Genomic DNA, 57,671 nt, shown 5'->3' on the forward strand with positions numbered 1-57,671 from the left:
GCGGATCTGTGCGTCACTGTCCAGTTGCAGGGGCAGCAGGAACGTCGGGTGACGGTTGCGTGCCACTTCACTGATGACCGATGAATCTCGTCCCTTGGCGCTCGCCAGACGAATGCCCTGGCGAATGTAGCCGGCATATTCGACCGCTGCGTTGAAAGGCGCGTGGGTCTTGTAGTGCGGGAAGCAGATTTTGTTCAGGGCGCCACCGACGTGATACATCACATCGTGGAACGCCCGGGAAGTGAAGGACAACTTGAACGAGTTACCGTTGTTGTAGCGCGGAATGTACTTGCCGACTTCCCGATACCATTCCGGATCCCTCGGCAGCAACGAATGGTTGTTCACCCCGTCACGTTCCAGCGTGACCCAGTAAGGCCGGAAGTACCCTTCTTCGAAAACATGCACCCGCACGCCCAGGCGTTTCGCCAGCGTAACGGCTGGCAAATGCACAGGGCGACAGTCGCCGAACAGCACCACGTCGGTGATGCCGTTCGCCTTGAAGGTCTGGCTGTAGAAATCCTCGAGCTGCTCGGACCGCGCCGAATAAAACACCCGCGAACCCGCGCCGTACAGGGAATCGCCCATATTGAAACTGACAGATTTGACCCACTGCCCTTCGGCACGCAGGGCTTGAACCAAACGCGCAAAAAAGGGTGAGCTGACACCTTGCAGGAACAAAAAGGAGTTGCGCGGTCTGGTCGACACGGAGCGTCTTGCAATACCAGCGGGGGCCAACTGTTCTTTTACGATGTTCTCAAGGCGATAGGGAGCAACCGTTGAATCACTTCTTGCCATCTGGGCTTCTTTCCTTGAGCTGGTACTTCGTGCCAGTTCTGCAGTTCCAATAGAGTTCGTTCAGGGGTGGTGAATTTTTGCGTGATGCGGCTTACATAAGTCGGGTAGTTGATCAGGGTGCCGGCCACCAGTTCGTCGAGACTCAAGCGTCTGCGGCGCCGCGCCTGGACGTCCGGGTGCATGCCTTCATCCGTGGTCAAACCCCAGCCGGCATAAAACGGCTGACCATACGTGGTGACCGGTATCCCGCGCAGCAAGGCTTCGAAGCCGGACTGGGAAGTCAGTACATGGACCTCGTCCACTTCCAGCAGCAATTGATGAAAGGGCACATCGCCCACCACCTGGTTGCACCAGTGCGCGGTCTGCTCTTCGTCCTCGCCGCCCTTGCGGGTACCGGCCACGACTTCAGGATGCGGTTTGTAGAGCAGCCAGGCCTGGGGATGGCGCTCGCGCACCGCTCGCAATAAATCGAGGTTGCGGCGGATGCGATGAGCGCCGTACCGAATCGAGGCGTCGGACTCGACCTGGCCCGGCACCAGAATCACCTTGTTCACGCCGGCAGGCCGCTTCCACTGCGTACCGGGGAGGTTGTACTTGGTAACGCCGGCCGCGCAGATCGCTTCACGCAAGGCAGCTGCCCGATCCAGCAGGGCAGGGCTGCAGGGGTCGTTCTGCAAGTTGTATTCGAGGCGCGAAGGGCGCGTGGCGTCGTAATAGATGCCCAGGTCGTCGAAGACCCAGGACAGCGGGCGAACCTTGTTCGCGCCAAGGCCGACCGAGCGCAGGAAGCCGTCTTCGACCCGGCCGATATGACAGTGGCTGTTCTTGATGGCCAATGCCGAATCATGCGCACAGCCCCAGCTAATGACCGGGACGGTTGTCTCTGCGTGGCGACCGGCGAAACGGACGGATGAGCCATTGAAAAAATCCGCCACCAGCGGCCGCTTCCACTTGGAAAAACCAAACATCTGCAGGTTTTCCGGCAAGCGACTGCGCATCCGCCGTTGCAGGCCGAGCCAGGCCAGCACCACTTCGGGCTCGCAGGCCTGACCGGATTCCGGGTCCACGTACCGCGGGTATTCAACCAGCGCCGCATGCAGCAATTGTTCAAGGCTGACCGGCTGACGACGGGGCGGTGCAGGCCGTGCATCCCGGGTCAAACCCCAGCCGGCATAAAACGGCATGCCGAACGTGTGCACCGGCACTTGCCACAACAACGCGTCGAAGCCCAGTTGCGAAGTCATCACGTACACCGCCTGGACTTCGCTCAGTAACTCGGCGGGATGAACATTGCGGCTGATCACCTGGACTCGCGGCCGTTTGCCCAGCGCTGCCAGATCAAAGTGGCCCTGCTTGCGACCCGCCACCACATCCGGATGGACCTTCACCACCACCGTGCTGTGGGGATGTTCATCGAGTGCAGCCTGGAGCATGCGCTCGAAATCAGCATCACCGGCGCCCTGAAGTGAGGCATCGCCCTTGGTCTGGTCAGCGATCAAAACGCAAGGTTGCGGTAACTCGCAACGTTCGATACGGGCGTTGTTGTACTTGGAAACGCGCTCTTGCCGCCAGCTCGCCTGCAGGGCCCGGGCTCTAAGAATCTGAGACTCACTCAAGGTTGTCGGGATCAACACTTCCAGGCGCGACGGTGTGTCGGCATCGTGATAAATGCCCAGGTCATCGACGACCAGCGACAGCGGCGGCTCATCCGCTCCAAGGCCCACCGAACGCAAAAAACCATCCTCTACCGACAGCACAGGCAGACCGGCTTTTTGGGCTTCCCGTTGGGCGAGCAGTGCGCTTGGCTTGCGTCCCCACGCCAGCAACACATCGGCTTGCGCGATGTCACGAGTCGAACCCGACAACAATCGGTAGTCGGGCAACAGGGCGGGCAGGGTAGTGAGTTGCTGAACGCCTTTGGACAGAGCCAACAAGCACGGGCGATTCAGGAGGCTATTGTCCATAAAAAAACGGCGGGTATCCGTAGGTGACGCACTCGATGGCGAGACGCGTGAAAATCCAGAAGCGCCTCAGGCAACGCTCTTCCATAGGTGGCGCGATGATAATACAAAGCTGACAATTTATAACGAAAAGTAGGGGAAAATTTCCTACAAATATTCGCTATTTATCAGGAAGGTGACTGGCTGCGCTGAATAGGGCCTTGCGTCTCCAGGCAGTTTTTTGCGGGTGGATGCTTATGATTGGGCAGCCAACGCCAGCAGATAGTCATACTTTTCCCGCAAGCACGTCATTTTTTCTTTTTTCTGGTACTCGGCAATCGTCTCCGGCCGCAGGCAGTGCCACAGCGAGTTCAGCAGGAAGATGTAGTTGAGGTTGAGCATCGCGCCCTGCCGGTCGAATCGTTCATCCAGCGCTTGGGCATAGGCTTGCAAAAACTCATCGCGGACCTTGATAAAACCCGGCAAATCATTGCGCCGAAAGATCGCGCTCAGATACGCGCCACCATCGAAACCGATACGCCCCACCTTGACCTCGCTCCAGTCGATCAATTGCAGCCCTTGGGGTGAGAGGAAGAGATTCTTGCGCAAGTAGTCCATATGGCAAAAGCAGCGCTGGCTACTTCTGGCCTCAGCCGCCGCTCGCCTCAGCGCCGGACTCAAGGCCCGCAAACGATCGGCCAGACCGATGAAGTGATTATCCTGTTTGGCCAGCTTTTCCACAGAAGGTAAAAAGCGCTGGAAATTGAAGCGTGACCGCAGTAGATACCAGGGGCGAAAAAAATCCATCGTCCAGAACTTGCGAGCCTGCCACCACGAAGTCCGTTGCACATGCCGGCTGGACAAGGTTTCGATTTCGGCTATCCCCCGGGCCACGTTCACGGCTATCGCCGCCATTCGAGGTGCCCGCCCTTGAACGTAGTCAGTAAAAATCAGGCTCTCCCAAGGCGTTTCGATAACGCCCAGGCACGTGGGGTGCTTGAAGTGAACACTGTCGGCCAGGACATCCCGCTCACGATAGAAGCGCGACTCCAGACTGGTGATGAACCCGACTTTGCGAATCGATTTTTCGACCACGTCCAGTGTTGCACCGGTGCCGAGGTCGGTCAGCCGGTGATGGCGCACGTAATTGACGAAAGAAGCGTTGGACGCCAAATCTGTCGTGGTAATGCTGAATCCGTCCGCCCGATACGCCGGCAAAAGAAAACTCAAGCGTTTTTCCAGGGTGGCGTGGCTTAACCAGAACGCATGCCTGCCGCTGACTGATAGTTCGGTATTCGATTCGCTGCTCATGCGTTCCAACTGTAAACAACCATCCGGTTTCTGGCCTGACACACACGTGAAGGGCGCAGCGTCCTTGCCGACCATTTATAACAGTCGCTCAGAAGGGGCGCGATAGTACGGATTCCGACCGGTCATTGCCATGTTCGCAACCCCGACGCCAAGGAAAATGATGATTTTTCGCGGGTGGTCATCAGAATGATGGCAATGTTAGTTTTCGTCAGCCTATTGAGTCGTTAACATACACGCCACTCAAATCAAGGAACGATCGTTTCCCCATGAACCACCTTCCCATCGCCAAAGATGCACTCTGCGCCCAGGCGCAAGCGATCAGCCAACTCGCAGAACGTCTGGATGGCGAGTTCCAGCGCGCCGTAGAACTCATCCTCGGTTGCAAGGGCCGCGCGGCGGTCTGCGGCATGGGCAAATCCGGGCTGATCGGCCAGAAAATGGTCGCCACCTTCGCCTCCACCGGCACCCCGAGCCTGTTCCTGCATCCGGCCGAAGCCTTCCACGGCGACCTCGGCATGCTCAAACCGATCGACGTACTGATCCTGATTTCCTACAGCGGCGAAACCGAAGAAGTCATCAAGCTGATCCCGAGCCTCAAATCCTTCGGCAACAAAATCATCGCCATGACCGGCAACGGCCAATCGACTCTGGCCAAACACGCCGACATCTGGCTGGACATCTCCGTTGAGCGCGAAGTGTGCCCGAACAACCTGGCACCGACCACCTCGACCCTCGCCACCATGGCCATGGGCGACGCACTCGCTGTCGCACTGATTTGCGCCCTCGACTTCAAGCCGATGGACTTCGCCCGCTACCACCCCGGCGGCAGCCTCGGCCGCAAACTGCTGACCCGCGTCAGCGACGTCATGCACACCAACATCCCCAAAGTCACCCGCGACACCTCATTCCACGACTGCCTGCTGGTCATGACCTCCAGCCGCCTCGGCCTGGCCCTGGTGATGGAACAAGACAAACTGATCGGCATCGTCACCGACGGCGACCTGCGCCGCGCGCTGCTGGACAACCCGGGGGTTGTGAATGAAAACGTGGCGACGTTCCTGACGCCGAATCCGCATACGGTCAAGGCGTCGGCTCAGTTGTCAGAGGCTGAGGCTTATATGCTGGATCACAAGATTCGGGCATTGCCGGTGACGGCGGATGAGGGGGATGAGGTGGTGGGGGTTGTGGAGATATTTGATTAGATTTTTATGTAAAGAAAAACTGAAGCTTTAAGCTTGTAATGAGAGCCCAATTAAATTGATGAGATATACATCGATTTAATTGGGCCTTTTTCATTGCGTATTACTGGCCTGTTTTAGCCGTTGTTGTCTAGGTCAAGATGATCAGGCTAGCGCATTAGCTATGCAAGCCCCATGGGGAAGTACCCTACTTGCAAACTCAAGTTCTTAATTTGCACGGCCTTGGCTTTCCCATCTGCAGCGAGGTTGACTCGTAAAAAAATAAAATCTTTGTGGTCTGAGTTAATTGACAAAAATTGTTCTGTTATTGATATGTTTTTCCATGATCCCGGAGAATTTTTGCTCGAGTTCTTATGATGATATCCGGAGGCGCCGACACCACCCAGAGTTAGGTGTATATCCCCTTCGCTGGTGAAAACGTCGGCGGACAATGTCAGGTATTTGCCTAGCATTGACTCATGTTGCTTTTTGTCGATAGATACGCTTGAGCTCAAATAGATGTTTTTTGTATTATTTGGTGTTAGATGGACTTCAAGGTAGTTATGTCTGCCTTCAATTGTAATGTCCGAATCGCTTTCGTTTCTAATCCACCAAAAGTTGTTGATGTATTGGTTGTTCGTGGGGTTTATGATTGTGCCATTTGTCTGGGCGGTGTTCTTGGCGATCAGGTTGTCATTGATGGACGGCATTGGAGAGGATAGTCGCCATCTTTCGCCGTCAAAAAAGCAAATTCCACCAGTTAGTTGGTGGTTGAAATAGAATCCTATGTTGGAGAAAAATACTTGTTTTCCAACTTGCTCATGCAAGTACCTGTTTTGCCAGGATACGGTTTTGCCGGAGTGATCAATAGTGCGAAAGGGGTCGGAGATTTTGCTGTTATTCCGTTCTGCTCTAAGCTGGCGTTTGTTTGTTTTGTCTTCCGATATTAAGTTGGAGAGTATTTTCTTGAGATCCAAGTCTGTGCGGAATTTGTATAGCAAGTCCATGATTTTATAGATGTAGTCAACTTCCTTGCCAAAAAACAAGATGTGTAAGTCGATATCTAATGTTTGAATGATGAGTTTCTTGTTCGGCGGTGTAGATCGCGACAAAAGATCAACATTTATGATGTCCATGTCATCATGTCCGTGAATAACATAAATTGCCGAATCATTCCATTCTGAATGGGCTACTTCATCCAGGTTTGTGTGATTTCCACCAATGTCGTTTATATGCTCTTTAAGTTCTGGCCATGCATGGTCTTTGGTAATGTCCAAGTTGATTTGGGGGTTTGATGCTATTGCGTTTGCGTTTAGTCTAAATGCATGCAAAATGGCGCCATAACCAGACATGGATGAGCCGAAAAGAAACGTTGCATGTGGGGCATACGCTTCTGTAAATAAATTAATTGTTCTTGAAAAGGTTTCGCCATTGTCTTCATCCAGGTACCACGAGTTTTTCGGGTCCGAGATAAATAATAGGTCGCAAATCTGATTTTCAAGGAATGAACGCAAGGCCATGTACTTGCCGCCTTGATTGTGAGCGCTCATTACGATAAGAAGTTTTTCAGAGTTCGACCCTTTATTTAAAGGGATGAAGAGGACTTTTTTGCCGAGAACTATTTGCTCGTTATCTTTAATAATTCTGACTAGGTCAATGGTTTGATCCATAAGGCTCTGCTCTACATTTTTAATGTCGGGCGTTTTTCCCGAATGGCAACTAGCCTGAGAAATGATGACTCAAGTGTCAATCGCAAAAGTAGCGAAATTATTTGAGTCTTCAGGCGCCGAAGGCAAGGTTTTAATAGTAACGATATAGGCTTCTGTCATGCCGCCCCTTTCGGGAAAAATATATGAAGCCATCTGATTCTGGTGTTCTTGGAGTCCATGAAAAATTTCTTAGGAGTTTTCAAGAGCTTATTAAGTTTTTTTCTACGCTTTGATGGCGGAGGGGGCGTGCCTGTTGTTATAACGGTCACGTCTGTTTTTTCACTTGCCGATTGCCCCTTTGCCAGTTTTGTGGGTGTTGCTGGCTGCACAATTTTTGCTGTTTGATTGTCGGCTGTCTTTGTTATAAGTGGGATATGAGGCGTTATGTGGAAAATTGATCTCAGCATGGACTTCCCAGAGGGAAATGCTGAAGCTAAAGAGAATTGAAGCGCTTTGGTTATAAAGGTTTCATAGCTCTTGTATTGTTCAAGGCCCAGTTTGCTCGGGATTTTTCCTGCTTTTAAATCGCTGATAAAGAAGTCTAGGGACTCGCAGGTGTAGTCAGAGGTAAAACCTTTATTGCCATAGAAGGCATTGGCAAACTGAATGGGGCGAAAGCCTTCAAAAGCAGCCTCGAGAAGTGCCTGGGAGTTCAATCCTGCTACGTATTCTGTTTGTTTAAAAATCGACTTAATATTGTAGTCTTCTAGTAACAGTAATCGATTTTCGTGCTCGAACGGTTGGTCGCCGACTTTGAAATGCTTTTCCAGTTCAGTCAATGTCAGGGGGTGACCAATATTTTTCTTTTTTCTCTCCCACGGATGAGCTTTAAATATGACGTTGAGGTCAGTCTCTTCGAGGATCCTTTGGATTAATTTTTTGTAGAAATCTAAAGAGTTGAGGCCGATGTTGTTATGCTCAAGCAGAGAGAAGTCATTCAGCACTTGGCCCGCGATCAGAAGAGTTGGGCGATTGTTGGAAAAAAGTTTCTTTGTGTTTTCCGCTGGTTGATTGACGTTTTTATTTTTGGCGCCCAAAATTTTATTGATTGCTTTATTCCGGTTGCGATCCCATTCCAGCGATAATTCGTCTGCACCTAATGATCGATAGTACGCCGTAAACTTCAGGTTCGAGTTGTTGGCGATCGGCTCATACTTTTCTTCAATATAATTGTCGCTTCCCGTGAAAAAACTCTCTAGCACAAAAGCGCGAGGGGCTCTATTCTTCAGGAGTTCAAGTAGAGATCTTGCGTATATCAGGCTTCCCGAAAATACCAGAACGAATTTTGGATTGTGCTGTTTTATTACCGGGGACCAGTGATTTAACCACTGCATGGCGGATGCCATGTTCCACAGCAAGGTTTCACGTTCATTTTCGTAGATGTAATTAAACAACTCTTTGGTGCTGGTGGGTAATGGTTTGTCGCTAAAGTTATGCTGAGTGATAAGTAGTGAAAGCAACTCTGCTCGTGCAACCTTGAACAGATTAACTTCAAGGGTGGACGCCTCAAAGAGTTTTTCTTGAGGTAGAAGAGCTAGTTCAGTGTATTCTTCGAACAAGGATTCCTGCTGAGAGGAATAGTCTCCAAAGAGACTCAGCAAATCCTGCCGCTCTTCGTTGAAAATTACAGCGCTCTTGGATTCATCAAGATATTCGTAGAGGCTTCCAAAGTTTCTTTGGTTGATGTGCAAAGGGTCTGCAATGAAAAACTTACTCATGCGAATAACTCTAATACTTTATTGATCGAGGCTTGTTTGCCTTTGAGCAGTTTAAGGTGCTCTTTCATGTTGAGGCTAACTGAATCCTGCCAGGTAATAAGGTTTGCGCTAGGGTGTTGGCTCGACTCAAACAATTTTTTATATCGGGCATTATTCGGTGTGGCCAATTCATTAAGCATTATCGCATCCAGATGAGGATCCATTTTCAGATAGATGCCATGTTTTTCGTGCTCAATAAGGTCCGGAACCATACCAATTGGGTTTGCCAGAATCGGCACGCCCATTGCTGCTGCTTCTGGGATGTTGGCTGGGCCACCTTCAAAGTAACTTGTCATGAGTAAAGCATTGACACCTCTGTAGGCATCGATGAGTGCTGGGTAGGGCAGGCGTTCATATACTTCAACGTCGAAGCCTAGTTTGCGCAGCACTCTTCCTTCCTCTGATCTGCCATCACCAACCAAGAGAAACTCAATGTTGTCGGAGTCCAGTCGTTTAGCGAGCTCGAAAAGGTAGGCTTCGCCTTTAACCTTTCTAGCGTAACGCTTGGAAACAACGGCAGCAGTAAATTTGTTTCTTATGTTTCGGCCAAGGTTTCTTGCGTTGTCAATCAGGTGGTTGTTGTAGCCGTGCGGTATAACGCAAGTGTTAAATATTCCACATTCTGCAAGTTTTTTTTGCTGAAAGGTATTCAGGCAAATGACTACGTCAGCCTCTTTGTAGCGATCAATGAACGCATCAAGAGATAGCCAGCTGTCTGGGTCATTCAAGTCATGATGAACAGTAACCACGCACGGCCCGATCAGACGCTCTTCCAAATGTGGGCGATGGTAGTGTCTGATATGAGCGCCAATGATCGGTTTCTCACTTGGGATGTGAGTTGCGTATTGTTCCGTGTATCGAGAGAAATAAGAAAAAATATCCTCGAAAATTCCACTATGAACATTATTGGATGTTACGTGGTTAACTATGATAGTCATCTGTGTACCTGTATTTAAATGTTCTAGCGTTGAAGACTATCGATAGCGCCGCCAAGCACTAATGTTTGCACAATAGGGCCGATGATTTTTTGCCACTCATACACTGCTGCGTTAGTCACATAAATTGTATCGTCTGGCTTGAGCATGACTTGGCGGGCATAAAAGATCGCCGCCGGGTCACGCATATCGATACGCATGACTACTGGTTTTGCTGGTGCTGTTGGGCTGGATTCGCCCATGCGAAATACAAAAACGCCTTGTGGATTCGCGTTGGATTCTTTCAGGCCGCCAACGGAGCCCAGGGCATCCAGCAAGTTGGTGTTTTGAGCGGGCAGATCATGCAAGCCAGGCTCGCCTACAGCACCCATTGCTACGAAGCGCTGGCGAGCACGGTCCAAAACCACTTCTGAGTTTGGCTTAAGAACGAAGTTGCTTCCGGCCAGAACCTCTTCATAGTTGAAGGTGCTTACTTGGCTGCCATTACGGACAGTTACATTGACCAGATGCGGCTCCATCACTGGGCCGCCAGCCTGGTTGATGGCGTCGAGAAGGGTCAGTGGACCTTGAAGAGTGGAGAAACGGCCCGGAGTTTTCACCGCGCCTGCGACCAGTACTGAGCCCGATAGATCGCCGACCAGGTCAACATGAGTCTGAACGTCCGATGTCACCCCTTTCAGCTTCTGACGAATCATGTCTTCGACTTCAATCAGCGTCATGCCTGCGACGAACTGACGTCCGACATAGGGAAGGGAAATCATCCCTTGCGAATCGATACGGACTTTCAGCTGGGTGCCGCCAGTCGACAGCGGGGCAAACAGGGCGGTCCCCTCCGGCGCATTGTCAGTGATCAATACGTTGATCACGTCACCACCCATCAGGCGTACGGCTGACGTAGTCGGATTGGTGATTGCCACTACCGGAGGTTTGGCGGCTGGACGCATAAACGGCGCAATAGTATTGGCGTTGATGTCTACCAAGTCATAAGCGGTGTTCTTTTCTTCAATGGCACCTTTGTAGGGCCCGGCACCGGACAGGGTGCCACCGCAACCTGCCAACGTCAGTGTCACCAGCATCAAACCCGCAACTGCGCTGTTTCGCATGCTCAAGTTCAGGGGGCGAAGGGGCAGGCCAGAAATGGATTTAATCACGATGATCCTCGATCGATGCAATTAGGAAGCGAGTAATGCCGTAAAGCAAAAACAGAGCCAGGAAGATGGTCGCCAGGTTGTAAAGGCGCTCAGGATAGAGGGCCATCTGCGGTGTGTTCGGGGTGACCACGGTGACCAGCGTGCGAATCTTTTTGCTGGCTTCGATGCGTGCGTTGTCCAGTGCGGCAACGGCGGTCTTGTAGGTTTCTTCGGCAATGCCGGAGTCCAGGGTCAACTGCTGGAAGCGCGAAGCCACGACGTTGAGCTGGTCGCCATCGGGGGCGGAAACCAGCAGGCGTTTTTCTGCAGTCAGCTGTTCACGGATCGCGTTGACCCGTTGCTGCTGTTGTTTGACCTGAGGGGAGTCCTGGCGAAGCTTGTAGAGCATTTGCGTGAGCACTGCGCGTTCTTTGGAGTACTCGCCTTCCAGTGTGTCGATAATGCTTGCGCGGCCCTGAGCCGAACTTTTGCCGTCCAGTACCTTGTTCACGTTCTGGAAGCGCAGCAGCTCTTCTTTGCGTTTGGTGTAGTTCTTTTTCGCGCCTTCCAGTTCGCCTTGGGCGAAGCGCATCTGCTCGCGGGCGATGCTGTGGGAGACTTCGTTCACGAAGTGCTCGCTGGCCTCGAGGATGGTCTTGACCATTTGTTCGGCCAGTTCCGGGCTGAACGCCTGTACTTCAACCCTGAGCAAGCCGGTGGTTTCGTCGTAGTGCGCGGAGACCATGCGCTGGTAATACTTGAGCAGGTCTTCGCGCTCGGTGTCTTTGGCCAGCCAGAAGAAGGGGTCGCTGCGTTGTTGGGTGTATTGCTCGACCCAGTGCAGACGATCTTCAAGCAGTTGCATCATGTCCATCGACACGATGTATTCGCGCAAGTACAGGGTCTCTTCCCGGGAAGCGGGGTTCGTGCCACTGAGCAGCATGCTCAAGCCTGGTAGTTGGGCGCCAGAATTATTGCCGTCCTGACGAACCACGACTTGCGCGGAGCTGACATAGCGGTCCACGGAAAAAAAGCTGTAGTAAACGATGGCCAGTGCCAGCGGTACCACGATCAGCCCCAGCGTCAGGCGCCAGCCCTTGAATTTACCCGTACTGCTCATATGCACACGATCCTTGAAAATAAAACAATCACGCCACGGTCAGGGCGATCAGGTGTTGTAGGCGTTGATGCCTTCAGCGACATCGTCATAGATCTGCACTCCGCCATCTCGCACCAGCAGCACGACATCGCAGAGTTTTTGAATTTCATTCATGTTGTGCGAGACCAGCACGACTTTGGATTTCTGCAGTCGCTCCTCGAAGACTTCGGCGCACTTGCGTTTGAAGTGTGCGTCGCCCACGGACATGACTTCGTCGATCAGGTAGTAGTCGAAATCGAACGCCATGCTCAGGCCGAATGCCAGGCGCGAGCGCATGCCCGACGAGTAGGTTTTGACGGGCTCGTCGATCCAGCTGCCGATTTCGGCGAAGTCTTCGACATAGCGGACCTTCTCGCGCATGGCTTCGCCTACGGCACCGTAGACGCGAGCGACGAACTTGATGTTCTCGCGGCCGGTCATGCTGCCCTGAAAACCGCCGGACAAACCCACGGGCCAGGAGATGCTCTGGTCGGTAGCGATGGTGCCGGAGTCCGGAACGTCGGCACCGCCCAGCAGGCGTACCAGGGTTGATTTTCCTGCGCCATTTCGACCGATCAGGCCGATGTTTTTTCCGGCGGGGATCTTCAGTGACAGGTCTCGGAATACATGGCGACGGCCTTTGGGGGTCAGGTACGACTTGGTGATGTTTCTGAGCTCGAACACGGGAAGCCTGCGGTTAGCCGTTCTTGGTGGAGATCAAATGCAGTCGACGAACCCGGTAGGTACCGAGCGACACGAACAGCAAAACCAGGGTGAAGGCGATGACGTAATGGAGCGAAACGCCATCGACTGGAACGTAGAACGGAAAGATTTCGGCGCGGATCAGTTCCAGCAGATGCAGGAACGGGTTGAGCAGTAGCAGCGGCAGCATCGCGTGCGGCAGATAGGCTGCCGGGATCAGTACTCCTGAGATGAAGTACAGCGGGAAAAACATCATGCGAATGAACAGTTTGCTGCCGGGAATGGCATGGGCGATCAGCGAGAGCAGCATGCCCAGGCCAAAGGCAAACAGAAGTCCGAGAAGGATGGTCAGCACCCATTGGATTGGCGACTTGACCGACATATCGAAACCGTACCAGGCGAAGCCGAACACCAGAATGGCGTACACCGTGGCAGAGATGCTGAACTCAACCAGTGCGCGGGCGATGAATGTGTCGAGTGGCTTGATCTGTTTGTAGGCAAACAGCGAACGGTTTTCCCTGGGGCTGTCCATCAGGCGCAGCGCAGTGTTACGAAACAGCAGGAAGGGGGCGAGGCCCACCAGCACGAATACCGGAAAGTCCAGGCCTGCCACGCTTTTGCCGCGAATCAGCGAGAACAACACGCTGAGAATCAGCAGGTGACAAATCGGTTCGAGCAGCATCCACACCGCGCCCATGCGGCTCTCACCGATACGCGCACGCGCTTCGCGTAACACCAGAGCAAAGATGACGGATTTTTTGATTTGGAGGGGCGAGCGAGGCTTCACAATTATTTACCGCACAGCACAACGGCGCGATAAACGCGTTGCTTGAATTCATTTTCAGAGGACTGTCTGTCGACGTAGCACAGACGGCTTCCGTTCGTGGTGCGCGAGGTTAATCGGTGGGCGAGACAGTAGTCAAGCCGATTGGTTCCAAACAAGTGACTGACAAAAAATAACTGTTCGAGCTGGCAGTTCGGGCGTCAAAAAAGCGATTTTTCTTGTAGGAGCGAGCTTGCTCGCGAAGACGGAGGCCTGCCTGAGATACCGCTTTCGTCGGAACGCCGCCCGGAGCAAGCTCGCTCCTACAGGGCTGTGATTTTTAGCCCGAGGTGAATTACCCGGCCAACATCGGATACGTGAACAATCCGAAGTGCAGCAGATTCAAACCAAAGTGGGTGGCGATGGCCGCGCCCAAACCCCCGAAACGATAGGCCAGGCCATAGCCGACGCCGGCCAGGCTTGCCAGCAATACCCATTGCCAGCCAGCCCCCAGGTGAACGAGGCCGAACAGTAACGAGGCGAACAACAGCGCGAGGTTTTCGCCATGGGGCAAGTGTTTGAAGTGCCGACTCAGACCGCCCTGGATATAGCCACGAAACAACGCTTCTTCCACCAGCGTCACCAGCAATAGATTGTTCAACACCCACAACCAGGCTTGATCCGGCCATTTCGGTGCCCAACTGATCACGCCCAGCAACAGCGCGCCACCCAAGGCCAGTACGGTGCTCACGGTCAGGCCGAGGGCGGTGGCATAAACGGACAGTCGCAGGGAGCGCCGGCCGACAATCCACGGGCAGACCAGCAACAGCCAGAAGCCGATCAGAGGTTTGTCCTGATTCAGGTACATGGCAAACGAGACGGCATTGTCGGTGAAACGCTGGGGATCGATGGCGCGACCGTTGTAGAAACCGGGAAGCCAGTGCACTGCCAGCGCCACCGCCAGAACGATGAACAAGCCGTGGCCGAGGTAGCGGCCAATGGGAATCTGTTGTTGGCGAACGGCGAAACCGGCAACCAGCAGCAACGCGAAAGAGATCGTGGCCAGCCAACCGAGATGGCCGTAGATCAACGCCAGGCCATAGCCCATGGAGAGAAGTGCCAGATAAGTCCATGGCAGAGCGATCATTTGAAGTCCTTGTTTCAGAGATTCTGCAATGTGCCTCGCTCCCACAGGGGATCTCGGTCGGACACAGAAAAAGTGAACGACACCGATTCAATAAGCGGCGCGATTATAGAGACGTACACCGCGTAAACAAAAACACCGCCCAAAGGCGGTGTCGTTGTCAGCAGGCTGTTACGAGGCAATCAATTGCCGCAACACGTAATGCAAAATCCCTCCGGCCTTGAAGTACTCCACTTCATTGAGGGTATCGATCCGGCACAACACCTCTATCTTTTCCTTGCTGCCATCTTCGCGGGTGATGACCAGTGTCAGGTTCATCCGCGGGGTCAGTTCGACGCCAGTCAGGCCAAGGATATCTACGGTTTCCTTGCCGGTGAGGTTCAGGCTCTTGCGGTTCTGATCCAGTTTGAACTGCAACGGCAATACGCCCATGCCCACCAGGTTGGAACGGTGAATTCGCTCGAAGCTCTCGGCGATGACTGCTTTCACGCCCAGCAGATTGGTGCCCTTGGCCGCCCAGTCGCGGCTCGAGCCGGTGCCATATTCTTGCCCGGCAATCACCACCAACGGCGTGCCCGATGCCTGGTAACGCATGGCCGCGTCGTAGATCGGCAGCTTCTCCCCGGTCGGAATATAAATCGTGTTGCCACCTTCTTCGCCGCCGAGCATCTCGTTGCGAATCCGGATGTTGGCGAAGGTGCCACGCATCATCACTTGATGGTTGCCGCGGCGCGAGCCGTAGGAGTTGAAGTCCCGCGGTTCCACTCCTTGCTCGCGCAGGTAACGGCCGGCGGGGCTGTCGGTCTTGATGTTGCCGGCCGGGGAGATGTGGTCGGTGGTCACCGAATCGCCGAGCAGCGCGAGGACTTTCGCCCCTTCGACGTCCTTGACCACCGGCGCAGGGCCGCCGATGTCATCGAAGAATGGCGGATGCTGGATATACGTCGAATCGTTGTTCCAGACATAAGTCGCCGCCTGCGGCACTTCGATCGCCTGCCACTGCTCGTCGCCGGCAAACACTTCGGCGTACTCCTTGTGGAACATGCCGGTGTTCACCTGAGTCACCGCGTCGGCGATTTCTTTAGTGCTAGGCCAAATGTCGCGCAGATAAACCGGGTTGTTGTCCTTGTCGTGACCCAATGGCTCGCTGCTGATGTCGATGCGCACCGTACCGGCCAGCGCGTAAGCGACGACCAGAGGCGGGGAGGCCAGCCAGTTGGTTTTCACCAAGGGGTGTACGCGACCTTCGAAGTTGCGGTTGCCCGAGAGCACCGAGGCGACGGTCAGGTCGGCTTTCTGAATGGCTTTTTCGATCGGCTCCGGCAACGGCCCGGAGTTACCGATGCAGGTGGTGCAGCCATAACCGACTAGCGCAAAACCGAGTTCATCAAGGTATTGGGTCAGGCCCGCTGCCTTATAGTAGTCGGTGACCACTTTCGAGCCGGGGGCCAGCGAACTCTTGACCCACGGTTTGCGCTTCAGGCCTTTCTCCACGGCTTTCTTCGCCACCAGCCCGGCCGCCATCATCACGCTGGGGTTGGAAGTGTTGGTGCAGGAGGTGATCGCGGCAATCACCACCGCGCCGTTTTTCAGCCGATACGTACGGCCTTCGTGGTCGTAGTCCGCTTCGCCGATCAGATCGGCGTTGCCCACCGCGACGCCCCCGCCACCCTCACTTTCGAGACGAGCTTCTTCCTTGCTGGAGGGTTTGAATTGCAGGCCGAGAAAGTCAGTGAACGCTTGCGCGACATTCGGCAACGAGACACGGTCCTGTGGGCGTTTCGGCCCGGCGAGGCTGGCTTCGACGCTGCCCATGTCCAGGGCCAGGCTGTCGGTGAACTCCGGCTCCTTGCCGGGCAGGCGCCACAGGCCCTGGATCTTGCTGTAGGCCTCCACCAGTTTCACGGTTTGCGGGGTGCGGCCAGACAGGCGCAAGTACTCCAGTGTCACCTCGTCCACCGGGAAGAAACCGCAGGTGGCGCCGTATTCCGGGGCCATGTTGGCGATGGTCGCGCGGTCGGCCAGCGGCAAGTCGGCGAGGCCGTCGCCGTAGAACTCGACGAATTTGCCGACCACCCCTTTCTTGCGCAGCATCTGGGTCACCGTCAGCACCAGATCGGTGGCGGTGATGCCTTCCCTGAGCTTGCCGGTGAGTTTGAAGCCGATCACTTCCGGAATCAGCATCGACACCGGTTGGCCGAGCATCGCCGCTTCCGCTTCGATCCCGCCCACACCCCAGCCGAGCACGCCGAGGCCGTTGATCATGGTGGTGTGGGAGTCAGTGCCGACCAAAGTGTCCGGGAAAGCATAGGTGCGACCGTCCTCGTCTTTGGTCCAGACCGTGCGGCCCAGGTATTCAAGGTTGACCTGGTGGCAGATGCCGGTGCCCGGCGGCACCACGCAGAAATTGTCGAAGGCGCTCTGACCCCAGCGCAGGAAGGCGTAACGCTCGTGGTTGCGCTGCATTTCGATGTCGACGTTCTGTTCGAAGGCGCTTGAACTGGCGTACTTGTCGACCATCACCGAGTGGTCGATCACCAAGTCCACCGGCGACAGCGGATTGATTCGCTGCGGGTCGCCACCGGCCTTGGCCATGGCGGCGCGCATGGCGGCCAGGTCAACCACGGCGGGGACGCCGGTAAAGTCCTGCATTAATACCCGCGCGGGGCGGTACTGGATTTCGCGATCGGAGCGACGCTCCTTGAGCCAGGCGGCAATCGCCTTGAGGTCGGCGCCGGTAACGGTTTTCTCGTCCTCCCAGCGCAGCAGGTTTTCCAGCAACACTTTCAACGACATCGGCAGCTTGTCGAGATCGCCCAGGCTCTTGGCGGCTTCGGGAAGGCTGAAATAGTGATAGGTCTTGTCGTCGACTTGTAAGGTTTTAAGGGTTTTCAGGCTATCGAGGGACGGCATTGAAATGACTCCTTTAAATCCGCACGGCTACGGACTGAGGGAACGAACTGAGGCTTAAACCTAGTCCTGTTTGATGCTTAAGGCTAATTACTGGACCCTAAGGACAAGTCCAAGGTTCCGATCTCGGCTATCATGCGCCGGTTTTCGTGACAGGCTTTGCTTCAACGCAAGTCTGGGCATCGCGCAGTGGCTGAATTCTTCGCCAACTGCCCAGGAGTAAGAATGAACACCCTCTTTATGCATTGCCGGCCGGGCTTCGAAAGCGAAGTCTGTTCCGAGATTTCCGAACATGCCGCGCGGCTGAACGTGGCCGGTTATGCCAAGGCCAAAACCGCCAGCGCCTGCGCCGAATTTATCTGCACCGAAGAAGACGGCGCCGAGCGCCTGATGCGTGGTCAGCGTTTCGCCGATCTGATCTTTCCGCGCCAGTGGGCTCGCGGGATCTTCATCGATCTGCCGGAAACCGACCGCATCAGTGTGATCCTCGCGCACATGGCTGACTTCCCGCTGTGCGGCAGCCTGTGGCTGGAAATGGTCGACACCAACGATGGCAAGGAGCTGTCGAACTTCTGCAAGAAATTCGAAGGCCACCTGCGCAAGGCGCTGATGGCGGCCGGCAAACTGGTGGAAGACGCCCACAAGCCACGGCTGCTGCTGACCTTCAAGAGTGGCCGTGAAGTGTTCATGGGCCTGGCGGAATCGAACAATTCGGCGATGTGGCCGATGGGTATTCCACGCCTGAAATTCCCGCGTGAAGCGCCGAGTCGTTCGACCCTCAAGCTGGAAGAAGCCTGGCACCATTTCATCCCCCGCGACCAGTGGGACGAGCGCCTGCACAGCGACATGACCGGTGTCGACCTCGGCGCCGCACCCGGCGGCTGGACCTGGCAACTGGTCAACCGCGGCATGCTGGTGACCGCCATCGACAACGGCCCGATGGCCGAAAGCCTGATGGACACCGGTTTGGTGCAGCATTTGATGGCCGACGGATTCACCTTCAAGCCCAAACAACCGGTGGACTGGATGGTTTGCGACATCGTCGAGAAACCGGCGCGCAACGCGGCGATGCTGGAAGAATGGATTGGCGAGGGGCATTGCCGGGAAGCGGTGGTCAACCTCAAGCTGCCGATGAAACAGCGTTATGCCGAAGTGAAGCGCTTGCTGGAACGTATTGCCGACGGGTTCAAGGCGCGGGGCATTCGGGTCGAAATTGGCTGCAAGCAGCTGTATCACGATCGCGAGGAAGTGACCTGCCATTTGCGCCGATTGGACGTGAAGAAACCCAAGTCCCGCTGAGTCACCCGGCCCCCTGTGGGAGCGGGCTTGCTCGCGAATGCGGACTGACATTCAACATTGATGTCGACTGACCCACCGCTTTCGCGAGCAAGCCCGCTCCCACAGGGACGGCGTTATGCCATAGATGACCGAACACCCGGCAATGCGCGACAATGCCGGCAAGTTTCAGGAGTAAATCATGAGTGAAATGATCGATACGCCGGTAGACGGCACCCTCGACGCCACCGGCCTCAATTGCCCGGAACCGGTGATGATGCTGCACCAGCACATCCGTGACCTGGTGCCCGGCGGCCTGCTAAAGGTGATCGCCACCGACCCGTCGACCCGTCGCGACATCCCCAAGTTTTGCGTGTTTCTCGACCACGAACTGGTCGCGCAGCATGAAGAGGCAGGCACCTACCTCTACTGGATCCGCAAGAAACTCGCTTAACCCGCCGTACGACTGATGCGGATCCGCTTGCGTGCACTACGCGTCAGGCGGATCGACAGCATCAGCGCCGCGCAACTCAAGCCGACAATCAAACCCTGCCACAACCCGCTCGGGCCACTCGGCGCACCGAGCCAGTCGGTCAGGCCCAAGGCGTAACCCACCGGCAAACCAATCCCCCAGTACGCGAACAGCGTCAGGATCATCGTCACCCGAGTGTCTTGATAGCCGCGCAGTGCGCCGGCCGCTGTCACCTGGATCGCATCGGAAAACTGGAACAGCGCCGAATACACGATCAGCATCGCGGCCACCTGAATCACCGTCGGGTCGGCGGTGTAAATCGCGGCGATGGGTTCGCGCAGCCACAACATCATGCTCGCCGACAGGCAGGCGTAAGCCAGCGCAGTGCCCATGCCGACCCCGGCGGCGAAGCGTGCTTCGCGTGGTTCCTCACGGCCGAGTGCCTGGCCGACCCGCACGGTCACGGCCATGCCGAGGGAGTAGGGGATCATGAACACCAGCGAGCTGAAGTTCAGCGCAATCTGGTGCCCGGCGACCACGGTGGCGCCGAGGCTGCCGATCAGCAGGGCGATCACGGCGAAGATGCTCGACTCGGCGAACACCGCGATGCCGATCGGCAGGCCGATGCCCAGCAGACGCTTGATCACCGACCACTGCGGCCAGTCGAAACGGCTGAACAACTGGCTCGACTGATAGACCGGCGCCCAGCGCTCCCAGCCGGCCATCCCCAGCGCCATCACCCACATCACGATCGCCGTGGCCCAGCCGCAGCCGACACCGCCCATGGCCGGTACGCCAAAGTGGCCGTAGATGAAGATGTAGTTGAGTGGAATATTCAGCGCCAGCCCACACAGGCCAAGGACCATGGCCGGACGGGTGCGACCCAGGCCATCACTGAAGCAGCGCAGCACGTGATAGAACGCGACGGCAGGCAGACCGCTGGCGATGCCGTGCAGATACTGCATGCACGGGCCGATCAATTCGGGATCGACTTTCATGATGTGCAGGATCGGTTCGGCGCTGAACAGCATGCCGGTCGCCATCAAACCCACGACCAGCGCCAGCCACAACGCCTGACGTACGATCGGGCCAATCTCGCTGTGCTTGCCGGCGCCGAAGCGCTGGGCGACTTTCGGGGTGGTGGCCAGCAGTGTGCCGGTCATCAGCAGAAACACCGGTACCCAGATCGAGTTGCCCAGCGCCACGGCCGCCAGATCTCGAGGCCCGACACGTCCGGCCATCACCGCATCGACGAAGCCCATGGCGGTGGTCGCCAGTTGCGCGATCATGATCGGCAACGCCAGGCCGAGCAGGTTTTTCAGCTCCAGGCGAACCCGGGCCGGGCGGTTGAGGGAAATAGCGGCGGGGCGGTCAGTCACGGAATTCAAGGCGAAACGTCCAAAGGATTTTGATGCGCAAGGCGGCGCATTCTACGCCTTGACGCGGTGGTCAGGAAAAATCCTGTGTTAGGGATTTGTAAATGGTTTTCGGACGTTGCGACATTCCCTGTGGGAGCGGGCTTGCTCGCGAAGGGGGAGTGCCAGTTGACGTCAATGTTGCCTGACACACCGCTTTCGCGAGCAAGCCCGCTCCCACAGGATGAGTGGTCCCTTCACATTAAAGGTGAACAATGCCTGCTGGCCCACCACGGTCATCTCCGCCTACACTGCCGGTCCGCCAAAGGAGCCTGCCATGCTGATTGTTGCCGACGAAAATATCCCGCTGCTCGATGCCTTCTTCGAAGGCTTCGGTGAAATTCGCCGAGTGCCTGGACGTGCCATCGACCGCGCCACTGTCGAGCAGGCCGATGTGCTGTTGGTGCGTTCGGTGACCAACGTCAATCGAGCGTTGCTCGAAGGCAGCAAGGTGCGCTTTGTCGGCACGTGCACCATCGGCACCGATCACCTGGATCTGGATTACTTTCAACAGGCCGCCATCACCTGGTCCAGCGCCCCAGGCTGCAATGCCCGGGGTGTGGTCGATTACGTGCTGGGCAGCCTGCTGACCCTGGCCGAAATCGAAGGTGCCGACCTGACTCAACGCACCTACGGCGTGGTCGGCGCCGGTGAAGTGGGCGGGCGGCTGGTCAAGGTTCTGCAAGGTCTGGGCTGGAATGTGCTGGTCTGCGATCCCCCACGGCAAGCCGCTGAAGGGGGCGATTACGTCAGCCTCGAGCAGATCATCGAGCAATGCGACGTCATCAGCCTGCACACTCCGCTGAACAAGCAAGGCCCTCAGTCGACCTGGCATCTGTTCGATAAAAACCGTTTGAACCAACTTAAGCCGGGCACTTGGCTGATCAACGCCAGTCGTGGTCCGGTGATCGACAACGCCGCTCTGCGCCAGGTGCTGTTGCAACGTGAAGATCTGCAAGCGGTGCTGGATGTCTGGGAGGGCGAGCCTGAGGTCGATGTGGCATTGGCCGAGTTGTGTGTGCTGGCGACGCCGCACATTGCCGGTTACAGCCTCGACGGCAGGCAGCGCGGGACGGCGCAGATCTATCAGGCGCTTTGCGAGTTCCTTGGGCAACCGGAGCAGGTCAGCCTGAACGACTTGCTCCCAGCGCCGTGGCTGTCGGCGGTGACGTTGAACGCCAATTGCGATCCGGCCTGGGCGCTGGCGATGTTGTGCCGTGGCGTATACGACCCACGCCGTGACGACGCGGATTTCCGTCGCAGCCTTGTAGGCAATGTGAGCGAGCAGCGCGCGGCGTTCGATGCGCTGCGCAAACATTACCCGCTGCGGCGTGAGATCGATGGGTTGAAGGTGCGGATCGAGGGAGATTCGCCGGCGTTGCAGCGGATCGTGGCGGCGTTGGGTGCTTCGGTTCTATAAGAGACCGAGTTGGCCCTTTCGCGAGCAAGCCCGCTCCCACATTTGATCTTCAGCGAACACAGGTGTTGTGTACGACAGAGATCAAATGTAGGAGCGGGCTTGCTCCCGAATGGCGACACCGCAATTCTTCGATAAGCACCCATAAAAAACCCGGCTAAAAGAGCCGGGTCAAGAAGACGGTGGCTATATCACTTTTGTTCGGCAGGCTTGACCAATCGCTCTTCCAGTTCGCGGCAAGCGTCCTGGATCATGTTTTCAGTGATCGGTACTTCGTGCCCATCCTTATCAATAATCGAGCAACCCAGAGACTGGTCTGGTTGCGTGCGGATCACTGGAATCTTGTCATCGCTGCTGTTTTGCAAGGACATGGCCTGTCTCCTCATCAGGTTGTGTGCTTACTGTAGAACCGCCAGGTGACCAGGCTGTGACAACTCCCTGCGATCTTCAGGTCGGCATCCTCAGTCCATCAGAAATACTCTGACGTTTCCACCCGGACTTTAGACCAATAATCTCTAGCCACTAGTCTTGGCGGTCATAATTAACCTGACTCATTATGATTTACAGCGTTCAATCCCATTGACGGTGTAGGCTTGGTCGAGTCAAAGCCCATTGGTTGCGCCATCGGATGATCTTCATGCTCTCTTCTCGTCACCGCCGCGCCATTCGTCTGGCCAGTCGTTTCCTCGCACCTTATCGGTGGCCGGCCTTCGGCGCCTTGCTGGCGTTGATCGTCACTGCTGGCATCACTTTGTCCATGGGGCAGGGGATTCGCCTATTGGTGGATCAGGGTTTCATGACCCAGTCGCCGCATTTGCTCAACCGATCCATCGGCGTGTTCATGCTGCTGGTGATTGGTCTGGCGATCGGCACCTTTGCACGGTTTTACCTGGTGTCGTGGATCGGCGAGCGTGTTGTCGCGGACATCCGCCGTCGGGTGTTCAACCATCTGGTGTACCTGCATCCGGGGTTTTATGAAGACAACCGCAGCTCCGAGATCCAGTCGCGGCTGACCGCCGACACCACGCTGCTGCAGTCGGTGATCGGCTCTTCGCTGTCGCTGTTCCTGCGTAATGGGCTGATGGTGATCGGCGGGATTGTCTTGCTGTTTATCACCAACCCCAAACTCACCAGCATCGTCGTGGTTGCGTTGCCGCTGGTGGTTGCGCCGATCCTGATTTTTGGTCGCCGGGTGCGCACCCTGTCACGTCTGAGCCAGGACCGGATTGCCGATATCGGCAGCTATGTCTCCGAAACCCTGAGCCAGATCAAAACCGTGCAGGCCTACAACCATCAGGTTCAGGACGAGCAGCGTTTTGCCATAACCGTGGAAGAGGCTTTCGATACTGCCCGCAAGCGCATCTTCCAGCGTGCCTGGTTGATTACCCTGGTGATCCTGCTGGTATTGGGCGCCGTCGGGGTGATGCTCTGGGTCGGCGGCATGGATGTCATCGCCGGGCGGATTTCCGCGGGTGAGCTGGCAGCGTTTGTCTTTTACAGTCTGATCGTCGGCGGTGCCTTTGGCACGTTGAGTGAAGTGATCGGCGAACTGCAGCGAGCAGCGGGGGCGGCGGAGCGGATTGCCGAGTTACTGCGTTCGGAAAACATCATCCAGCCACCGACCCAGGGTCTGGTGACTTTGCCTGAGCGGGTGAAGGGCGATCTGGTGCTACAGGGTGTGCGTTTTTCCTACCCGTCGCGTCCGCAAAGCTATGCCGTCGATGGTTTGAATCTGACGATTAACGCCGGCGAAACCCTGGCATTGGTTGGGCCATCGGGTGCGGGCAAGTCAACGGTGTATGACCTGCTGCTGCGCTTTTACGACCCCGCCCAAGGACGCATCCTGTTGGACGGTGTGCCGCTGACTCAACTTGACCCACTGGACCTGCGCCGCTGTTTCGCCCTCGTCTCACAAACCCCGGCGCTGTTCTACGGCAGTATCGAAGAGAACATTCGCTACGGCCACCCTGCGGCGACGTTGGCTCAGGTCCAGGAAGCCGCGAAAATCGCCTACGCCCATGACTTCATCGAGCAAATGCCCAACGGCTACCAGACCCACCTCGGCGACGCAGGTCTCGGTTTGTCCGGCGGGCAACGCCAGCGCCTGGCCATCGCCCGGGCGCTGCTGGTGGACGCGCCGATCCTGCTGCTGGACGAAGCCACCAGCGCCCTCGATGCCCAGAGCGAGCACCTGATCCAGCAAGCCCTGCCCAGCCTGATGAAAAATCGCACCACGCTGGTCATCGCCCACCGATTGGCCACAGTGAAAAACGCTGACAGGATTGCGGTGATGGACCAAGGGAAACTGGTGGCGGTGGGGACGCATCAGGAGCTGATTGCGAGTAATGCACTGTATGCGCGGTTGGCGGCGTTGCAGTTCAATGACGGCAAGGCCGAAACCGATCTGCGAGCGTAGGCGCTGTTGGTTCGGGACGATCTTTTCGATTCCATCAAAGATCGAAAATGGCCACGAGGTTTAAATAAATGTGGCCGCGTTCGGGCATTATGTCGGCCTCAGTTGCGAGCCTGGATGAGGATATGAGCCGTTATCAACCACCGTTGACCCTGACCACAAGAATATTGGCGTTGATCGCTGAGATCAGTGAGCAGATTGGTCAGCTTTCGGCGATGGATGATCGTCGGCAGACGCCTCAACTGCGCCGTAGTAATCGAATTCGTACGATTCAGGCTTCTTTGGCGATCGAGAACAACACCCTGAGCATTGAACAGGTGACTGCCGTTCTGGCAGGGCAGCGAGTGCTTGGCCTGCCACGAGAAATCCAGGAAGTACGTAACGCTTTTACAGCCTATGAATCCATGCCGCAGTGGCAGCCGAGCAGCCGGTCCGACCTGCTCCAGGCACATGAGTTGCTGATGCGGGGATTGATTGACGACTGTGGGCAGCTTCGTCGAGCCGGGGTGGGCATCTACCGTGGCGAGAAATTGGTTCATATGGCTCCGCCACCGAGTCGCGTTGGGCATTTGATGGATGATTTGCTGGCATGGCTCGCAGCTTCGGACTGGCATCCGTTGATCACTAGCTGTGTTTTCCACTACGAGTTTGAGTTCATCCATCCTTTCGCCGACGGTAATGGGCGTATGGGCCGTCTTTGGCAGACCTTGATACTCAGTCAATGGCGACCGGTGCTGGCTTATCTGCCGGTCGAAGCGGTTATTCGAGAGCAGCAGGACGATTATTACGCCGCATTATCGGCAGCCGACCAATTGGCCGAATCAACTCCTTTTGTCGAGTTCATGCTGCAAGCGCTGAGCCTTGCCCTTCAGGAGGCCGCCAGGAGCGACCCAGTAACCGATCTAGTAACCGACCCAGTAACCGACCAAGTAGCGAAATTGCTTTGGGCTCTCGATGGAAGCGGTCCGCTGAAGATCAGTGAGTTGATGACAGAGGTCGGGTTGGCTCACAAGGCGACGTTTCGGGCTAACTATCTCAAACCGGCGTTAGCCGCCGATTTGATTGAAATGACAAACCCCGAGTCGCCCAATAGTCCGGCTCAAAGCTATCGCTTGACCGGACTTGGCAAGCAGACTGCGGCACGGTCAAGATCTGTGTAGGAACTGCCGCAGGCTGCGATCATTGCCTTGTGCTGCAAACAAAAATGCCCGTCTCGAAAGAGGCGGGCATTTTTTTACAGTTGCGGAAAAGAGCGCTGCCTGCGGCAGCGCCTACAGATCATTGATCGTCGAAATACCGTTCATGCCAATCCACCAACGGCTGTGGTGAGTTGAGCTTCTGGCCGTAGATCACCGAGTACGACAATACGTTCTGCACGTACTGCCGGGTTTCGTCGAACGGGATGCTTTCCACCCACACATCGAAGCTCAGGTGATCGGCGCCACGCAGCCATTGACGAACGCGGCCGGGGCCGGCGTTGTAGGCGGCAGAGGCGAGGACGCGGTTGCCGTTGAACTGGCTGTGGACCTGGCTCAGGTAAGCGGCACCGAGCTGGATGTTCTTGTCCGGGTCGAACACCTGCTGCGGCGAGGCCAGAGGAATGCTGAACTTGCGCGCGGTTTCCTTGGCGGTGCCGGGCATCAGTTGCATCAGGCCGCTGGCGCCGACACCGGAGCGTGCGTCGGCCATGAAGGCGCTTTCCTGGCGGGTGATCGCGAATACCCAGCTCGAATGCAGTCCACGGACCTTGGCTTCACGGACCAGGGTTTCGCGGTGGGCCATCGGGAAGCGGATGTCCAGGTCGTCCCAGTACTTCGCCTGACTGATGGTACGGATCGCCGGGAAATACCATTTCAGGTCGTAAGCCAGTTTCGCCTGGGCGACCATTTCATCGCGGCTGAAGTGCCGGCTGACGTGGTACCACTCGCGACGACCGTCGACGATTTGCCCGCGCGCATGGAATTCCAGGGCACGTCGTATGCCAGGGGTATTGCGCACCTTGTTGATCAGCGCCTGACTGAGTACCAGCGGTTTGTTGTTCAGCGAATAAGGGGATTGCGAGCGATCGGCCGCCAGGAAACCGTAGAAGTCGCGCTCGCGAGCCAGGCCCTTGTAAAGCGTCTGTGCTTCTGGATTCTGTGGCTGTGCCAGCTCCAGGCTGCGAGCCTGCCAGTAACGCCAGCGGTTGGTGGTGGCCAGGTCCTGGGGCAGACGACGGGTCAACTGATAGGCATCGTCCCAACGGGCCAGGCGCAATAGCAGGCGCAAGCGCCATTCGGAAACGGTGTTGTCCCGCAGCTCCGGATCGTATTTGGTCATCACGTCCAGCGCGCGGCTGTCGAAACGACGAGCGAGGGTCAGCCCGATTTCCCGGGCAATCGCGACTTTTTCGTCACGAGAGAAGTGCATGCTGTTGGCGTAACCGTCGAGCAGGGCCATGGCCTTGTCCGGATCCTGACGGGCCAGGCGGCGCAGGCCCAGGCTGACGATGTCGGACATCGGTTCATCCGCCGGGGTGAAGCGCGACGGCTGATTGAGCAGTTCGGGTTTCTGCGCCACATCCACCAGCAGGCGACCGCGCGGGGCGAGTGTTGTCAGGCCATTGATCAGGCTGTTGGCCAGCGGATAGTTGCGCGCCTGGGCGGCGAGCTTGGTGCGTTCCCAGCGTTTCTGTTCAGTCAGTTGACCATCGGCGGCCCACATGCCGAACACCGCATCGCAAGCGTCGGGTTGGGTTTTGCCGGTCAGCCAGAGTTTATCGGCGTTGGCGTAGCCTTCGGTCTTGCGGTTATGGCTGATTTGATACTGCGCGTTCAGGCAGTCCAGTTCGGTGAAATTGAGTTTGGGGTCATAATATTTGGCGAAGGTCGCCCAGTCGCCGCGTTCGGTCAGCCAACGCAGCCAGCGCAACTTCATCCAGTTGGCTTGCGGCAGGTCACCGTGTTCGGCGAGGAATTTTTCGATTTCGGCATTGCTCGCGGTTTTCAGACGCGCGGTCAGTTCGTCATAAGCCAGATAGGGCTCCAGCGGATAATCGCTCAGAGCCTGGCTGTAACGGAAATAAGGGCCGGAATCGCCTTTGGCCAAGGCACGCTTGGCTTCATCGTAATACTGGCGTTGGGTGGACAGGTCCACCGCCTGGGCGGATTGAGCGGCAGCGGCTGTAAGAAGCAAACACGAAAAAAGACTGAAAAGGCGACTGCGCATGAGACGTCCGGGCAGAGAAATCATGACAAGTGCCGGCAAGCGCGGCACTGAATTGTCTGTAGCTTAGCCTTTTGCCAGCAGCGGGCGAAAGCTTTGCCGAGCGGTCGGCACAAGTTCGCAACAATTGTTGTGCAGAGTGCTTCAACATTGAAATTGCCGGCCTTCTGCAGCCTCAAGTCAGGTAGAATGCGCGCCCGGTTTTTGGAGAAGCTCATGACCCTGCTCAAATTCAGCGATGTGTCCCTTGCTTTCGGCGCTATGCCGTTGTTGGACAAGGTGTCCTGGCAGATCGCCCGTGGTGAGCGGGTGTGCATCATCGGCCGCAACGGCACTGGCAAGTCCAGCATGATGAAGCTCGTCAAGGGCGACCAGAAGCCTGATGAAGGCTCTGTTTGGCGCGCACCTGGCCTAAAGATTGGCGAATTGCCGCAAGAATTGCCGGTAGCCGACGAGCGGACCGTGTTCGACGTGGTTGCCGAAGGCCTGGACGGTGTCGGCGAGCTGCTCGCGCAATATCACCACCTGAGCCAGAACATCGTCACCGATGCCGATCTGGACAAACTGATGCACGTCCAGCACGACCTCGAAGCCCGCGACGGCTGGCGTTTGCAGCAACTGGTCGACAGCACCTTGAGCCGCTTGCAACTGCCGGCCGACAAGACCCTCGCCGAACTGTCCGGCGGCTGGCGTCGCCGCGTACTGCTGGCTCAGGCTCTGGTTTCCGAACCGGATCTGCTGCTGCTCGACGAACCGACCAACCACCTGGACATCGGCGCCATTGCCTGGCTCGAAGAAGCGCTGAAGGATTTCCAGGGCGCCGTGCTGTTCATCACGCACGACCGTTCATTCCTGCAGAACCTTGCGACCCGTATCCTGGAACTGGATCGCGGTGGCCTGATCGACTGGAACGGCGACTACGCCAGTTTCCTCGTGCACAAAGAGGCGACGCTGGCGGCTGAAGAAACCGCCAACGCGCTGTTCGACAAGAAACTGGCCCAGGAAGAAGTCTGGATCCGCCAGGGCATCAAGGCACGTCGCACCCGTAACGAAGGCCGTGTTCGCGCATTGAAAGCCCTGCGCGTCGAGCGCAGCGAGCGTCGTGAGCGCACCGGCAAGGCCAACATTCAACTGGACACCGCTGACAAGTCCGGCAAGCAGGTCATGGTCCTCGAGAACGTGAGTTTCGCTCACCCGGGCGGTCCGTTCCTGATCAAGGATTTCTCGATGGTCCTGACGCGCGGCGACCGTATCGGTCTGCTTGGCGCCAACGGTACCGGCAAGACCACGCTGCTGAAGCTGATGCTCAGCGGTCTGCAACCGACCAGCGGCACAGTGGAAGAGGGGACGCGCATCGACGTGGCCTACTTCGATCAGTTGCGCCATCAGCTGGACCTGGAAAAGACCGTGATCGACAACGTGGCCGAAGGTCGCGATTTCATCGATATCGATGGTCAGAGCCGCCACGTGCTGAGCTACCTCGGCGACTTCCTGTTCAGCCCGCAGCGTGCCCGCACGCCGGTCAAGGCGCTGTCCGGTGGTGAGCGTGCCCGTCTGTTGCTGGCCAAACTGTTCAGCAAACCGGCGAACTTGCTGGTACTCGACGAACCGACCAACGATCTGGACGTGGAAACCCTCGAGCTGCTGGAAGAGGTCTTGCTGACCTTCAATGGCACTGTGCTGATGGTCAGCCACGACCGGGCATTCCTCGACAACGTGGTCACCAGCACCTTGGTCTTCGAAGGCGAAGGCAAGGTTCGCGAATACGTCGGTGGTTATCAGGACTGGCTGCGTCAGGGCGGCTCGCCGCGCCTGTTGGGCGTGACCGAAAGCAAGTCCGGCAAGGCCGACCTGAACTCGGCTGTCGTCACTGCTGAACCAGTGCCAGTCGCTGCGGTAGTAGAGGCGCCGGTGGCAAAGAAGAAGCTCAGCTACAAGCTGCAGCGTGAGCTGGAAATGTTGCCGAGTCAGATCGAAGCCATGGAACAGCAGATCGTGGTGGTTGAGGCGCAGATGGCGGATGCCGGCTTCTATCAGCGTCCTGCTGCCGAGACGGCTGCGGTGATCGCTCAGCTGGAGCAGTTGCAGGCTGAACTCGACGTGATGGTCGAGCGCTGGGCCGAGCTGGATGCCTGATTGATCCGGCTATAAAAAAGCCCGGCGTTCAGTGATGAACGCCGGGCTTTTCGTATGAAATGCGATCTACTGGCCGACATAGATTCACTGTGGGAGCGGCGGTGCGACGATTCGACTTGCTCGCGAAGAGGGACTTACATTCAACATCAATGCTGACTGAATGTCCGTCTTCGCGAGCAAGCCCGCTCCCACATGAGTGTTGTGTTGTCAGCTTTTGATCAGGCGCACCGCGAGCACATCGCAAGGCGCGCCGTGCAGTACGTCATTGGCGGTGGAGCCGAGTAACAGCGCCAGACCGTGTCGGCCATGACTGCCCACCACGATCAGGTCGCACGTTTGCTCCTTGGCGAGGTGATGAATCTCCTGGCGCGGCTGGCCGTAGGTCAAGTGGCTGTATTCCTTGGAGAGTTCCGGGTATTTCACGATCAATCGCTCAAGGCGCTCTTTGGCCTGATCGAACTGTTGTTGTTGCAACTGGGAAAGGTCCATCGGTACGTCGCCGCCAAAGGCCATGGCCATCGGTTCGACGATATGCACCAGGGACAGCTTCGCGCCATTGCTCACCGAGAGTTCGCGAGCTCGGTGAATGACAGGATCGCACTCTTCGGTTAGGTCTACAGCGACCAGAATGTGGTGGTAGGGCATGAGGTGCTCCTCCTGAGGATTGCAATATTGGTAAGTATGGCTGGTTTCAAGCGCATTGGTTTCAAAGTGACTCAATGGGCTCATCAAGAATCGGGAGTACAGATATGACGGTCTGGATAGTGGTGTCAATCCTGCTGGTGGTCTTGAGCCCACTGGCTTGGTTGCGACCGTCTCGCGTTCAGAGCGGGCGCATGGCCCTGCGCATGGAGGCGCGGCGCATTGGCCTGGCCATGCAGCTGGCGCCCCAGGAATGGCCGCACTGGCTAAGCCAGGAGCCGCCGAGCCCTTGCGCCCAATACCATCGGCCGCGCCGTGGCACGCGACCGGCGTGCTGGAGTTACTGGCAGAAGGCGCCGGGCGTGTGGGTCAATCAGTGGCAGGAGGTCTGTGAGGATGGGATGCTGCTGAATCATTTCGAAAAATTGCCTGCCAACGTCTACAAGGTCGAGGCAGACAAACAAATGATTGCCCTGTATTGGGGCGAGAAGGGCGACGCATCTGTTTTGCAACAAATCGACACCACCCTCAAAGCACTCGCCTGAAACCCGGTTTCCCCGTAGGAGCTGGTGCGTCGTCCGGCAGACAGGCAATAAAAAGCCCGACATCATCATCGGGCTGAGGTTGGCCAGGCAGGCCGGTAATTCGATAGGGCTGATCTTACGCTGGACATTCGTCCTAAGCGTTCAAATTTTTTCTTCAGGGTCCCGCCCAGCGTAGCTTGTTAAACACAGGCTGCCGGACATTAGGGCGACTTTTCTAACTATTGATTCTATGAATGGCCTCACATGCATCAGCGTGTTGCAGGGCTTCGTGGTACGGAAGTGACCGGAAAGTCGCGTTTCAACCAGTATTTTGGGCGATTGACAATTGCCGGAAATTCCGTGAAGGTGACATACCCAAATCAAACGGGCGTATGAAATGAGCGTTTGTATTACAGAACGCTCCTACAGAATCCCGACTATCGCGTTGGCGGGTGTGCCGGGTGAGTTGGCGTTAGCATTGACGATAAACGTCCCTGCCGAGCCTGTCGCCTGCGTCCGACGTGTACTGTTCAGCTTCCATATCGTGGAGATCAGTTGATGATTTACGAAGGTAAAGCCATCACGGTTAAGGCTCTTGAAAGTGGCATCGTCGAATTGAAATTCGACCTCAAGGGTGAGTCCGTCAACAAGTTCAACCGTCTTACCCTGAACGAACTGCGTCAGGCTGTAGACACCATCAAGGCAGATGCTTCGATCAAGGGTGTGATCGTCAGCAGTGGCAAGGACGTGTTCATCGTCGGCGCCGACATCACCGAATTCGTCGACAACTTCAAGCTGCCGGATGCAGAGCTTGTCGCTGGTAACCTCGAAGCCAACAAGATTTTCAGCGATTTCGAAGACCTCAACGTCCCGACAGTCGCCGCGATCAATGGCATCGCGCTGGGTGGCGGTCTGGAAATGTGCCTGGCGGCAGATTTCCGCGTCATGGCCAATACCGCCAAAATCGGTCTGCCGGAAGTCAAGCTGGGCATCTACCCAGGCTTCGGCGGTACTGTGCGTTTGCCGCGCATCATCGGTGCCGACAACGCCATCGAGTGGATTGCTGCCGGTAAGGAAAACCGCGCTGAAGACGCGCTGAAAGTCGGTGCCGTCGACGCCGTGGTTGCCCCGGAGAAATTGCAGGAAGCGGCTCTGAACCTGCTCAAGGGTGCCATCTCCGGCGAGTTTGACTACAAGGCCAAGCGTCAGCCGAAACTCGAGAAGCTCAAGCTCAACGCCATCGAACAAATGATGTCGTTCGAAACCGCCAAAGGTTTCGTGGCCGGTCAAGCGGGCCCGAACTACCCGGCTCCGGTTGAAGCGATCAAGACTATCCAGAAAGCCGCGAACTTCGGTCGCGACAAGGCGCTGGAAGTCGAAGCCACCGGTTTCGTCAAGCTGGCCAAGACCTCTGCCGCGCAGAGCTTGATCGGTCTGTTCCTGAACGATCAGGAGCTGAAGAAAAAGGCCAAGGCCTACGACGAAATCGCCAAGGACGTGAAGCAGGCCGCCGTATTGGGCGCCGGCATCATGGGGGGTGGTATCGCTTATCAGTCGGCCTCCAAAGGTACGCCGATCCTGATGAAAGACATCAACGAGCACGGCATCGAGCAAGGTCTGGCCGAAGCCGCCAAGCTGCTGGTGGGCCGCGTTGATAAAGGTCGCATGACTCCGGCGAAAATGGCCGAAGTGCTCAATGGCATTCGTCCGACCCTGTCCTACGGTGATTTCGGTCACGTCGACCTGGTCGTCGAAGCCGTTGTCGAGAACCCGAAGGTCAAGCAAGCCGTTCTGGCCGAAGTCGAAGACAAGGTCAAAGAAGACACCATCCTCGCGTCCAACACTTCGACCATTTCCATTACCTTGCTGGCCAAAGCCCTCAAGCGTCCGGAAAACTTCGTCGGCATGCACTTCTTCAACCCGGTGCACATGATGCCGCTGGTTGAAGTGATCCGTGGCGAGAAGTCCAGCGAAGTGGCCGTTGCCACCACCGTTGCCTACGCCAAGAAAATGGGCAAGAACCCGATCGTCGTCAACGACTGCCCGGGCTTCCTGGTCAACCGCGTGCTGTTCCCGTACTTCGGCGGTTTCGCCAAACTGGTCAGTGCCGGCGTGGACTTCGTCCGCATCGACAAGGTCATGGAAAAATTCGGCTGGCCGATGGGCCCGGCATACCTGATGGACGTGGTCGGCATCGACACCGGTCACCACGGTCGCGATGTAATGGCTGAAGGCTTCCCGGATCGCATGAAGGACGATCGCCGTTCGGCCATCGACGTGCTCTACGAAGCCAAGCGCCTGGGCCAGAAGAATGGCAAGGGCTTCTACGCTTACGAGACCGATAAGCGCGGCAAGCAGAAGAAAGTCGCCGATCCTTCGGTACTGGAAGTGCTCAAGCCAATCGTGTTCGAACAGCGCGAAGTCACTGACGAAGACATCATCAACTGGATGATGATCCCGCTGTGCCTGGAAACCGTGCGTTGCCTGGAAGACGGCATTGTCGAAACCGCCGCCGAAGCCGACATGGGTCTGGTCTACGGTATTGGTTTCCCTCCATTCCGTGGCGGTGCGCTGCGCTACATCGACTCGATCGGTGTTGCGGAGTTCGTTGCCCTGGCTGACCAGTACGCTGATTTGGGCGCGCTGTACCACCCGACCGCGAAGCTGCGTGAAATGGCCAAAAACGGTCAGAGCTTCTTTGGTTAAGCGCCCACACTAGAGCGAGAGTGAAAGTATATGAGCTTGAATCCTAGAGACGTCGTGATTGTCGACTTCGGTCGTACGCCGATGGGCCGCTCCAAGGGCGGCATGCACCGCAACACCCGCGCCGAAGACATGTCGGCGCACCTGATCAGCAAATTGCTGGAGCGCAACGTCAAGGTCGACCCGAGCGAAGTCGAAGACGTGATCTGGGGCTGTGTGAACCAGACCCTGGAGCAGGGCTGGAACATCGCCCGCATGGCGTCCCTGATGACACAGATCCCGCACACCGCGGCCGGCCAGACCGTCAGCCGTCTGTGTGGCTCGTCGATGAGTGCTCTGCACACCGCTGCGCAAGCGATCATGACCGGTAACGGTGACGTGTTCGTGGTTGGCGGCGTCGAGCATATGGGTCACGTGAGCATGATGCACGGTGTCGATCCGAACCCGCACATGTCTCTGTACGCGGCGAAAGCCTCGGGCATGATGGGCCTGACCGCGGAAATGCTCGGCAAAATGCACGGCATTACTCGCGAACAACAGGACGCCTTTGGCGTGCGCTCCCACCAGCTCGCCCACAAGGCGACTGTGGAAGGTAAGTTCAAAGACGAAATCATCCCGATGCAGGGCTACGACGAGAATGGTTTCCTGAAACTGTTCGACTACGACGAAACCATTCGTCCGGAAACTACCCTGGAAAGCCTGGCGGCTCTGAAGCCAGCGTTTAATCCAAAGGGCGGCACCGTGACAGCCGGTACTTCGTCGCAGATCACCGACGGTGCTTCGTGCATGATCGTGATGTCGGCGCAGCGTGCACAGGACCTGGGCATACAGCCTTTGGCGGTGATTCGTTCGATGGCAGTGGCAGGTGTGGACCCGGCGATCATGGGCTATGGTCCAGTACCGGCAACACAAAAAGCACTGAAGCGCGCGGGTCTTGGTATCAACGATATCGACTTCTTCGAGCTCAACGAAGCTTTCGCCGCACAGGCGCTGCCAGTGCTGAAAGATTTGAAAGTGCTCGACAAGATGAACGAGAAGGTTAACCTGCACGGCGGCGCGATCGCCCTGGGTCACCCGTTCGGTTGCTCTGGTGCCCGTATCTCCGGCACTTTGCTGAACGTGATGAAGCAGAATGGCGGCACCTTCGGGGTGGCTACCATGTGCATTGGTCTCGGCCAAGGCATCTCCACCGTCTTCGAACGCGTTTAAGCGTTTCGCTGATGGAAGCCGGGGCCAAGTGCCCCGGTTTTTGTTTTTCCGGATTTATTTTATCTTTATTTTGAAAAAATTTGAGTGAGGGCCAAAGCATGCCGATACAACCTGGGCTCTACGAACATTACAAAGGTCCGCAGTATCGCGTATTCGCTGTTGCGCGGCATTCTGAAACCGAAGAGGAAGTGGTCTTTTACCAAGCCCTGTATGGCGATTACGGCTTTTGGGTGCGTCCCTTGAGCATGTTCCTGGAGTCGGTCGAGGTTGACGGCGAACAGGTGCCACGCTTTGCTTTGGTGCAAGCCGAACCGAGCGTTTTTCCGCAGCCATAAGGGGAGTGCGCGCAGATCCCTGTGCTTGACCTCACCTTGTAGCCACTATATATAGCGGTGCCGCGTCAGGCGCCAACCGCCTTTCACTTCTAGAATTCAGGAATTTTCTGATCCATGGGCAAATCGCTGGTCATTGTGGAATCCCCGGCTAAGGCCAAGACCATCAACAAGTATCTGGGTAACCAATACGTGGTGAAGTCGAGTATCGGCCATATCCGAGACCTGCCCACCAGCGGTTCGGCTAGCGCCAGCAAAGAGCCTGCCGCCAAGCGCGGCAAGGCCGCCGCAGGTGAAGGTCCGGTGCTCACGCCGAAAGAGAAAGCGCGCAAGCAGCTGGTCTCGCGCATGGGTGTCGATCCCGATCATGGCTGGAAAGCCAAGTACGAGATCCTCCCGGGCAAGGAAAAAGTCATCGAAGAGCTGCGCCGGCTCGCCAAAGATGCTGACACCATCTATCTCGCAACCGACTTGGATCGCGAGGGGGAAGCCATTGCCTGGCACCTGCGCGAAGCCATCGGTGGTGACGACAGCCGCTACAAGCGCGTGGTGTTCAACGAAATCACCAAGAAAGCGATCCAGGAAGCCTTCTCCAAACCGGGCGAGCTGGACATCGATCGAGTAAACGCCCAGCAGGCGCGCCGCTTCCTCGACCGTGTGGTGGGTTACATGGTTTCGCCGCTGCTGTGGGCCAAGATCGCCCGTGGCCTGTCCGCCGGTCGCGTGCAATCGGTTGCCGTGAAGCTGGTGGTCGAACGTGAGCGTGAAATCCGCGCGTTCAACCCGGAAGAATACTGGGAAGTGCATGCCGACCTCGGTACTGCCAAGGGCGCGACCGTGCGCTTCGACGTGGCCCGCGAGAAAGGCGAAGCCTTCAAGCCGCTGAACGAAGCCCAAGCCATGGCCGCGCTGGAGAAGCTCAAGGCCTCCAGCTACAGCATCGTTAAACGTGAAGACAAGCCGACCAGCAGCAAGCCGTCGGCACCGTTCATCACCTCCACCCTGCAACAGGCCGCGAGTAACCGCCTGGGCTTCGGTGTGAAGAAAACCATGATGATGGCCCAGCGTTTGTACGAAGCTGGCTACATCACCTATATGCGTACCGACTCCACCAACCTCTCGGCCGATGCCGTGGCGATGGCGCGTACTTATATTGAAGGCGAGTTCGGTAAAAAGTACCTGCCGGAAAACCCGAACGTCTACAGCAGCAAGGAAGGCGCACAAGAGGCTCACGAAGCGATTCGTCCGTCCGACGCCAATACCGAGCCAAGCAAGCTGTCGGGCATGGAGCGTGATGCCGAGCGGCTTTACGAGCTGATCTGGCGCCAGTTCCTGGCCTGCCAGATGCTGCCGGCCCAATACCTGTCGACCACAGTCACCGTCGGTGCCGGCGACTTCGAGCTGCGTGCCAAGGGCCGCATCCTGAAGTTCGACGGTTACACCCGCGTCATGCCGCAAATTGCCAAGCCAGGCGATGACGACGTGCTGCCGGACATGGCCCAGGGCGACGCGATGAAGCTGATCAAGCTTGATCCGACCCAGCACTTCACCAAGCCGCCGGCGCGTTACTCGGAAGCAAGCCTGGTTAAAGAAATGGAAAAACGCGGCATCGGTCGTCCTTCGACCTACGCGGCGATCATTTCGACCATCCAGGACCGCGGCTACGTGGCGCTGCACAACCGTCGTTTCTATTCGGAAAAGATGGGCGACATCGTTACCGAGCGTCTGGCCGAGAGCTTCTCCAATCTCATGGACTACGGCTTCACCGCCGGCATGGAAGAGAACCTCGATGACGTGGCTCAGGGCGAACGCGACTGGAAAAACGTGCTCGACGAGTTCTATGGCGACTTCAAGAAAAAACTCGAAGTGGCAGAAAGCCCGGAAAACGGCATGCGGGCCAACCAGCCTGTCATGACTGACATTCCGTGCCTGACCTGCGGTCGTCCGATGCAGATTCGTACTGCCTCGACGGGCGTATTCCTCGGTTGCTCGGGCTATAGCCTGCCGCCGAAAGAGCGCTGCAAAGCCACCGTCAACCTGGTGCCGGGCGATGAAATCGCTGCGGACGATGAGGGTGAGTCCGAGTCGCTGGTCCTGCGTGGCAAGCATCGCTGCCCGATCTGCAGCACGGCCATGGACGCTTACCTGCTCGACGAGAAGCGCAAGCTGCACATCTGCGGTAACAACCCGGATTGCTCTGGCTACGAAATCGAAGAGGGTACCTATCGCATCAAGGGCTACGAAGGTCCGAGCCTGGAATGCGACAAGTGCGGCAGCGAGATGCAGCTCAAGACCGGTCGTTTCGGCAAGTTCTTCGGTTGCACCAATGCGACCTGCAAGAACACCCGCAAGCTGCTGAAAAGCGGTGACGCGGCGCCGCCGAAGATGGACCCGGTGAAGATGCCTGAGCTCAAATGCGAAAAGGTCAACGACACCTACATCCTGCGCGACGGTGCTTCCGGCCTGTTCCTGGCGGCCAGCCAGTTCCCGAAAAACCGCGAGACCCGTGCTCCGTTGGTCATGGAGATCGTGCCGCACAAGGATGAGATCGATCCGAAGTATCACTTCCTCTGCGAAGCGCCGAAGAAAGATCCGGACGGCCTTCCTTCGGTAATTCGTTACAGCCGCAAGACCAAAGAGCAATACGTGCAGACTGAGGTTGATGGTAAGCCGACTGGCTGGAAGGCGTATTACGACGGCGGCAAGTGGACGGTTGAAGACAAGCGTCCAGCAGCCAAAGCTTAAAAGCCGCTGTATACAAAAAGGCCGCATGACAACCCTCGGGTTTTCATGCGGCCTTTTTTGTTTTGGGCTTGCGGGAGGCTCAGGTGATCCACGACACTGTCTGACCTGCGTGAAGCAATTATTTCGTTGTGGAGGCTGCCGTCATGGCCCACGAACTCTATACCCGTACCAACCAGAAGATTTATTTCGCCGGCCTGTCGCTGGAAGCGCTCGCCAAAGCCGAAGAGGGGCGGGCGATGAACGCCTTGGCGCTGATTCAGGCCGGGCGCGAGTCGGCGTTGTTTCACCTGTACGGTGCGCTGTTGGGGCTGTGCCATGAAATCGCCGGTTTCTATCGCCTGCCGCAGGCCAATGCGCCGCGGGCAGAGATGCTGCTGACCCGCGAAGTGCTTGAAACCATCGCTATTCCGGAAATGGCCGAGATGGTCGAACTGGCGCAAAACCCTGAAACCTGGCTGGCGAAGCTGCTGTCGGCATATGCCGCATTGTTTCAGCCGCCTCGCGCTCCGCATAAGCCCAAGGGCGATGTGACGCAGCCGCTCATTCTGGCCGTTAATCTGGATGAAGAAGAGACGCCTGAAGAGTTGAGTCGGGAAGAGCTGGAGAGCTGGCGTCAGAACCTTAAAGGTCTGGCGATTCGGTTTCGCGAAGGGTTGAACGAGTGCTGAAAGATTGAGTGTTTAGGGGTGGGTCCGCTCAAGGAAGAGTGATGTCAGAAATTTCTCTTCGTGATGGCATTTGGTCAAGATCCCGAGCGAAGCTTGGCTGATGCCTATATAATCCCCGCCTTTCGTGGAGAACAGACCTTTATGCCAACGTCCTTTCTAGAAATTGTCGAGTTACCAGACGGCCGAATCGAGCTGCGCAGGGCCGAGGACGAAGGTTCTCTGGTTACTTTGGATTTCTCCGAGGATGCCAAGGTTTTCCTGCAAGGCCAGCATGTGGAAGTCGCCAAGGCGATGTTGAGCGTCGGTGTTCAGATGGCAGGACGCCTGGTTGAAGGCGAATTTGATAAGGAAGAGGGGGCACGGGTTCTTCATTGATCCCGCCCGTCGGATTCTTCGGATACCTCTACAGATTGGCTTCTCTATCCCTGGAGAAGCCCCGCGCTGTTCAGCGCGCACCGTGTTTATCAGTTAACCCAGTCGAATATTCAGACTTTGCGCATCCCCGGTACGGGCGGCACTGATCAACTGTTGCCGCGACGTTGTGCTCAGCGGGTTAAGCCAGCTGACGACCGTATGGCTGCGGCCAAGTCGCAAGGCTTCGCAGGTCAACTGCTGAGCGCTCTGTGTGCCGCGCGGTTGCAGGAGCAGAATGCGCTCACGGTTCAGGCCGGCGTCCCGTAACCAGGCTTGTGTCAGGCTGGCGGGCGGGGCGATCAGTGTCAGCCAGCGTGCATCCTGATCCTGACTCAGTTCCCTGAGAATCGGTGCCAGAAGGTTCAGGCAGTTCCCGGCCGCGCCGCGCAGTGATAGCTCGCTGAAAACTTCGGGCTCGGCGCTCCAGGGCGATTCGACCACGTCTTTCAGGATCGGCGCCAGCGGCTGTGCCATGAACGCCTCGAACAACGGCAATTGGGCTTGCTGTGAGGTATGTGGGAACTGCATAAAGCCTCCTTTAGCGGCGAATCACGCCGACACTCAAGCCTTCGATTACCAGTTCCTGATCTTTCAGGTTGACTTCGATAGGGGCGAATTCAGGGTTTTCGGCAATCAACCAGACCTTGCTGCCATCGCGCTTGAAGCGCTTGACGGTCACTTCGTCGCCGATCCGCGCCACCACGATCTGGCCGTTGCGGGCTTCACGGGTGGTGTGGACGGCCAGCAGGTCGCCGTCGAAAATGCCGACGTCCTTCATGCTCATGCCATGGACCCGCAGCAGATAGTCGGCGCGAGGATGGAAGAACGAAGGGTTGATGTTGCAGGATTCTTCGATGTGCTGTTGGGCGAGGATCGGCGCACCGGCAGCCACTCGGCCGATGATCGGCAAGCTGGACTCGTCGGCCTTGGCTTCGAAGCCAGGGATGCGGATGCCGCGGGAGGCGCCCGGGGTCATTTCTATCGCGCCCTTGCGGGCCAGTGCCTTGAGGTGTTCTTCCGCCGCATTGGGCGACTTGAAACCCAATTCCTGAGCGATTTCCGCGCGGGTCGGCGGGTAGCCGTTGTCTTCGAGGCAACGTTTGATGAAGGCCAGAATCTCTGCTTGGCGTGGCGTCAGCTTTAGCATATTGATCGCTCTGTCTTTTTATACAGTGACTGGGATTATATACAGTGAACTGGTCTTGGCAATGCCCCTTTTTTTGTCGGCCGCTGTACGGTCATTTCGCTCGCCGATTGAAGCGCCATTGTTGTATGGTTAAATACCTGACCGACCATTCCCAAAACGAACCGCCAGACTTGACAAGGCCAGGGCTGAAACGTATGTTTCAAACAAGTGTTTGTCAGGCGGAGTAGTCATGGCCCAGTCGGAAACCGTTGAACGCATTCTCGATGCTGCCGAGCAGTTGTTCGCGGAAAAAGGTTTCGCTGAAACCTCATTGCGTTTGATCACCAGCAAGGCCGGTGTCAATCTGGCAGCGGTGAACTATCACTTCGGGTCGAAGAAAGCGCTGATTCAGGCGGTATTCTCGCGTTTTCTCGGGCCATTCTGCCTCAGTCTCGATAAAGAGCTGGAGCGCCGTCAGGCCAAGCCCGAGAACAAGCCGACCCTTGAAGAGTTGCTGGAGATCCTTGTCGAACAAGCCCTGGTGGTGCAGCCACGCAGTGGTAACGACTTGTCCATTTTCATGCGTTTGCTGGGACTGGCCTTCAGTCAGAGCCAAGGGCACTTGCGTCGTTATCTGGAAGATATGTACGGCAAGGTGTTCCGCCGCTACATGATGCTGGTCAACGAGGCTGCGCCGCGCATTCCACCGATCGAACTGTTCTGGCGCGTGCACTTCATGCTCGGTGCCGCGGCGTTCAGCATGTCAGGGATCAAGGCCTTGCGTGCGATTGCCGAGACCGATTTTGGCGTCAACACCTCCATTGAACAAGTGATGCGTCTGATGGTGCCATTCCTGGCTGCTGGCATGCGCGCTGAAACCGGCGTTACCGACACCGCCATGGCTACCGCGCAATTGCGTCCACGCAGCAAATCGGCCCCGGTCGCCGCCAAGGTTTAACCGCGCACGGGTGGGCGCGGCAGCTGACATCCGCTAAGCTAGCCGCCCATGCCGACTCTCGTTCTGAATCCGCCCCTCATTGATATCGCCGACCTGCCGGGCACAGCCCATGGCGGCGAATTCGTGCGAGCCGGGTTTATCGTAATCAAGGAATTTCTATGACTGCTGGCCTGCAAGGCTCGTTGATGGTGGACGTCGCCGGTACCTGGCTGACGGCTGAAGATCGCCAATTGTTGCGTCAGCCCGAAGTGGGCGGCCTGATCATTTTTGCCCGCAACATCGAGCATCCGCGTCAAGTGCGCGAGTTGAGCGCTTCGATCCGCGCCATTCGTCCCGATCTGCTGCTGGCGGTAGATCAAGAGGGCGGTCGGGTTCAGCGGCTGCGTCAAGGCTTCGTGCGACTGCCAGCCATGCGTGCCATCGCCGATAACCCGAATGCCGAAGACCTGGCCGAGCAGTGTGGCTGGATCATGGCGACCGAAGTGCTGGCAGTCGGTCTCGACCTGAGCTTTGCCCCGGTGCTGGACCTGGATTACCAGCGCAGTGCGGTGGTCGGGACCCGTTCGTTCGAAGGTGATCCTGAGCGCGCCGCTTTGCTCGCCGGTGCATTCATCCGCGGCATGAACAGTGCCGGAATGGCCGCTACCGGCAAGCATTTCCCGGGTCATGGCTGGGCCGAGGCCGATTCCCATGTCGCGATTCCCAACGACGAGCGTAGCCTCGACGAGATCCGCGCCAACGACTTGGTGCCGTTCGCGCGATTGAGCAAGCAACTGGCCGCCGTCATGCCGGCTCACGTGATTTATCCACAGGTCGACTCCCAGCCTGCAGGTTTCTCCCGTCGCTGGTTGCAGGACATCCTGCGCGGCGAGCTGCAGTTCGATGGTGTGATCTTCAGCGACGACCTGTCCATGGCCGGTGCCCACGTGGTTGGTGATGCCGCCAGTCGCATCGAAGCGGCATTGACTGCCGGTTGCGACATGGGCCTGGTGTGCAACGATCGCGCGGCTGCCGAATTGGCCTTGAGCGCCGCCCAGCGTTTGAAGGTCAAACCTTCGGCGCGCATTGCGCGGATGCGTGGGCAGGCGTACGCCAGCACCGAATACCGTCAAGACCCGCGCTGGCTAGCGGCCATCGGCGCGCTCAGAGAAGCTCAATTGATCGATTAAGGACTCTTCGTTATGACGGTTTACTCGATTATCGGTGGCACCGGCCTGACGCAACTCGAAGGTCTGAGCATTCGTCAGTCATTGGCGGTGGACACGCCTTACGGCGCGCCTTCGGCCGAGGTGCAGATCGGTGAGTATGCCGGCAAGGAAGTGCTGTTTCTCGCGCGTCATGGGCACCCACACCGTTTCCCGCCGCATCAGGTGAACTACCGCGCCAACCTGTGGGCCTTGAAGCAGGCCGGTGCCGAAGCGATTCTCGCGGTCAACGCCGTGGGCGGGATTCATGCCACGATGGGCACCGGACATTTCTGCGTGCCGCATCAATTGATCGACTACACCAGCGGTCGTGAACACACCTATTTCGCCGATGACCTGGAACAGGTCACCCACATCGACTTCAGTTATCCCTACAGCGAACCCCTGCGTCAGCAATTGATCGCGGCGTTGGCGGCTGAAGGGGTTGGGTATAGCAGCCATGGCGTGTACGCCTGCACCCAGGGCCCACGTCTGGAAACCGTCGCTGAAATTGCGCGGCTGGAACGTGACGGTTGCGACATCGTCGGCATGACCGGCATGCCTGAAGCGGCATTGGCACGTGAGCTGGAACTGGATTACGCCTGTCTGGCGCTGGTGGTGAACCCGGCGGCGGGCAAGTCGACAGCGGTGATCACCATGGCCGAGATCGAGCAGGCATTGCATGACGGGATGGGCAAGGTGAAGTCGACGTTGGCGCGGGTGTTGAAGGGCTAAGACGTAACCCCAAGTAATCCAGTCATTATCAGAAGCGTTGAATTTATGCCGACAATCATTGAGCAACTTCATCAGATGCCGTGGACGGCGGCATTCAGCAATCGTGCCCTGGATAAGGCGCTCAGATACGCCAAGGAGAATCGGGTCAAGATCATCGACCTTGATGATCTGACGGTTAGCGCGACTTGCAAAGGCTCCGAAGGGAATGTCTACGAACAGTTCATCGAACTCATCGAATATGATGACGGTGTGTTCGTGCTGAATTGCACCTGCTCATGTCCCGTAGTGATCGATTGCAAGCACTGTGCAACGGTCATTTATCATCTGCAAGACCTCCCTGTGGAGTCGATCGAGGGTTCTGCCCAGGTTCGCCTGAACCGCGATTTGGAGCGCTGGCTCAATGATATTCCTCACGAGATTTCAGATCGCGATGGCGCTGCTCAGAGCACCGGTACGTGCTGGGTGTACAAACTCAAGGCCACGCCCACCGCAGGCAAGTGGTTGTTGGAAATCTGCAAGGCCCGTCAGCTCAAGGATGGCCGCTTGCAGGACATCAAATCTGTGTTTTCGCCGTCAGATGCGCTGATGCGAGAGCCGGGCTATCTATCAGAGCTTGACCTGCGAATCGCCAGATTACTGGTCGCAGCCCACTCCTCCCATTCTTATTACAGTGGGTACCCCTTGCAAGGCAGCAGCGGGGCCGAAGTCCTCCAGTTGGCGTTGAAAACTTCACGACTGTTTCTCGATTTCGAGCAATTGCAGCCCTTGGCATTAGGAAGGAAGAGGTCTGCGCAGTTTGCCTGGGCAGAACAAGGCAACGGCAGTTTCCGTCCGCAATGGCGTAGTGATGAAGCCCCTGAAGAAACGATTCTGGCGCTGGAACCTTTGTATTACCTGGACCGTGAACGGATGGAGGTTGGCCCTCTGCAGAGTGAACTGGACAACAAACTGGCCAGACACTTGTCATTGGTTCCCGACATCCCGGCGCGGCAGGCGATGCAATTCAGTCATCGGATGAGTGCCGTGACTCGAGTAGCGCCACCGCCGCACACGTTGACCGAGCGGATCATCGACGATATTGAGCCCCAGGCCCTCCTGACCCTCGCAACGACCAAGCGTTATACAAGCTGGAAATACGAACTGGAGCACCGCGCAGCGTTGGCGTTCACTTACAACGGCCATATGGCGGCGGACAAAAAATCCACGGAAGTATTGGTGCTTTCCGGCACCGAAACCCAGCGCATTCAACGAAAACCGGCTGCCGAAAAAGCCCTGCGTCAGGCCTTGCAAAAACAAGGCTTCAAAAGGACCACTCGTAAAAGTGATGCGTTACCCGATAGCGCAGGCGAAATGTTCGACTTGCCGGATGAATCGGCATGGCTTGCTTTTGTGCAATTCGGCATGCCGGCGCTCAGAGAGGCCAACTGGCAGGTCACTATCACTGACGGCTTTCACTTCAATCTGCAGCCCGTAGAAGAATGGTATGCCGATATCGAGGAATCGCCGGGCCGCGAATGGTTCGATCTGCAATTGGGGATCGTGGTCAATGGCGAGCGCCACAGCTTGTTGCCGATTCTGCTGCATTTGTTACGCACTCAGCCACAGCTGATGAACCCGGCTGAGCTAGCCCACCGCGACGATAACGATCAGGTATTGATCGATCTCAAGAGTGGACAGTTCGGAGCGAAACCAGTTACGAAAGTCGCTCTGCCTCTCGGGCGGGTCAAGCCATTGATGGCGACGCTGGGTGAATTGTACTTGGGTGTTGGCAGCGGTAATTCGTTGCGCTTGAATGCCCCTGATGCGGCGCGGTTGAGTGAGCTTGAAGGTCTGCCGCTGGTTTGGCAGGGCGGCGAGCGTTTGCGCGCTTTCGCGAAACGCTTGCGTGAATCGACTCATGCATACGTTGGTGCTCCCGCAGGCCTCAACGCGGTACTGCGGCCGTATCAGCTCGAAGGCCTGAACTGGATGCAGACCCTTCGCGAGCTGGAAGTCGGCGGTATCCTCGGCGACGACATGGGCCTGGGCAAAACTCTGCAAGCCCTGACTCATTTACTTCTGGAAAAACAGGTGGGACGTCTGGACCGCCCGGCACTTGCTGTGATGCCTACCAGTCTCATCCCCAACTGGCTCGATGAGGCCGCACGCTTCACCCCGCAACTGAAAGTACTGGCGCTTCACGGCGCGGCTCGGCAAAACGATTTTGCCAACCTTGCCGATTACGATCTGGTGTTGACGACCTATGCGTTGCTGCCGCGCGATCTGGAGGTTTTGCAGCCTCAGGTCTGGAGTGTGCTGATTCTCGATGAAGCACAGAACATAAAAAATCCGGCCAGCAAAGCCGCTCAGGCGGCCCGACAATTAGAGGCTCGGCAGCGTTTGTGCCTGTCTGGCACGCCACTGGAAAATCACTTGGGCGAGTTGTGGTCGCTGTTTCACTTTTTGCTGCCCGGTTGGCTCGGCGACAGTAAAACCTTCAATCGCGACTATCGCACCCCGATCGAGAAACACGGTAACAGTGAGCGGATGCAACACCTGACGGCCCGAATAAAACCCTTTCTGTTACGCCGCAAGAAAGAACAGGTCGCTACCGAACTGCCCCCCAAAACCGAGATCGTGCATTGGGTCGACCTTAGCGATGGGCAGCGGGATGTGTATGAAACCGTGCGTGTGGCGATGGACAAGAAGGTGCGTGATGAAATTGCCCGCAGTGGCGTCGGGCGCAGTCAGATCATCATCCTCGATGCTTTGCTCAAGTTGCGTCAGGTGTGCTGCGATCTGCGACTGATCAAAACGACGCTGACGGCAAAAGCCCTTCGTTCGGGCAGTGGAAAACTGGTCAGCTTGATGGAGATGCTCGAAGAGTTGCTCAGTGAAGATCGCAAGATTTTGCTGTTCTCGCAATTCACCTCGATGCTGGCGTTGATTGAGCAGGAACTGCAGCAGCGTGGCATTGGTTACTCGTTATTGACCGGCGATACCACGGATCGACGCGCACCAGTAAAGGATTTTCAGAGTGGCAAGGTGCCGTTGTTCCTGATTAGCCTGAAGGCTGGGGGAACCGGTCTTAACCTGACGGCGGCGGATACGGTGATTCACTTCGATCCGTGGTGGAACCCTGCAGTGGAAAACCAGGCGACCGACCGAGCCTACAGAATTGGTCAAGACAAGCCGGTGTTCGTCTACAAGATGATTGCCCGCGGTACGGTGGAAGAAAAAATACAGGCGCTTCAACAGGAAAAGGCAGCGTTGACCGGGGCCGTACTCGAAGGTGGAGCGAGTGGAGGGTGGAAGCTCGAACAAAGTGATATTGAAGCGCTGTTCGCGCCCTTGCCCGATCCCAGATCCTGAATCTGCGGCATTTCAGGAATCGGCGGTGACCCTTTCGCGAGCAAGCCCGCTCCCACATTGGGTTTAGGTTGTCCTCATCATCGCGGGCAAACACAAATCCAATGTGGGAGCGGGCTTGCTCGCGAATGCGATCTACATATCGCCGCTACTTATCAATTTTCTCCGGCAAAGGCGCAAACAACGCTTCGATATCATCGCTCTGCAATTTCCAGTCCCCGGTCTGGCGCCCATCCAGCACGCCGGCGGCAAGGTCGGATTTTTCCTTCTGCAGATGCTGAATCTTCTCTTCCACCGTGCCCCTGGCAATCATCTTGTAGACGAACACCGGCTTCTCCTGACCAATGCGATAGGCACGATCCGTCGCCTGATGTTCCGTCGCCGGGTTCCACCAGGGATCGTAGTGAATCACCGTATCCGCTTCGGTCAGGTTCAGTCCTACGCCACCAGCCTTCAGGCTGATCAGAAAGATCTGACGCGTGCCGCTCTGAAACTCCTTCACTGGCGTGCGTCGGTCGCGGGTTTGTCCGGTCAGGATCGCATACGCCACGCCACGCTTTTTCAGCTCATCCTCGATCAGCGACAGCATTGAGGTGAACTGCGAAAACAGCAGGATTCGCCGATCTTCCTCAAACAACTCTTCCAGCATTTCCATCAGGCTATCGAGCTTGCCGGAGGTACTGCCGCGCGCGGGCAGGGCGGCGTCGTTGACCAGGCGCAAATCACAGCACACCTGACGCAGTTTCAGCAGGGCTTCAAGAATGATGATCTGGCTGCGCGCCACACCCTTGCGGGTGATTTCGTCGCGGACTTTTTTGTCCATGGCCAGGCGCATGGTTTCGTATACGTCGCGCTGGGCTTCGTTGAGTTCGACCCAATGGATGATCTCGGTTTTCGGCGGCAGTTCGGTGGCCACCTGTTCCTTGGTCCTGCGCAGCAGGAACGGTTTGATCCGACCGTTGAGGTGCTGAAGTCTTATTTCGCTGGCACGCTTTTCTATCGGCACGCGGTAATCGCGGTTGAAGCTTTTCACGTCACCGAGCCAGCCGGGCAGCAGGAAGTGGAACAGCGACCACAACTCGCCCAAATGGTTTTCCAGTGGCGTGCCGCTCAAGCACAGACGCTGGCGAGCATTCAGCTCACGGGCTGCATGGGCGGCCTTGCTGTTGGGGTTCTTGATGTACTGCGCTTCATCCAGCACCAATACATGAAAGGGTTGCGCAGCCAGGCGTTCGACGTCCTTGGGCAGCAGCGCATAGGTGGTCAGAATCAGGTCGTAATCGGCCAGGGTCTCGAAATGCTTTTTGCGACTGGCACCGTACAACGCCAGTACTTTGAGCAGCGGCGTGAAATGTGCGGCTTCGTCGAGCCAGTTGGGGATCAGGCTGGTGGGCATGACCACCATGCACGGCCGATCGAGGCGCCCGGCGTTTTTTTCGCTGAGAATGTGCGCCAGGGTCTGTAGGGTTTTGCCCAGACCCATGTCGTCCGCGAGAATCCCGCCGACTTCCAGTTGCCGCAACGACTGCATCCAACTCAGGCCTTCCAGCTGATACGGGCGCAAGGTGGCATTCAAGCCTTCGGGCGCAGCGGCGGTGTGGTCCTTGATGTCGCGCAGGCGCTGGGCAAGGGTGCGGATCTGCTCGCCACCTTCCCAAAGCAATGGCAGACCTTCCAGCGGATTCAGTCGCGTGGCGTCGGCCTTGCTCAGGCGCAGCGTGGTTTCGCCGGGCTCTTGCAGATAAAACTCGCCGAGGGTGGCCAATACCGGTTTCAAGCGGCCGAAGGGCAGGGCGACCTGCAACGGACCTTGGTCGGTGCTGCGGCGCTGCGGAATGTTCACCAGAATCAGTTCGTCGTCGCGACGTCGGGCGAGACGTTCCGGGTTGAGAATTTCGGTGTGGGAGCGCATCAGGTTCAACAGGATCGGCAACAGGCTCAGTCGTTCGCCGTTGACGATGATCCCCAATTCCAGATCGAACCAGTCGCGCTCCGGTGCCTGCTCGACAGTGGCGTACCAGTCATCGACGGCTGTCAGGTCGAAGCCGAAATCTTCGTCGATCTGTAACTCCCAGCCCTGGGCGCGCAGCTTCGGCAGCTCGTTGAGGGTGAAGGTCAGCCAGGCGCTGTCGTTGACCATCTCGTAGAGTTCGCCGGCACTTTCCGGCAGGGCCTTGCTTTGTCGGGTGGCGATCTTGAAACCGAGGATTCGTAACTGTTCCCTGTAGGCTTGTTCGACTTCCGGGTGGCGTTTCACCCGCAACGTCTGCGTCTCTTGGCGAATCAGGATGTCAGTGTTTTTCTGTCCGCTGACGTATTCATCCAGATAGCTGAAGGACAGCGCCGCGCGATGCTGGATGTACCGCTGCATCTTGCCGTTGCGCGGTTCGAAGGCGCTGAACTCAATGCTCGCCAGCCACAGGCGCGGCACCGGTTGCACATTGTCCACCAGGATTTGTGGTGGCGCCTTGGGGCTGCGGTTTTCCAGAACAGCCTGAAGCTTTTCCAGTAACTCGGCATCTTGCGCGGCAGCGGGATAGGTCAGGGTTTCCTGGACCTTCAGCAGTACCGCTGCGCAATGTTTACAGTTGCTGCGCACCGGGCAGGTGCAGGTGGCATCGACCATCAGCAATGTAGCTTTGGCTGACTCGCGCAGGCGAATGGTCTGACGGTAAACGTTACCGCCGGACCCTTCGCATGCAGCGGTGATGGTGGCATCGCCGACTTCGACGATCCTCACGCGGTTCTCCAGCGCGTAGCGACGGCCACGCTCCAGGCTCTGTTCCTTGAATCGGCTGACCCAGGATGTTGCCAGGGGTTTGCTCAGGGTCGCGGAGGACATAAGGGCTTCAATCAGTCCGGAATTACATCGGGGACTGGCCGAGGCGCAGGGGCGGTCAGCGAGGTGATCTTGATCAGCAGACCCAGGTGGCCGTTGTCGAGGAAGTTCAGTTGGCCGTTCTTGGTGTGGCTTTCTTGTTTCAGGCGTTCGCTGGCGGTGACCAGGCCGTTGGCATCAATCTTATTGACCCAGAAGTCGGCGTCGACGTCGGTGAAACGCCCCAGTTTCAGGCTCAACGTGCCCTCGATCGGGAACTGGCCGAACTGCTCGGTGCCTTCGCTGATCGCAACTTTGCTGGCTTCTTCGCCGAGCGTTTGTTGCCAGGCCTTGTGCAGCAACACCGTGTATTCGTTGCTGGCGGTGAGTTTTTCCACTTCGGGATTAAGGCTTGGTGTGCGAAAGCTGTCGGGGCTGATGCGTTGAGCACCGGCAGCCCAGTCTTCCGGCGCGGCGCGGCTGACGATGGCGGGCACGGTGTTTTGCCGCACCAGAATCATTTCGACCTGATACAGATCATCGGCAAATGCCGTGGGGGCGACCAGCGTCGTTATTAACATCGTCAACAAGGTCAGTGAGCGAAACAGGCGCATGCGGCGTCCTTCAAGCAGTGGTCGGAATGAGGCGCTCGAATAGCGCCTCTACAGTGTTAAAGCGCTCTTCCGGGCGCTCCATAGGCACCTGGAATTTGAACATCGTGGCGCCTTCGAATTTGTAGCGTTTGGGCTGGCTCTGGATCAGTTTGATCAGCGTCAGCGGGTCGACCGGTGTCTGTGCCGCGAACTCGATACGACCGCCTTGCGGACCGCCGTCGACTTTTTTGATGCCCAGTTGTTCGGCCTGCAATTTCAGCGCCGTGATCCGCACCAGATTCTTGGTCGGCTCAGGCAGCAGACCGAAACGGTCGATCATCTCTACTTGCAGGTCCTTGAGGCCTTCCTCATCGGTGGCCGAGGCAATGCGTTTGTAGAGAATCAGTCGAGCATGAACATCCGGCAGATAGTCCTCTGGAATCAACGCCGGTACGCGCAGATTGACTTCCGGGCCACCGCCCAACGGTTGATCGAGGTTCGGCTGTTCGCCCTTGCGGATCGACTTCACCGCACGCTCGAGCATTTCCATGTACAGCGTGAAACCGACGGCCTGGATCTGCCCGCTCTGACCGTCGCCCAGCAGTTCGCCGGCGCCACGGATTTCCAGGTCGTTGGTCGCGAGTACGAAGCCCGCGCCGAGGTCCTGGGTATTGGCGATCGCTTCCAGACGCTTTTCCGCGTCGGGAGTGATTTGCTGGCGCGGCGGTGTCAGCAGGTAAGCATACGCCTGGTGGTGACTGCGACCGACGCGGCCACGCAATTGGTGCAGCTGCGCCAGACCGAACTTGTCGGCGCGCTCGATGATGATGGTGTTGGCGCTCGGCACGTCGATGCCGGTCTCGATGATGGTCGAGGCGATCAGCACGTTGAAGCGCTTGTGGTAGAAGTCGCTCATCACTTGTTCGAGATCGCGTTCACGCATCTGCCCGTGGCCGATGCCGATCCGTGCTTCCGGCACCAGTTCGGCGAGGTCGGCGGCGCATTTCTCGATGGTCTTCACATCGTTGTGCAGGTAGTAGACCTGACCGCCACGCAGCAACTCACGCAGCAGGGCCTCTTTGACCGTGCTCTTGTTCTGCTCCATGACGAACGTGCGTACCGACAGGCGACGGGCCGGTGGCGTGGCGATGATCGACAGGTCACGCATGCCCGACACCGCCATGTTCAGCGTGCGCGGAATTGGCGTAGCGGTCAGCGTCAGGATGTCGACTTCACTGCGCAGTGCTTTGAGCTGTTCTTTCTGACGGACACCGAAGCGGTGCTCTTCGTCGATGATCACCAGCCCGAGGTTTTTGATTTTGACGTCGTCTTGCAGCAGCTTGTGCGTGCCAATGACGATGTCGATCTTGCCTTCAGCCAGGTCCGCGACCGCGGCGTTGACTTCCTTGGTCGACTTGAACCGGCTCATTACTTCCACGCTCACCGGCCAGTCTGCGAAGCGGTCGCGAAAACTGTTGTAGTGTTGCTGGGCGAGCAGGGTGGTCGGCACCAGAATCGCCACCTGACGACCGCCATGCACCGCGATGAACGCCGCGCGCATCGCCACTTCGGTCTTGCCGAAACCGACGTCGCCACAGACCAGGCGATCCATCGGTTTCGGTGCGAGCATGTCTTCGCGCACCGCTTCGATGGTGGTCTGCTGGTCCGGGGTTTCTTCGAACGGGAAACCGGCGCTGAAAGTCGCGTAATCGGCTTTCGGGTCAGCGAACGCATAACCCTCGCGTGCGGCGCGGCGGGCATAGATATCGAGCAACTCGGCGGCCACGTCACGCACCTGTTCGGCGGCTTTGCGTTTGGCTTTCTGCCAGGTCTCGGAGCCGAGGCGGTGCAGCGGCGCCAGGGCATCGTCGCTGCCGGTGTAACGGGCGATCAGGTGCAGGTTGGCTACCGGGACGTACAGCTTGGCGTTCTCGGCATATTCAAGGGTCAGGAATTCGGCGGCTTGATTGTCGATTTCCAGGATCGTCAGCCCCAGGTAGCGGCCGACACCATGATCGATGTGCACAACCGGTGCGCCTTCGCGCAGCTCGGTGAGGTTTTTGATCACTGCATCGTTGTTGGCGTCGGCGCGCTTCTCGCGACGACGGCGCTGCATCACGCGCTGACCGAACAACGGGCTTTCGGCGACCAGGGCCAAGGCTGGATCGTCCAGCAACAGACCTTCATCGAGTGGCGCGATGGTGATCGCCAAGCGCTCCTTGCTGGCGACAAAATCCGGCCAGCTGTCGACGGTTTTCGGCCGCAGCTTCAGGCGTTCCAGCAATTCCAGCAACACTTCACGGCGGCCCGCGGACTCGGCGGTGAACAGCACGCGGCCAGGGAATTCGTCGAGGAAGCCTGCCAGCGCCGCCAACGGCTGAGTGGCCTTGGCTTCGATGGCCAGGTTCGGCAGCGCCTGAGCCGGGAAGCGCTCGCGACCGACACCGGTTTCGACGTCCTGTTGGCTGGCAACCACACGGGGCCAGTTCTTCAGGCGCGCAAAGCAGTCTTCCACGGGCAAGAACAGCTCGGCCGGTGGCAATAAAGGACGGGATGGATCGACGCGACGCTCTTCATAGCGATTGCGTACGTCGTTCCAGAAGTTCTCCGCCGCCTGTTCGATGCCCGGCAGGGAAAATACCTGAGTGTCCTGAGGCAGGTAATCGAACAGGGTGGAGGTTTCGTCGAAGAACAACGGCAAGTAGTACTCGATACCCGCCGGTGTAATCCCGCTGCTCAAATCCTGAAAGATCGGGCAGCGACGGAAGTCGACATCGAAGCGTTCGCGAAAGCGCGCCTTGAAGCGGGTGACCGCGTCCTTTTGCAGCGGGAACTCCCGCGCCGGCAGCAGGCGAACGGTGTCCACCTTGTCGATGGAGCGCTGGTTCTCCGGATCGAAGGTGCGCAGGGTCTCGATTTCGTCGTCGAACAGATCGATGCGGAAGGGCAGTTTGCTACCCATCGGGAACAAATCGATCAGCGAACCGCGCACGGTGAATTCGCCATGCTCATAGACTGTATCGACGTAACGATAGCCGCTGGCTTCAAGCCGGCTGCGCATTTGCTCGACATCAAGCTTCTGGCCGACATCCAGCACCAGGCTGCTGCCGAGCAGAAATTTGGTCGGCGCCAGGCGGTGCAGAGCCGTGGTGATCGGCACGACCAGCACGCCATGCTCCAGTTCCGGCAACCGATACAGGCTGGAGATGCGCTGAGAGATGATGTCCTGGTGTGGCGAGAACAGGTCGTAGGGCAGGGTTTCCCAGTCGGGGAAATGCAGAACAGGCAAATCCGGGGCGAAGAAACTCAGCTCCTGTTCCAGCCGTTCAGCACTCTGGCTATCGGCGGTCAGTAGCAGGGTAAAGCGCTTGGCAGCGCTGGCGGCCTCGGCGATGGCCAGGCTCAGGGCGGCACCGGGCAGGTTGCCCCAGTGCTGTTTACCTGCCGCGGCAGGGAGAAGCGGTAGACGCAGAACGGGCACGGAAGGTTGAGCTCCAAGCGTTGCGACAAAGTCGACAATTGTAACGGCCTCGGGTGCCGGCTGTCAGTTGCAGACTGTGTCTATATGCACTGGTTGGGTGAAATGTAGTGGTTATGACAAAAAAAGGCGGTTTGATACTGAAAATGTAGTGCCGAAACCGGTCAGTGTTACGGAGGGTTACGGACACGGTTGCGTTGTCGTCGAAAAATTGACTGTGCTGAAAGCCCCGGTTTTACTGGGCTGGAGCGGAGCGTAATTTTTTTGAACGGGATTTTGTTACTGCTTGTGCGACAAGCGCGCATTGCTACGGGAGGCACTCGGCGGCATAATGTAGCCCCTTTTTTCTGCCCCTACATGTGGAAGGTTCCCGTGACTCAGAAGCCCGACCAGTGTCTTGGTGAATGGATCGACCGTGAAGCACTCGCAGAAGCGATGATTCCGCTTATCGGTCAGCTTTACCGCAATAACAACGTGGTGAGCTCGATCTATGGCCGCAGTCTGATCAACCAGTCTGTCATCGCGATCCTCAAAGCTCACCGCTTTGCTCGCCATCGCCAGTCCGATGACAGCGAATTGTCCGTCCACGAAACATTCCCGCTGCTCAAGGCAATGAGCGAGCTCAAGCTCGGCGCTGCTTCGGTAGACCTGGGCAAGTTGGCCGTCAAGTTCAAGGCCGAAGGCAATGGCCGTACCGCCGAAGAGTTCGTCCGTGACGAGCTGGCTGATGTGGTTGGCAAGCAGAATGGTTCCGGTCGTACCGGCACCGACGTTGTCCTCTACGGCTTCGGTCGTATCGGTCGTCTGCTGGCGCGCATCCTGATCGAGAAAACCGGTGGTGGCGACGGCCTGCGTCTGCGCGCCATCGTTGTCCGCAAGGGCGCCGAGAACGATCTGGTCAAACGTGCCAGCCTGCTGCGTCGCGACTCGGTGCACGGTTCGTTCAATGGCACCATCACCATCGATGAAGCCAACAACACCATCACCGCCAACGGCAACCTGATCCAGGTTATCTACGCGAAAAACCCGACCGAAGTGGACTACACCCAGTACGGCATCAAAAACGCGCTGCTGGTGGACAACACCGGTGTATGGCGTGACGCCGACGGCTTGGGCCAGCACCTGTCCTGCCCGGGTATCGACCGCGTTGTTCTGACCGCGCCTGGCAAAGGCAAGCTGAAGAACATCGTTCACGGCATCAACCACGGTGAAATCACCGCTGACGACAAGATCGTTTCCGCCGCTTCCTGCACCACCAACGCCATCGTGCCGGTGCTGAAAGCTGTCAACGACAAGTTCGGCATCATCAACGGTCACGTCGAAACCGTTCACTCGTACACCAACGACCAGAACCTGATCGACAACTTCCACAAAGGCGATCGTCGTGGCCGTAGCGCCGCGTTGAACATGGTCATCACCGAGACTGGTGCTGCCACCGCTGCTGCCAAGGCGCTGCCTGAGTTGGCCGGCAAGCTGACCGGTAACGCGATCCGTGTTCCGACGCCGAACGTGTCGATGGCCATTCTCAACCTGAACCTTGAGAAAGCCGCCACCCGTGAAGAGATGAACGAGTACCTGCGCTACATGGCGCTGCACTCCGATCTGCACAAGCAAATCGACTACGTCAATTCGCAGGAAGTGGTTTCCACCGACTTCGTTGGCTCGCGCCACGCAGGCGTTGTGGACGCTGAAGCGACCATCGTTCAGGACAACCGCGTTGTTCTGTACGTTTGGTACGACAACGAGTTCGGTTACAGCTGCCAGGTAGTCCGCGTGATGGAAGACATGGCCGGTGTAAACCCGCCAGCATTCCCGCGCTAAGCCTTAGCTGCACATGAAAGCGCCCCGATTTTGTTCGGGGCGTTTTTGTTTGTGAGGTGAACGTTTCCCTGTGTGTCGCATAATGGCTGGCCTTGGCGTTGTGTCAGAGGATTCTTCAGGGGATGCGGAATTTGTTGAAATGGCGGTTGTGCGGTTTCGTGGTGCTGATGGGCGTTTTGTCCGGCTGTGACAACGGCGACTCCATGGAAAGCTTCGGCGGTCCGACCATGGGCAGCAGCTATTCGATCAAATACGTGCGCCATCCCGGTCTTCCCGCCCCGGAAGAAGTCCGCGTTCAGGTCGAAAAAATCCTCGCTGAAGTCGATCAGCAAATGTCGACCTATCGCAGCGACTCGGACATCGAACGCTTCAACACTCTGCCCGCTAACCACTGTCAGACAATGCCCGCGCCGATCCTCGAATTGGTCCGCGTTGGTGAGGGGTTGTCTTCGCTAAGTGACGGCTCCTTCGATTTGACGGTGGAACCGCTGCTCAATCTCTGGGGTTTTGGTCCGCAGGCCCGTGAGGAAAGAATCCCGGCCGCCGAGGCGCTGGCCGAGGTGAGGCAGCGCGTCGGCTACACTCACCTGCGCATCGAAGGTGACCGGTTGTGCAAGGACGCCGCAGTCGAAGTCGACTTCAACAGCATTGCCGCCGGTTACGCGGTCGACACGATTGCTACAAGGCTCGATGCGCTGGGCATCCACAACTATCTCGCTGAAGTCACCGGCGAACTCAAGGCCACCGGCAAAAAAATTGACGGCTCACCCTGGCGTATCGCCCTGGAAGAGCCTCGGGACGATCAGCAAGTCGCGCAAAAAATCATCGCCGTCGATGGCTACGGCGTGTCCACCTCCGGCGACTACCGTCATTATTTTCAGCAGAACGGCCAGCGCTATTCCCACACCTTCGATGCCCGCACCGGAGCACCGGTCCTACACACCCTGGCGTCAGTCACAGTGATTCATCCTTCAGCGTTAATGGCCGATGGTTTATCGACGCTGTTGCTGATTCTGGGGCCTGAACGGGGTTGGCACTATGCACAAAGGCATGACATTGCTGCATTCTTTGTGATTCGTGCCGATACAGGTTTCGTCACACGCACCAATCAGGCTTTTGAGCGCCTGGTGGGTGAGAAAACCAAGTGATTACGGCATCAAAAGCATTTTTGATGGCGTTGTAGTGCAGGCAAAACTAGCCTACGACGCGACCAAGGGTTAATGTGCCCGGCGTTGACGCTTCTATAGACTGTGTCCGGGTTCTGCACTGGCCCCAAATTGTTCCTTCACGCCGCAGAACGGCGTGATTTAGCCGCAGGTGCCGAGGCGCCGCGGCCTGTTCTGAGGAGTATGCATGGCTGTCTACAACTACGACGTGGTGGTGTTGGGTTCCGGCCCGGCGGGAGAAGGCGCGGCAATGAATGCCGCCAAAGCAGGACGCAAGGTGGCGATGGTCGATAGTCGTCGCCAGGTCGGCGGCAACTGCACCCACCTGGGCACCATCCCGTCCAAGGCCTTGCGTCACTCGGTCCGGCAGATCATGCAGTTCAACACCAACCCGATGTTCCGGGCCATTGGTGAGCCGCGCTGGTTTTCGTTCCCGGACGTTTTGAAAAGCGCCGAAAAAGTCATCTCCAAACAAGTCGCCTCGCGCACTGGCTACTACGCCCGTAACCGCGTCGACGTGTTCTTCGGCACCGGCAGCTTCGCCGATGAGCAAACCATCGAAGTAGTCTGCGCCAACGGCGTGGTTGAAAAACTGGTGGCCAAGCACATCATCATCGCCACCGGCTCGCGCCCGTATCGCCCGGCGGACATCGATTTCCATCACCCGCGTATCTACGATAGCGACACCATCCTCAGTCTCGGCCACACCCCGCGCAAACTCATCGTTTACGGCGCTGGTGTGATCGGTTGCGAATACGCCTCGATCTTCAGTGGTCTGGGTGTGCTGGTTGAGCTGGTGGACAACCGTGGTCAGTTGCTGAGCTTCCTCGACTCGGAAATCTCCCAGGCCCTGAGCTACCACTTCAGCAACAACAACATCACGGTTCGCCACAACGAAGACTACGACCGCGTCGAAGGCGTGGACAACGGCGTGATCCTGCACCTGAAGTCCGGCAAGAAGATCAAGGCCGATGCCTTGCTCTGGTGCAACGGCCGTACTGGCAACACCGATCAGCTGGGTCTGGAAAATATCGGCGTGAAGGTCAACAGCCGTGGCCAGATCGAAGTCGATGAAAACTACCGCACCTGCGTACCGAACATCTATGGTGCCGGTGACGTGATCGGCTGGCCGAGCCTGGCCAGTGCCGCCCACGACCAGGGCCGTTCGGCCGCTGGCAGCATTGTCGACAATGGCAGCTGGCGCTTCGTCAACGACGTGCCAACCGGCATCTACACGATTCCGGAGATCAGCTCGATCGGCAAGAACGAGCAGGAGCTGACTCAGGCCAAGGTGCCGTACGAAGTGGGCAAGGCGTTCTTCAAGGGCATGGCGCGTGCGCAGATTGCCGGCGAGCCGCAAGGCATGCTGAAGATCCTGTTCCACCGCGATACCCTGGAAGTGCTGGGCGTTCACTGCTTCGGTTATCAGGCGTCGGAGATCGTGCACATCGGTCAGGCGATCA

At 57.4% G+C, this 57,671-nt stretch carries 42 protein-coding genes (2 of these 42 cut by a window edge); 21 read left to right on the forward strand and 21 right to left on the reverse strand.

Annotated features, from left to right (window positions below):
- From IC37_RS13650 to IC37_RS13660, 3 genes are all read right to left on the reverse strand, one after another.
- On the reverse strand, window positions 1–705 hold the 5' portion of the coding sequence (locus IC37_RS13650; protein ID WP_030128441.1) for a capsule biosynthesis protein. The gene continues 528 nt to the left of window position 1, outside the view; 705 of the gene's 1,233 nt are visible here — the first part of the coding sequence; the start codon lies at window positions 703–705; its stop codon lies off the left edge, out of view.
- 38 nt (window positions 706–743) lie between these two features.
- Window positions 744–2,759, reverse strand: coding sequence for a capsular polysaccharide biosynthesis protein (locus IC37_RS13655; protein WP_030128440.1), 2,016 nt, complete (start codon window positions 2,757–2,759; stop codon window positions 744–746).
- A 231-nt stretch (window positions 2,760–2,990) separates the two neighbouring features.
- Window positions 2,991–4,046 carry a phosphotransferase gene (locus tag IC37_RS13660; RefSeq protein WP_081729256.1) on the reverse strand — a complete coding sequence of 352 codons (1,056 nt, stop codon included), beginning with the start codon at window positions 4,044–4,046 and terminating at the stop codon, window positions 2,991–2,993.
- 266 nt (window positions 4,047–4,312) lie between these two features.
- Between IC37_RS13660 and IC37_RS13665 the strand changes: the two genes are divergently transcribed.
- Window positions 4,313–5,248, forward strand: a complete 936-nt coding sequence (locus IC37_RS13665; protein WP_030128438.1) for an SIS domain-containing protein — start codon at window positions 4,313–4,315, stop codon at window positions 5,246–5,248.
- Between the two features lie 158 nt (window positions 5,249–5,406).
- Here IC37_RS13665 and IC37_RS13670 read toward each other — a convergent pair whose 3' ends face one another.
- From IC37_RS13670 to acnA, 9 genes are all read right to left on the reverse strand, one after another.
- Window positions 5,407–6,894, reverse strand: a complete 1,488-nt coding sequence (locus IC37_RS13670; protein ID WP_030128437.1) for a hypothetical protein — start codon at window positions 6,892–6,894, stop codon at window positions 5,407–5,409.
- A 155-nt stretch (window positions 6,895–7,049) separates the two neighbouring features.
- Entirely contained in the window at window positions 7,050–8,651 is a 1,602-nt protein-coding gene (locus IC37_RS13675; protein ID WP_030128436.1) for a capsular biosynthesis protein CpsB, read from the reverse strand.
- On the reverse strand, window positions 8,648–9,628 hold the full coding sequence (locus IC37_RS13680; protein ID WP_051414787.1) for a glycosyltransferase family 4 protein: 981 nt from the start codon (window positions 9,626–9,628) through the stop codon (window positions 8,648–8,650). Before IC37_RS13680 ends, IC37_RS13675 begins: the two co-directional genes overlap by 4 nt.
- A gap of 23 nt (window positions 9,629–9,651) precedes the next feature.
- On the reverse strand, window positions 9,652–10,728 hold the full coding sequence (locus IC37_RS13685; protein ID WP_030128434.1) for a polysaccharide biosynthesis/export family protein: 1,077 nt from the start codon (window positions 10,726–10,728) through the stop codon (window positions 9,652–9,654).
- A 40-nt stretch (window positions 10,729–10,768) separates the two neighbouring features.
- Entirely contained in the window at window positions 10,769–11,875 is a 1,107-nt protein-coding gene (locus tag IC37_RS13690) for an ABC transporter permease (RefSeq protein ID WP_030128433.1), read from the reverse strand.
- A gap of 48 nt (window positions 11,876–11,923) precedes the next feature.
- A complete protein-coding gene (locus tag IC37_RS13695) occupies window positions 11,924–12,577 on the reverse strand; it encodes an ABC transporter ATP-binding protein (protein ID WP_030128432.1) in 654 nt (217 codons plus the stop codon).
- A 13-nt stretch (window positions 12,578–12,590) separates the two neighbouring features.
- Window positions 12,591–13,292: an ABC transporter permease gene (locus IC37_RS13700; protein WP_256580733.1), complete on the reverse strand. Its 702-nt coding sequence runs from the start codon at window positions 13,290–13,292 to the stop codon at window positions 12,591–12,593.
- Window positions 13,293–13,713: 421 nt separating this feature from the next.
- Complete coding sequence (locus IC37_RS13705) at window positions 13,714–14,505, reverse strand: CPBP family intramembrane glutamic endopeptidase (RefSeq protein WP_030128430.1); 792 nt, start codon at window positions 14,503–14,505, stop codon at window positions 13,714–13,716.
- A gap of 168 nt (window positions 14,506–14,673) precedes the next feature.
- On the reverse strand, window positions 14,674–17,415 hold the full coding sequence (gene acnA / locus IC37_RS13710) for an aconitate hydratase AcnA (protein WP_030128429.1): 2,742 nt from the start codon (window positions 17,413–17,415) through the stop codon (window positions 14,674–14,676).
- Window positions 17,416–17,637: 222 nt separating this feature from the next.
- Between acnA and rlmM the strand changes: the two genes are divergently transcribed.
- Together rlmM and tusA are read left to right on the forward strand one after the other, a co-directional pair.
- On the forward strand, window positions 17,638–18,711 hold the full coding sequence (rlmM, locus tag IC37_RS13715) for a 23S rRNA (cytidine(2498)-2'-O)-methyltransferase RlmM (RefSeq protein WP_008072978.1): 1,074 nt from the start codon (window positions 17,638–17,640) through the stop codon (window positions 18,709–18,711).
- A gap of 178 nt (window positions 18,712–18,889) precedes the next feature.
- Complete coding sequence (gene tusA / locus IC37_RS13720; protein ID WP_007907805.1) at window positions 18,890–19,141, forward strand: sulfurtransferase TusA; 252 nt, start codon at window positions 18,890–18,892, stop codon at window positions 19,139–19,141.
- On the opposite strand, the gene IC37_RS13725 is transcribed toward tusA, so the two are convergent.
- Window positions 19,138–20,547, reverse strand: a complete 1,410-nt coding sequence (locus tag IC37_RS13725; RefSeq protein WP_030128428.1) for an MATE family efflux transporter — start codon at window positions 20,545–20,547, stop codon at window positions 19,138–19,140. The genes tusA and IC37_RS13725 overlap by 4 nt on opposite strands.
- 304 nt (window positions 20,548–20,851) lie before the next feature.
- Between IC37_RS13725 and pdxB the strand changes: the two genes are divergently transcribed.
- Window positions 20,852–21,994 (forward strand): 4-phosphoerythronate dehydrogenase PdxB, encoded by a 1,143-nt coding sequence (pdxB, locus tag IC37_RS13730; RefSeq protein WP_030128427.1) that lies wholly within the window; start codon window positions 20,852–20,854, stop codon window positions 21,992–21,994.
- A gap of 188 nt (window positions 21,995–22,182) precedes the next feature.
- Here the strand turns inward: pdxB and IC37_RS13735 are convergent, their stop codons facing one another.
- Complete coding sequence (locus tag IC37_RS13735; RefSeq protein WP_030128426.1) at window positions 22,183–22,362, reverse strand: PA1571 family protein; 180 nt, start codon at window positions 22,360–22,362, stop codon at window positions 22,183–22,185.
- Between the two features lie 266 nt (window positions 22,363–22,628).
- On the opposite strand from IC37_RS13735, the gene IC37_RS13740 reads away from it, so the two are divergent.
- Together IC37_RS13740 and IC37_RS13745 are read left to right on the forward strand one after the other, a co-directional pair.
- Window positions 22,629–24,407 carry an ABC transporter transmembrane domain-containing protein gene (locus IC37_RS13740; protein WP_030128425.1) on the forward strand — a complete coding sequence of 593 codons (1,779 nt, stop codon included), beginning with the start codon at window positions 22,629–22,631 and terminating at the stop codon, window positions 24,405–24,407.
- A 122-nt stretch (window positions 24,408–24,529) separates the two neighbouring features.
- Window positions 24,530–25,564 carry a Fic family protein gene (locus tag IC37_RS13745; protein ID WP_030128424.1) on the forward strand — a complete coding sequence of 345 codons (1,035 nt, stop codon included), beginning with the start codon at window positions 24,530–24,532 and terminating at the stop codon, window positions 25,562–25,564.
- 118 nt (window positions 25,565–25,682) lie between these two features.
- Here the strand turns inward: IC37_RS13745 and IC37_RS13750 are convergent, their stop codons facing one another.
- On the reverse strand, window positions 25,683–27,611 hold the full coding sequence (locus IC37_RS13750; RefSeq protein WP_030128423.1) for a transglycosylase SLT domain-containing protein: 1,929 nt from the start codon (window positions 27,609–27,611) through the stop codon (window positions 25,683–25,685).
- Window positions 27,612–27,824: 213 nt separating this feature from the next.
- On the opposite strand from IC37_RS13750, the gene IC37_RS13755 reads away from it, so the two are divergent.
- Window positions 27,825–29,744 (forward strand): ATP-binding cassette domain-containing protein, encoded by a 1,920-nt coding sequence (locus tag IC37_RS13755; RefSeq protein ID WP_030128422.1) that lies wholly within the window; start codon window positions 27,825–27,827, stop codon window positions 29,742–29,744.
- A 207-nt stretch (window positions 29,745–29,951) separates the two neighbouring features.
- Here the strand turns inward: IC37_RS13755 and IC37_RS13760 are convergent, their stop codons facing one another.
- Complete coding sequence (locus IC37_RS13760) at window positions 29,952–30,389, reverse strand: universal stress protein (RefSeq protein WP_030128421.1); 438 nt, start codon at window positions 30,387–30,389, stop codon at window positions 29,952–29,954.
- Between the two features lie 104 nt (window positions 30,390–30,493).
- Here IC37_RS13760 and IC37_RS13765 point away from each other — a divergent pair, with 104 nt between their 5' ends.
- The 7 genes from IC37_RS13765 to IC37_RS13795 all read left to right on the forward strand — a co-directional run bounded on the left by IC37_RS13765 (window position 30,494) and on the right by IC37_RS13795 (window position 38,942).
- On the forward strand, window positions 30,494–30,931 hold the full coding sequence (locus IC37_RS13765; protein ID WP_030128420.1) for a hypothetical protein: 438 nt from the start codon (window positions 30,494–30,496) through the stop codon (window positions 30,929–30,931).
- 537 nt (window positions 30,932–31,468) lie between these two features.
- Entirely contained in the window at window positions 31,469–33,616 is a 2,148-nt protein-coding gene (gene fadB, locus IC37_RS13770) for a fatty acid oxidation complex subunit alpha FadB (RefSeq protein WP_030128419.1), read from the forward strand.
- A gap of 30 nt (window positions 33,617–33,646) precedes the next feature.
- Window positions 33,647–34,822: an acetyl-CoA C-acyltransferase FadA gene (gene fadA, locus IC37_RS13775; RefSeq protein WP_030128418.1), complete on the forward strand. Its 1,176-nt coding sequence runs from the start codon at window positions 33,647–33,649 to the stop codon at window positions 34,820–34,822.
- A 98-nt stretch (window positions 34,823–34,920) separates the two neighbouring features.
- Window positions 34,921–35,157: a DUF1653 domain-containing protein gene (locus tag IC37_RS13780; RefSeq protein WP_007907781.1), complete on the forward strand. Its 237-nt coding sequence runs from the start codon at window positions 34,921–34,923 to the stop codon at window positions 35,155–35,157.
- Window positions 35,158–35,271: 114 nt separating this feature from the next.
- Window positions 35,272–37,899 carry a type I DNA topoisomerase gene (gene topA / locus IC37_RS13785; protein WP_030128417.1) on the forward strand — a complete coding sequence of 876 codons (2,628 nt, stop codon included), beginning with the start codon at window positions 35,272–35,274 and terminating at the stop codon, window positions 37,897–37,899.
- Window positions 37,900–38,042: 143 nt separating this feature from the next.
- Window positions 38,043–38,567, forward strand: coding sequence for a DUF6586 family protein (locus IC37_RS13790; RefSeq protein WP_030128416.1), 525 nt, complete (start codon window positions 38,043–38,045; stop codon window positions 38,565–38,567).
- 141 nt (window positions 38,568–38,708) lie between these two features.
- Window positions 38,709–38,942, forward strand: a complete 234-nt coding sequence (locus IC37_RS13795) for a hypothetical protein (protein ID WP_030128415.1) — start codon at window positions 38,709–38,711, stop codon at window positions 38,940–38,942.
- A gap of 93 nt (window positions 38,943–39,035) precedes the next feature.
- Here IC37_RS13795 and sulA read toward each other — a convergent pair whose 3' ends face one another.
- Window positions 39,036–39,509, reverse strand: coding sequence for an SOS-induced cell division inhibitor SulA (gene sulA, locus IC37_RS13800; RefSeq protein ID WP_030128414.1), 474 nt, complete (start codon window positions 39,507–39,509; stop codon window positions 39,036–39,038).
- A 10-nt stretch (window positions 39,510–39,519) separates the two neighbouring features.
- Window positions 39,520–40,128 (reverse strand): transcriptional repressor LexA, encoded by a 609-nt coding sequence (lexA, locus tag IC37_RS13805; protein WP_007907770.1) that lies wholly within the window; start codon window positions 40,126–40,128, stop codon window positions 39,520–39,522.
- A 229-nt stretch (window positions 40,129–40,357) separates the two neighbouring features.
- On the opposite strand from lexA, the gene IC37_RS13810 reads away from it, so the two are divergent.
- From IC37_RS13810 to IC37_RS13825, 4 genes are all read left to right on the forward strand, one after another.
- A complete protein-coding gene (locus IC37_RS13810) occupies window positions 40,358–41,065 on the forward strand; it encodes a TetR/AcrR family transcriptional regulator (protein ID WP_007907768.1) in 708 nt (235 codons plus the stop codon).
- Window positions 41,066–41,235: 170 nt separating this feature from the next.
- A complete protein-coding gene (gene nagZ, locus IC37_RS13815; RefSeq protein ID WP_177319494.1) occupies window positions 41,236–42,234 on the forward strand; it encodes a beta-N-acetylhexosaminidase in 999 nt (332 codons plus the stop codon).
- 12 nt (window positions 42,235–42,246) lie between these two features.
- Window positions 42,247–42,984 carry an S-methyl-5'-thioinosine phosphorylase gene (locus IC37_RS13820; protein WP_030128413.1) on the forward strand — a complete coding sequence of 246 codons (738 nt, stop codon included), beginning with the start codon at window positions 42,247–42,249 and terminating at the stop codon, window positions 42,982–42,984.
- 45 nt (window positions 42,985–43,029) lie between these two features.
- Complete coding sequence (locus tag IC37_RS13825) at window positions 43,030–46,335, forward strand: DEAD/DEAH box helicase (protein ID WP_051414786.1); 3,306 nt, start codon at window positions 43,030–43,032, stop codon at window positions 46,333–46,335.
- Between the two features lie 145 nt (window positions 46,336–46,480).
- On the opposite strand, the gene IC37_RS13830 is transcribed toward IC37_RS13825, so the two are convergent.
- Genes IC37_RS13830 through mfd form a run of 3 tightly spaced genes read right to left on the reverse strand, consistent with a single transcriptional unit; the run spans window position 46,481 to window position 53,224 of the window.
- Entirely contained in the window at window positions 46,481–49,174 is a 2,694-nt protein-coding gene (locus IC37_RS13830; protein WP_030128411.1) for a DEAD/DEAH box helicase, read from the reverse strand.
- An 11-nt stretch (window positions 49,175–49,185) separates the two neighbouring features.
- Complete coding sequence (locus IC37_RS13835) at window positions 49,186–49,764, reverse strand: CsiV family protein (protein WP_030128410.1); 579 nt, start codon at window positions 49,762–49,764, stop codon at window positions 49,186–49,188.
- A 10-nt stretch (window positions 49,765–49,774) separates the two neighbouring features.
- Window positions 49,775–53,224, reverse strand: coding sequence for a transcription-repair coupling factor (mfd, locus tag IC37_RS13840; protein WP_030128409.1), 3,450 nt, complete (start codon window positions 53,222–53,224; stop codon window positions 49,775–49,777).
- A gap of 354 nt (window positions 53,225–53,578) precedes the next feature.
- Here mfd and IC37_RS13845 point away from each other — a divergent pair, with 354 nt between their 5' ends.
- The 3 genes from IC37_RS13845 to sthA all read left to right on the forward strand — a co-directional run.
- Window positions 53,579–55,042, forward strand: a complete 1,464-nt coding sequence (locus IC37_RS13845; RefSeq protein ID WP_030128408.1) for a glyceraldehyde-3-phosphate dehydrogenase — start codon at window positions 53,579–53,581, stop codon at window positions 55,040–55,042.
- A 122-nt stretch (window positions 55,043–55,164) separates the two neighbouring features.
- The gene (locus IC37_RS13850) at window positions 55,165–56,190 is read left to right on the forward strand and encodes an FAD:protein FMN transferase (protein ID WP_030128407.1); all 1,026 of its coding nucleotides are present in this window, start codon (window positions 55,165–55,167) and stop codon (window positions 56,188–56,190) included.
- 205 nt (window positions 56,191–56,395) lie between these two features.
- A protein-coding gene (sthA, locus tag IC37_RS13855) for a Si-specific NAD(P)(+) transhydrogenase (protein WP_030128406.1) crosses the window boundary here: on the forward strand, window positions 56,396–57,671 show its 5' portion. It continues 119 nt past the right edge of the window; the window shows 1,276 of its 1,395 coding nt (coding positions 1–1,276); its start codon is at window positions 56,396–56,398; its stop codon lies beyond the right edge, outside the window.

Source organism: Pseudomonas sp. QTF5, from assembly GCF_000512695.2.
GTDB lineage: Bacteria > Pseudomonadota > Gammaproteobacteria > Pseudomonadales > Pseudomonadaceae > Aquipseudomonas.

Bases quoted from the DNA above. Each gene is read 5' to 3' on its own strand.
- topA (WP_030128417.1), top strand. From the start codon at position 35,272: ATGGGCAAATCGCTGGTCATTGTGGAATCCCCGGCTAAGGCCAAGACC.
- IC37_RS13755 (WP_030128422.1), top strand. From the start codon at position 27,825: ATGACCCTGCTCAAATTCAGCGATGTGTCCCTTGCTTTCGGCGCTATG.
- rlmM (WP_008072978.1), top strand. From the start codon at position 17,638: ATGAACACCCTCTTTATGCATTGCCGGCCGGGCTTCGAAAGCGAAGTC.
- IC37_RS13660 (WP_081729256.1), bottom strand. From the start codon at position 4,046: ATGAGCAGCGAATCGAATACCGAACTATCAGTCAGCGGCAGGCATGCG.
- IC37_RS13845 (WP_030128408.1), top strand. From the start codon at position 53,579: ATGTGGAAGGTTCCCGTGACTCAGAAGCCCGACCAGTGTCTTGGTGAA.
- IC37_RS13685 (WP_030128434.1), bottom strand. From the start codon at position 10,728: ATGCGAAACAGCGCAGTTGCGGGTTTGATGCTGGTGACACTGACGTTG.
- IC37_RS13700 (WP_256580733.1), bottom strand. From the start codon at position 13,292: ATGGGCGCGGTGTGGATGCTGCTCGAACCGATTTGTCACCTGCTGATT.
- acnA (WP_030128429.1), bottom strand. From the start codon at position 17,415: ATGCCGTCCCTCGATAGCCTGAAAACCCTTAAAACCTTACAAGTCGAC.
- fadB (WP_030128419.1), top strand. From the start codon at position 31,469: ATGATTTACGAAGGTAAAGCCATCACGGTTAAGGCTCTTGAAAGTGGC.
- IC37_RS13830 (WP_030128411.1), bottom strand. From the start codon at position 49,174: ATGTCCTCCGCGACCCTGAGCAAACCCCTGGCAACATCCTGGGTCAGC.
- IC37_RS13680 (WP_051414787.1), bottom strand. From the start codon at position 9,628: ATGACTATCATAGTTAACCACGTAACATCCAATAATGTTCATAGTGGA.
- IC37_RS13740 (WP_030128425.1), top strand. From the start codon at position 22,629: ATGCTCTCTTCTCGTCACCGCCGCGCCATTCGTCTGGCCAGTCGTTTC.
- IC37_RS13690 (WP_030128433.1), bottom strand. From the start codon at position 11,875: ATGAGCAGTACGGGTAAATTCAAGGGCTGGCGCCTGACGCTGGGGCTG.
- IC37_RS13675 (WP_030128436.1), bottom strand. From the start codon at position 8,651: ATGAGTAAGTTTTTCATTGCAGACCCTTTGCACATCAACCAAAGAAAC.
- fadA (WP_030128418.1), top strand. From the start codon at position 33,647: ATGAGCTTGAATCCTAGAGACGTCGTGATTGTCGACTTCGGTCGTACG.
- IC37_RS13810 (WP_007907768.1), top strand. From the start codon at position 40,358: ATGGCCCAGTCGGAAACCGTTGAACGCATTCTCGATGCTGCCGAGCAG.
- IC37_RS13765 (WP_030128420.1), top strand. From the start codon at position 30,494: ATGACGGTCTGGATAGTGGTGTCAATCCTGCTGGTGGTCTTGAGCCCA.
- sulA (WP_030128414.1), bottom strand. From the start codon at position 39,509: ATGCAGTTCCCACATACCTCACAGCAAGCCCAATTGCCGTTGTTCGAG.
- IC37_RS13760 (WP_030128421.1), bottom strand. From the start codon at position 30,389: ATGCCCTACCACCACATTCTGGTCGCTGTAGACCTAACCGAAGAGTGC.
- IC37_RS13665 (WP_030128438.1), top strand. From the start codon at position 4,313: ATGAACCACCTTCCCATCGCCAAAGATGCACTCTGCGCCCAGGCGCAA.
- IC37_RS13835 (WP_030128410.1), bottom strand. From the start codon at position 49,764: ATGCGCCTGTTTCGCTCACTGACCTTGTTGACGATGTTAATAACGACG.
- IC37_RS13820 (WP_030128413.1), top strand. From the start codon at position 42,247: ATGACGGTTTACTCGATTATCGGTGGCACCGGCCTGACGCAACTCGAA.
- IC37_RS13750 (WP_030128423.1), bottom strand. From the start codon at position 27,611: ATGCGCAGTCGCCTTTTCAGTCTTTTTTCGTGTTTGCTTCTTACAGCC.
- tusA (WP_007907805.1), top strand. From the start codon at position 18,890: ATGAGTGAAATGATCGATACGCCGGTAGACGGCACCCTCGACGCCACC.
- lexA (WP_007907770.1), bottom strand. From the start codon at position 40,128: ATGCTAAAGCTGACGCCACGCCAAGCAGAGATTCTGGCCTTCATCAAA.
- IC37_RS13655 (WP_030128440.1), bottom strand. From the start codon at position 2,759: ATGGACAATAGCCTCCTGAATCGCCCGTGCTTGTTGGCTCTGTCCAAA.
- IC37_RS13790 (WP_030128416.1), top strand. From the start codon at position 38,043: ATGGCCCACGAACTCTATACCCGTACCAACCAGAAGATTTATTTCGCC.
- IC37_RS13780 (WP_007907781.1), top strand. From the start codon at position 34,921: ATGCCGATACAACCTGGGCTCTACGAACATTACAAAGGTCCGCAGTAT.
- IC37_RS13705 (WP_030128430.1), bottom strand. From the start codon at position 14,505: ATGATCGCTCTGCCATGGACTTATCTGGCACTTCTCTCCATGGGCTAT.
- IC37_RS13670 (WP_030128437.1), bottom strand. From the start codon at position 6,894: ATGGATCAAACCATTGACCTAGTCAGAATTATTAAAGATAACGAGCAA.
- pdxB (WP_030128427.1), top strand. From the start codon at position 20,852: ATGCTGATTGTTGCCGACGAAAATATCCCGCTGCTCGATGCCTTCTTC.
- IC37_RS13850 (WP_030128407.1), top strand. From the start codon at position 55,165: ATGCGGAATTTGTTGAAATGGCGGTTGTGCGGTTTCGTGGTGCTGATG.
- IC37_RS13825 (WP_051414786.1), top strand. From the start codon at position 43,030: ATGCCGACAATCATTGAGCAACTTCATCAGATGCCGTGGACGGCGGCA.
- IC37_RS13745 (WP_030128424.1), top strand. From the start codon at position 24,530: ATGAGCCGTTATCAACCACCGTTGACCCTGACCACAAGAATATTGGCG.
- IC37_RS13795 (WP_030128415.1), top strand. From the start codon at position 38,709: ATGCCAACGTCCTTTCTAGAAATTGTCGAGTTACCAGACGGCCGAATC.
- IC37_RS13735 (WP_030128426.1), bottom strand. From the start codon at position 22,362: ATGTCCTTGCAAAACAGCAGCGATGACAAGATTCCAGTGATCCGCACG.